Source organism: Streptomyces sp. NPDC028298, from assembly GCF_055565895.1.
This window is the reverse complement of record NZ_JBVHTL010000009.1, coordinates 120,189-176,267: the sequence shown is the minus strand read 5'-3', so window position 1 is coordinate 176,267 and position 56,079 is coordinate 120,189. Positions and strand designations below refer to the sequence as shown.

Below are 56,079 nucleotides of genomic sequence, written 5' to 3'. Positions count from 1 at the left end.
CCACCCGTGCCCGGTCCCGCGACCGGGCACCGGAACGCCACTGACGAGGAGAGAACGGCGCTATGCCGAAGAACAAGTCGCACAGCGGTGCCAGCAAGCGCTTCAAGATCACCGGCTCCGGCAAGGTGCTCCGTGAGCGCGCCGGCAAGCGCCACCTGCTCGAGCACAAGTCGTCCCGCGTGACGCGCCGTCTCACCGGCACCGCCGAGATGGCCCCGGGCGACGCCGCGAAGATCAAGAAGCTTCTCGGCAAGTGACGTACCGGCGCCCAGCGCCGTACGTCTGATCCGGGACCCAATCGATTTCGGGCCGTGTGAGTCCAACCACGGCCCCGCTACAAGGAGTTAAAAAGTGGCACGCGTCAAGCGGGCAGTCAACGCCCACAAGAAGCGCCGGGCGATCCTCGAGGCGGCCTCCGGCTACCGCGGTCAGCGTTCGCGCCTGTACCGCAAGGCCAAGGAGCAGGTCACCCACTCGCTGGTCTACAACTACAACGACCGCAAGAAGCGCAAGGGCGACTTCCGTCAGCTGTGGATCCAGCGCATCAACGCTGCGGCCCGCCAGAACGGCATGACGTACAACCGCCTCATCCAGGGTCTGAAGGCCGCCAACATCGAGGTGGACCGCAAGATCCTCGCGGAGCTGGCCGTCAACGACGCCAACGCGTTCGCCGCGCTCGTCGAGGTCGCGCAGAAGGCCCTGCCGTCGGACGTCAACGCGCCGAAGGCCGCGTGACGCTGCGCTGGCATCAGCCGACGTGACTGAAGGACCCGCAGGTCATGCCTGCGGGTCCTTTGCTGCTGACGCCCGCTGCGGCTGTCTGCCCGGGTGCCGGTGCCGGCCGGTGGGGGCTGATCGCTCCCCGAGTTCTCGGCTCCGCTCGAACAGGGGGGACCCCCGTCGCGGCGGAGCCGCAGATCGACAGAGCCCCGCGCCCCCAGGGGTTGCAGTCGTCCCCAGATATCGAAGGTGAACCAGAACATGGCCTCCGCCAGCCCCGAGCTGATCTCGCCCCGCTCTCCCCGTGTCTCCGCCGCGCGGCGGCTGGCCCGGCGGAACTTCCGGGGCAAGGAGCGGCTGTTCCTCGCCGAGGGGCCGCAGGCCGTGCGGGAGGCTGCGGCACACGGCGGTGACACGCTCGTCGAGCTGTTCGCCACCGTGGAGGCCGCCGAGCGGTACGCCGACCTGGTCGCGGAGGCCCGCACCGCTGGAGCCCGGGTCCACCTGGCCGACGAGCAGGTCATCGCGGACATCTCCACCACCGTGACCCCGCAGGGAATCGTCGGCGTGTGCCGGTTCGTCGACACCCCCTTCGAGGAGATCCTCGCCGCCCGCCCGAAACTGGTCGCCGTGCTCGCCCACGTCCGCGACCCCGGGAACGCCGGAACCGTGCTGCGCTGCGCGGACGCCGCGGGCGCCGAGGCCGTCGTCCTCACCGACGCCTCCGTCGACCTCTACAACCCCAAGGCCGTACGCGCCTCCGTCGGATCCCTGTTCCATCTGCCCGTCGCGGTCGGTGTGCCCGTCGAGCAGGCAGTGGCCGGGCTCAAGGACGCCGGCGTCCGCATCCTCGCCGCCGACGGCGCCGGGGAGGACGACCTCGACGACGAACTCGACAAGGGGACCATGGGCGGTCCCACCGCCTGGGTCTTCGGCAACGAGGCCTGGGGGCTTCCGGAGGAGACCCGCGCGCTGGCCGATGCCGTCGTGCGCGTTCCGATCCACGGAAAGGCCGAAAGCCTGAACCTGGCCACGGCCGCGGCCGTATGTCTCTACGCGTCAGCCCGTGCACAGCGCGCCTCCACAGGGTGCCGCTCCGTCACCGGCAGCTAGTAGGGTGACGGGCCCGGGGGCCCTCTGCGCCAGACGAGAGGTGGGGTACGGGGATGAGTGTCGGCACGGGCGGTGCCCAGGGCGCGCTGCGAGCGCGGGACGCGCGCGGCCCTTCCGCGCCCCGGCACGATGACACCGCCGGAGCCGGTCCCGGCCTCGGCATAGACCCGGACGACCTGCCCGACGGGATCGTCGTCGCCGACGAACACGGCCGGGTCGTCTGCTTCAACGCCGCCGCCGCCCGGATCACCGCGGTCCCCGCCGCCGAGGCGCTCGGCCGCCGGCTCGAAGCCGCCCTCCCGCTGGAGGACCTCGAAGGCCGCCGCTGGTGGCAGCTCACGGACCCCTACGGCGGACTCGCCATCCGCAACGGCCAGCCCGAACGGAACCTCCTGCTCCCCGGCGGCCGCGAGATCCTCGTCTCCGCCCGCTACGTGCGCACCCACCCCACCGGACCGGTCCGCAGGGTCGTCGTCTGCCTGCGCGACACCGAGGCCCGCCGCCGCACCGAGCGCAGCCACGCCGAGCTGATCGCCACGGTCGCGCACGAACTGCGTTCGCCGCTCACCTCCGTCAAGGGCTTCACCGCGACCCTGCTCGCGAAATGGGAACGCTTCACCGACGACCAGAAGAAGCTGATGCTGGAGACCGTCGACGCCGACGCGAACCGCGTCACCCGTCTCATCGCCGAGCTCCTCGACATCTCCCGCATCGACTCCGGCCGCCTCGAAGTGCGCCGCCAGCCCGTCGACATCGGCGCCGCCGTCGGCCGGCACATCCAGGCGTACGTGGCCTCGGGCCAGCCCGCCGACCGCTTCCTGCTGCGCATCGAGCAGCCCCTGCCCGCCCTGTGGGCCGACCCCGACAAGATCGACCAGGTGCTCAGCAACCTGATCGAAAATGCGGTGCGCCACGGCGAGGGAACCGTCACCATCGACGTGGCACCCTCCACGTCCCCGCGCGAGCGGCCGGACGAGGAGGGCACGGCGAACGCCGTCACGTCGGTCACCGTGAGCGACGAGGGCACCGGAATCCCGGAGGAGTCCATGAACCGCGTCTTCACCCGCTTCTGGCGGGGCAGCAAGCGCGGCGGCACCGGCCTCGGGCTCTACATCGTCAAGGGCATCGTCGAAGCCCACGGCGGCGGCATCACGGTCGGCCGCGCCCCCGGCGGGGGAGCGGAGTTCCGATTTACGCTGCCCGTGGGCACCCCGGCGTATCTGCTCTAGCGCCGCAGCGGCCCCCACGGGCGCCTCCGCACGGGAACACCGCGAGGACGCCCCGTCCTGGGCGGACCCTCACCCCCGTTAGACTCGACTTTTGGCACCTTTGCGTCCACTCATCTGCGGACGACTTCGTCTCCGAGTCGATGACGGGGACCCTCAGCCAGCCAACCGGAAGCACGGGAAGAGATGTCGGCACCTAATAAGTCGTACGACCCTGTAGAGGTCGAGGCCTTGAAACCGGAAGAGATCGAGCGCATGCGGGACGAGGCGCTCGCCGCCTTCGCCGCCGCCGGTGACCTCGACGCGCTCCAGGAGGCCAAGGTCGCCCACACCGGCGGCACCTCCCCGCTGGCCCTCGCCAACCGCGAGATCGGCGCACTGCCCCCGCAGGCCAAGGCCGCGGCCGGCAAGCTCGTCGGCCAGGCCCGCGGCGCCGTGAACAAGGCCCTGGCCGGCCGCCAGGCCGAACTGGAGGCCGAGCGCGACGCGCGCGTACTGGTCGAGGAGGCGGTCGACGTCACCCTGCCGTACGACCGTGTGCCGTCCGGCGCCCGGCACCCGCTGACCACCATGATGGAGCGGGTCGCGGACGTCTTCGTGTCCATGGGATACGAGGTCGCCGAGGGCCCCGAGGTCGAGGCGGAGTGGTTCAACTTCGACGCCCTGAACTTCGGCCCCGACCACCCGGCCCGCCAGATGCAGGACACCTTCTTCGTCCAGGGCCCCGAGGGCACCCACGGCGACGAGTCCGGTGTCGTGCTGCGCACCCACACCTCGCCGGTGCAGGCCCGCGCCCTGCTCGACCGGGAGCCGCCCGTCTACGTCGTGTGCCCCGGCCGCGTCTACCGCACGGACGAGCTCGACGCCACGCACACCCCGGTCTTCCACCAGATCGAGCTGCTGGCCGTCGACGAGGGCCTGACCATGGCCGACCTCAAGGGCACCCTGGACCACATGGTCCAGTCGCTCTTCGGCTCGGACATGAAGACCCGGCTGCGCCCGAACTACTTCCCCTTCACCGAGCCGTCCGCCGAGATGGACATGCTCTGCTACGTCTGCAAGGGCGAGTCCGTCGGCAACCCCGACCGCCCCTGCCGGACCTGCTCCTCCGAGGGCTGGATCGAGCTCGGCGGCTGCGGCATGGTCAACCCGCGGGTGCTCGTCGCCTGTGGCGTCGACCCGGAGAAGTACAGCGGATTCGCCTTCGGATTCGGCATCGAGCGGATGCTGATGTTCCGTCACAACGTTGAAGACATGCGAGACATGGTCGAGGGTGACGTCCGGTTCACCCGGCCGTTCGGGATGGAGATCTGATGCGGGTCCCGCTTTCTTGGCTGCGGGAGTACGTCGACCTGCCGGCGACGGAGACCGGGCGCGACGTCCAGGCCAAGCTCATTTCGGCAGGCCTCGAGGTCGAGACCGTCGAGCAGCTCGGCGCCGACCTCAAGGGCCCCCTGGTCGTCGGCCAGGTGCTCACCATCGAGGAACTGACGGAGTTCAAGAAGCCCATCCGCTTCTGCACCGTCGACGTCGGCACCGCCAACGGCACCGGTGAGCCCCAGGAGATCGTCTGCGGCGCGCGCAACTTCGCCGTCGGCGACAAGGTCGTCGTGGTCCTGCCCGGCGCCGTCCTGCCCGGCGACTTCGCGATCGCCGCGCGCAAGACGTACGGCAAGACCTCGCACGGCATGATCTGCTCCGGCGACGAGCTGGGCATGGGCGACGACGGCAGCGGCGGCATCATCGTGCTGCCGCCGGAGATGGAGCCCGGCACCGACGCGATCGAGCTGCTCCAGCTCGTCGACGAGGTCCTCGACATCGCGGTCACGCCCGACCGCGGCTACGCCCTGTCGCTGCGCGGGGTGGCCCGTGAGGCCGCCATCGCCTACGGCCTGCCGCTGCGCGACCCCGCGCTGCTCGACGTACCGGCCCCGAACGCGTTCGGCCACCCGGTGCAGATCAGCGACCCGATGGGCTGCGACCGCTTCACCGCGCGCACGGTGACCGGCCTCGACCCCGACGCCCAGTCCCCGATCTGGCTGCGCCGGCGGCTGCAGAAGGCCGGCATGCGCCCGGTCTCGCTCGCCGTCGACGTCACCAACTACGTGATGCTGGAGCTCGGCCAGCCGCTGCACGCCTACGACCGCAGCCGGGTCCAGGGCACGATCGGCGTGCGCCGCGCCGAGCAGGGCGAGAAGCTCACCACGCTCGACGGCGTCAAGCGCACGCTGGACGCCGGCGACCTGGTCATCACCGACGACCGCGGCCCCATCGGCCTCGCGGGCGTCATGGGCGGCGCCCACACCGAGATCGACGACACCGAGGGCACCACCACCGAGGTCGTCATCGAGGCCGCGCACTTCGACCCGATCTCCATCGCGCGCACGGCCCGCCGGCACAAGCTCGCCTCCGAGGCGTCCAAGCGCTTCGAGCGCGGCTCCGACCCCGAGGCCACCTCGGCCGCGGCCCAGCGGACCGTCGACCTCCTCGTGCTCCTCGCCGGCGGCACCGCCGACGCCGGGGTCACCGAGGTCATCGCGCCGTCCGCGCCGCACACCATCACCATCCCGGCGGACCACCCGGACAAGGTGGCCGGTGTCGCGTACGGCCGCGAGACCGTCGTACGCCGCCTCCAGGAGGTCGGCTGCGACGTCTACGGGCAGGACGAGCTGATCGTCACCGTGCCGTCCTGGCGGCCCGACCTGACCGACCCGAACGACCTCGCCGAAGAGGTCATCCGGCTCGAGGGCTACGAGAACCTGCCCTCCACGCTGCCCAAGCCCCCGGCGGGCCTCGGCCTCACCGACCGGCAGCGGCTGCACCGCCGGGCCGGCCGCGCGCTGGCCGGCGCCGGCTACGTCGAGGCGCCGAACTACCCGTTCATCGGCGAGCACGTCTTCGACCAGTTCGGCCTCGCCGACGACGACCCGAAGCGCAAGGTCGTCAAGCTGGTCAACCCGCTCTCCGACGAGGAGCCCGCGCTCCGTACGACGCTGCTGCCGGGCCTGCTCCAGGCCCTGCGCCGCAACGACGGACGCGGCAGCCACGACCTGGCGCTCTTCGAGACCGGTCTGGTCTTCCACCCCCGGGAGGAACTGCGTGTCGCCGGGCGGCTGCCCGTCGACCGCCGTCCCAGCGACGAGGAGATCGCGTCCCTGACCGCCGCGCTTCCCGCCCAGCCCCGGCACGCCGCCGTCGTCCTCGCGGGCGCCCGCGAGCAGGCCGGCTGGTGGGGCAAGGGACGCCCGGCCGACTGGGCCGACGCGATCGAGGCCGCGCGCGTCCTGGCCCGCGAGTCGGGGACCGAACTCCTCGTCCGCTCGGGCCAGTACGGGCCGTGGCACCCGGGCCGCTGCGCCGAGATCGCGGTCGTCCTGGACGGTGCGGAGCAGGTCATCGGGTACGCCGGTGAGCTGCACCCCGGTGTCCTGAAGACGCTGGGCCTGCCCGCGCGCACCTGCGCGATGGAGCTGGACCTGGACGCGCTGGAGCGGGCGAGTTCGGGCCACCCCAAGGGCCCGAAGATCTCGACCTTCCCGGTCGCCACGCAGGACGTCGCCCTGGTCGTCGACAAGAGCGTCCCGCACGCGGACGTCGAGGCGGCCCTGCACGAGGGCGCCGGTGAACTCCTGGAGTCCATCCGGCTGTTCGACGAGTACGAGAGCGCCCAGCTCGGCGAGGACAAGAAGTCCCTCGCCTACGCGCTGCGCTTCCGTGCCGCCGACCGCACGCTGACCGTCGACGAGGCCTCCGCGGCCCGTGACGCGGCGGTCGCGCTCGCCGCGGAGCGCACGGGAGCCGTGCTGCGCGGAGCCTGACGGCTCCACCGGGTACGCCGGGGAACCGGGCACCACGATCGCGGACCGTTCCGCGACCGGGGCGCCCGGTTCCCCGCTCCCGTCTCCGGGGTTCCCCAGGCCCCCTGCGCACGCCTTCCACCGGGCCTCATGCGAGGTTCCCCCGGCTCCTGCCTGCATAAATGCGGGTGTCCGAAGACACCTCACTCATTTGGGTGACATGTCCGGGCGATCCTGCCCGGCCGGGTCGGCGCTCGACAGAATCGGAGCGGTCTCTCCGAGGCCGTCTGCGCCGTCCGTGCCTATTGGGGGGCCAATCGGCATGATCCGTAACAAGGCTGGAGCTCCCCGCAGGGCGACGCTCCGGACGCATTCGCGGAACCCGGCCAGAGCGGTCCTCGGACCGCGTCGTCGCCGTGACCGGCTGAGGGCCGGATTCGACCGGGCGATACGCGGTCGCGGACTCCGCCCCGGGTCCACCCGCGGCGACCGACGGGGCCTCCTCGGCCACCGGGTCCCGCGCACCGCCGACCGGCCGCCACTGCGCCGGGCGGTGAACCTGGGGCTGCCCGCCGTCTGGGGCGCGCTGGCGATCTCGTACAAGATGGCCTGTCCGCTCGCCCAGGAGAACGGACTGGGTTCCCGCGTCGTCACCAGCGCGGTCTTCTTCGCGGTCGGAGCCGGTCTGATGGTCCACGTCAGAAGGGCGCTGCTGCGCGAGCTCCGGCAGATCCGCAGAATCGCGGGAGCCGCGCAGAACGTCCTGCTGCGCCCGCTGCCGCCGCGCGTCGGCGGGCTGGACATCGCCGCGGCCCAGCTCTCCGCGGACCACGGAGCGAGCATCGGCGGCGATCTGTACGAGGCGATCGCCACCGAGCACGGCGTGCGGGTCGTGATGGGGGACGTCCGCGGGCACGGACTGGGGGCCATCGGCACCGTCGCCGCCGTCCTCGGCAGCTTCCGCGAGGCCGCGCACGACGAACCCGAACTCGGCGGCGTCCTCAGAAGACTCGAACGGGCGCTGGCCCGGCACCTGTGCGAGCGGGACCGGGCCGAACACACCCTCCCCGGGCCCGAGTCGGACCGCCACACCACCGAGGAGTTCGTCACCGTCCTGCTCCTGGAGATCCGCCGGGACGGCGAGGTGCACGCCCTCAACTGCGGCCACCCCTGGCCGTATCTGCTGACCCGGGGCCGCGTCCGGCCGTTCGTGCGCGCCGAACCGCTGCCCCCGCTCGGGCCGTTCCCGCTGCCCGCACGCCTGCCGGCCCGGTCCTGCGGCCCGCTCCGCCCCGGCGAGGGGCTCTTCCTGCACACCGACGGCGCCGAGGACGCGCGGGACGCCCGGGGCCGCTTCTTCCCGCTGCTCCCCGCCCTCTCCGCCGCCGTCCGCGACGGGCCCCTCGAACCGCAGGCCGTGCTGCGCGCGGTGTTCACCGGCCTGCTGCGCCACACCGGCGGCAGGCCCGACGACGACGTCGCCCTCCTGGTCCTGCACAACGACCGCCGCCCCGTCGCCCTGAACCACGGCCGTGTCGCCCAGCACGTGCCCCGCTGAGGCGCGTCCGGCCGTCCCCGGGAACGACCGGCCACGGGACCCACTCCCGGACGACCGGAGTCCCGCGGCCGACCCGGCCGGACCGGCTCTGCCGTCCGCCCGGCCACGGAGTGTCGGGCAGGCGGCCGGGCGGACGGCGCGGAGCGGGCCGCCGTACTGTACGAGGGGGAGCCGGCGGCCCGGCCGGCCTCTTGCGAGGCATTTCAGTCAACCGGTGCGAAACTCTCCGCGACAGCGCGCGCACAGCGCGGATACGGGCATTCCCATCACACCCCGTGTGAAAGGGGACGCACTACTCTCTCTGGTGCGGTCGGGAGCGGTCGCCCGGCCGGCGCCGTCGGCAACGAGCCACTCGGGGGGCCTCCCATGCAGCCCAACACTCTGCTCGACGCGATCCTCGACGAGGCGGGCATCTCGCACGCGGGACTCGCGGCCCACGTCAACCAGGCGGGCCGCGCCCGCGGTCTGGCCCTGCGCTACGAACACACCGCCGTGGCCCGCTGGTTGAAGGGCCAGCGACCGCGCGGACAGGTGCCCGACCTGATCTGCGAGGTGCTCGCGGGGCGCCTGCACCGGCCCGTCACCCTGGACGACATCGGCCTCGGGGTCCCCGGCGAGCCCTCCCCCCCGCACGCCGGCTCGCTCTCCGGCTTCGTCGAACGCGCCACCGCCCTGTGGCGCTCCGACGAACAGCAGCGCCCGCACATCCTCGGCGCCCAGGCCGTCACCGGAACCCCCGCCGTCATGCCGGTGTGGGAGTGGGAGAACCCGCCCGAGGACGTGGACGTCTCCCGCGGCGGCCGCCATCAGGTCAGCATGGCCGACATCGACATGCTGCGCGCGGCACGGGCCCACTACGAGCAGATGTACCGCAAGGCCGGGGGCATAGCGACCCGCACCCGGATCGTCGGCTTCCTCAACTCCGAGACCGCGCCCCTGCTGCGCGGCAGCTACACCGACGCCACCGGGCGTCAACTCCACCGTGCGACGGGCGGGTTGGTGGCCATCGCGGGCATCTGCGCCTACGACTCCGACGCGCACGGACTGGCCCAGCGCTACTTCCACCAGGCGCTGCGCCTGGCGAAGGCCAGTGGGGACAGGGGACTTGGCGCCTACGTCATAGCCCTGCTGGTCAACCAGTCCCTGTTCATGCGCGAGTACCGGCAGGCGGTCGCCTTCGCCGAGGCCGCGCTGCGCGCCGCGGGGCGCCACATCACGCCGGCCCTCGCCTCCGACCTCTACGCCATGCAGGCGAAGGCGTACGCGCACCTCGGCGACGGCAGCAGCGCACTGTCCTGCATACGGCGTGCCGAGCAGGCCGCCGAGCGCATCCGGCGCGGTTACGAGCCCGACGAGACCGGCTATGTCCAGCCGGGACTGGTCAACGTACAGGTGGCGGAGGCGCTGCTCAGCCTCGGCGACCTGGTGGCCGCCGCGGAGCACGCCGCGGCCGCCGTCGACAATCCGGCGCACGACCGGGGCCGGGTGCACCGGCTGGCCATGCTCAGCCAGATCGAACTGCGCCAGGGTAACGCCGACAAAGCGGTGGCGACGGCCGTTCAAATGGCCGAACAGGCACGGGGAATGGAGTCCCAGCGGCTGCGCGACAGACTGCGCGCGGTACGCGAACACCTGGTGCGCAGCGGCTGCGCGGGGACGACCGAGGCCGCTGAACTCATCGACGGCGCACTGCGCGTACCGCTGTAGGAAGCGGCCCCGCACACCCCTTCGTTCACCGCCGCCGTGCTGCGTCCCGACCCCAGTGAGCCCTGCTGTCGGGACGCGGCTGCTGCGATATTGCCTTCACTCGGCGGAAGGTGGCAGAACCGTGCAGTGGACGAAACAGAATGAACAAACTGTGTATGAAAACCGCTGGTTCAGCGTCAATCTCGCAGATGTGGAGCTGCCGGACGGGCGGCATCTCGATCACTTCCTGATACGGCTGCGGCCCGTCGCCGTGGCGACGGTGGTGAACGAGGCCAACGAGGTGCTGCTGCTGTGGCGGCACCGCTTCATCACCGACAGCTGGGGATGGGAGCTGCCGGCGGGCGTCGTGGAGGACGGCGAGGACATCGCCGCGGCGGCGGCCCGCGAACTGGAGGAGGAGACCGGGTGGCGGCCGGGACCCCTGCGGCATCTGATGAGTGTCGAGCCCTCCAACGGGCTCACCGACGCCCGGCATCACATCTACTGGGCCGACGAGGGCGCGTACATCGGACACCCCGTGGACGACTTCGAGTCGGACCGTCGGGAGTGGGTTCCCCTCAAACTCGTACCCGACATGGTCGCCCGCGGTGAGGTCCCGGCCGCCAACATGGCGGCCGCGCTGCTGCTCCTGCACCATCTCAGGCTCGGACAGGACGTGTTGCCCTGATCGGCCCCCGGCGTCCCGGGCCCTAGTGGCCGAGAGCCTGCCAGACCGCGACGGCCAGGGCGCCCACGGCCGCGACGACGGCGACGGTGGGCAGTGGCCAGCGGGTGTGTTCGAGCGCGACGATCCGTGTGCTCAGGTCATCGAGATCCTTGGCCGTCTGGTCGTCGCGCTGGGTGAGCAGCGCCAGTCCTCCCTCGATGCGGGTGAACCCCACTTCGAGCGACCGGCGTAACTCCGCGATCTCCTTCGGTGCCGCGGGATGCTCGGGGTCGGCGGTCACGAGTCCGCTCCTTTCCGTGGTCGGCACATCCCTGTGTCTGCGTACGGAAAGTCAACTCGCCCGGTGCACGGGTGGGGAGAGTGTGCGCCGGGCATATGCGAGCCCGGTGCGCACACGGCGTGTGAACGACGCGGGCCCGGCACCCCGAAGGGTGCCGGGCCCGCGCGAACTCCGCGAAGCGGAGCGGGTGTTCAGCCGGTGGTCGGCAGGTCAGCCGTAGGTGTAGAACCCGGAACCGGACTTGCGGCCCAGGCGGCCGGCGTCGACCATGCGCTGGAGCAGCGGGGGAGCGGCGTACAGCGGCTCCTTGTACTCCTCGTACATCGAGTACGCGACCGAGGCCACCGTGTCGAGACCGATCAGGTCGGACAGCTTGAGCGGGCCCATGGGGTGGGCGCAGCCCATCTCCATGCCGTTGTCGATGTCCTCGCGGCTCGCGATCCCCGACTCGAACATCCGGATCGCGGACAGGAGGTACGGGATCAGCAGCGCGTTGACGACGAAGCCCGAGCGGTCCTGGGCGCGGATCGCGTGCTTGCCGAGCGCCTTCTCGGCGAAGAGCTGGGCGCGGCCGATGGTGCCCTCGGAGGTGGTCAGCGCCGGGATCAGCTCCACGAGCTGCTGCACCGGGGCCGGGTTGAAGAAGTGGATGCCGATGACCTGGTCGGGGCGCGAGGTCGCGACGGCCAGCTTCACCAGCGGGATCGAGGAGGTGTTGGAGGCCAGGATCGCGTCCGGCCTGGTCACCACCTGATCCAGCACCTGGAAGATCTCGGTCTTCACCTGCTCGTTCTCGACGACGGCCTCGATCACCAGGTCACGGTCGGCGAACTCGCCGAGGTCCGTGGTGAAGCTCAGCCGGTCCTGGGTGGCCTTGAGCTCGTCGTCGGAGATCTTTCCGCGCTCGGCGGCCTTGGACAGGGAGGAGAAGAGCCGGGTCCGGCCGATCTCCAGGGCTTCGCCGGTGGTCTCGGCGACCTTCACGTCCAGTCCGGCGCGGGCGCACACCTCGGCAATGCCCGCTCCCATCTGGCCGCAGCCCACCACTCCGACGCGTTCGATGTCGGTCACATCGTCCCCTTCGCTGATCCGCACTGCCTGGCAGGTTGTCCGTTGTTCGGTCCCTGCTCCGAACGTGCACGTTACTCCCAAGTATCGATGATCGATCGTCGGGGTGGTGCATGCTGTGTCCCGATACGGAACGTGACCGGACGGATCCGCGACGTAAGGGGTACGGATATGGGGCGACTGCCACGCCGGGCGTTCGCGGCGGCCGCGCTCGCGACACTGTCGGGGATCGGTACGGCGGGGGACGCGGCGGCCGCCCAGGACGCGGCCGCACCGCGGGGGGCGACGGCCCCGGCCGCCATGCGGGGCATGTGGCTCGCGACCGCCTCGAACCGCGACTGGCCCTCCCGCCCCGGCCTGAGCCCCGCGCGCCAGCGCGCCGAGCTGCTGGGCCACCTGGACACGGCGGTGCGCCTGCGTCTGAACACCGTGATCCTCCAGGTCCGGCCCGCCGCCGACGCGCTGTGGCCCTCGCCGTACGAGCCGTGGTCCCGTTACCTGACCGGTGTCCAGGGCGAGGCTCCCGGCTGGGACCCGCTGGGGACCGCGGTGCGCGAGGCCCACGCCCGCGGCCTGGAACTGCACGCCTGGTTCAACCCGTACCGCGTCTCGGGACAGCCCGACCCCCGGAAACTCGCGCCCTCGCACCCCGCGCGGCTCCACCCGGACTGGACCGTGCGCCACGGCGGGAAGCTCTACTACAACCCCGGACTGCCCGCGGTCCGCACCTTCGTCCGGACCGCGATGCTCGACGCGGTGCGCCGGTACCCCGTCGACGGAGTGCACTGGGACGACTACTTCTATCCGTACCCGGTGCGGGGCGAGCGCTTCGACGACGACGCGGCGTACGCCGGCCACGGGGCGGGCTTCCCGGACAGGGCGTCCTGGCGGCGGCACAACGTCGACCTGCTGGTGCGGGAGATGGCCGAGGGTATCAGGAAGCTCCGGCCCGGGGTCCGCTTCGGCATCAGCCCCTTCGGCGTCTGGCGGAACGCCTCGACCGACCCGCTCGGCTCACCGACCCGGGCCGGCATCGAGACGTACGACGACCTGTACGCCGACACCAGGAAATGGGTCGCGCGGCGCTGGATCGACTACATCTGCCCCCAGCTCTACTGGAACATCGGCTTCGCCGCCGCCGACTACGCGAAGCTGCTGCCCTGGTGGGCGCAGGTGACCCGCGGCACGGGCGTCCACCTCTACGCGGGCGAGGCGCTGTACAAGGCGGGCGACCCGGCGCAGCCCGCGGCCTGGCAGGACCCGGCCGAACTCTCCCGCCATCTCACCCTGGCCCGCCGTCACGCCGAGGTGCGCGGGCATGTCTTCTTCTCGGCCTCGGAGGCGGCCGCGGACCGGATCGGCGCGATGGCACGGGTCGTCGCCGACCACTACCGGCAGCCGGCGAAAGCCCCGCGCTGAGCGTGCGCCGGCCTCCCGGCGCCCGCCCGGATCGTCCTACCGCGGCGGCATCTCACGGTGGCGGATCTCGGAGTCCGGGCCCGGCGAGCACACCGCCTCGTGACCGTCCTCGAACCGCACGCGGTAGGGGGGAGAGCCTTCCGCTCCCATGACCTCGGTGATCTCCGCGACCTTGTCGTGCTGTCCGACGGTCCGGCCGTGCTGCACGAGCTTGTCGCCTTTGGTTGCGTGCATCTGAACGGTCTCCTCCCTAGGGTCAGCCCCGTGCCCGCTGGGTCAGAGCGATGCAGACGAGGACGGCCGCCGCCGTCAGGGGTGCCGCCGGGGTGAGCCGCTCGCCCAGGAGCAGTACCGACCACACCAGTGTGAGCAGCGGCTGGGCGAGCTGCAACTGGCTGGCCTTGGGGATGCCGATCGACGCCATGCCCCGGTACCAGACGACCAGGCCGAGGAACTGCGAACCGGCCGCGACCCACAGCAGCCCGGTCACGCTGTGCGCCGTGAGGTGGACGGGTTCGTACGACAGCGCCACCAGCGCGCCCGGAACGCTGAGGGGCAGACACAGGACCAGGGCCCAGCCGATGACCTGCCAGCCCGGCATCACCCGGGCCAGCCGGCCGCCCTCGGTGTAGCCGGCCGCGCAGATCAGCAGGGCCCCGAAGAGATAGGCGTCCGCGCCGGTCAGGGCGCCGCCGCTCTGCTGCACGGTGAACGCGATCACGGCCGCCGCGCCCGCGCACGCGGCCAGCCAGAACGTCCGTGACGGCCGCGCGCCGGTGCGCAGCGCCGAGAACAGCGCCGTCGTGAGCGGGAGCAGCCCGACGACGACGGCCGCGTGGGCGGTGGTCGACGTCCGCAGCGCGAGCGTGGTCAGGAGCGGGAAGCCGAGGACGACCCCGGCGGCGACGACGGCGAGGCCCGCCAGATGCCGCCGGTCCGGCCGGGGGACCCGCAGCGCGAGCAGACAGCCGCCCGCGAGGACCGCCGCCAGGACGCAGCGCACGGTCACCAGCGACCAGGGGCCGAAGCCCTCCAGGCCCCAGGCCGTCGCGGGGAAGGTGAGGGAGAAGGCGGTGACACCCAGCGCCGCCTGGACGGTGCCCGAACGGCGGTCCGCCGGAGCGGGGCTCCGGGGCGGGGCGGTGGCCGGAGGGGAGGTCGCGGTCCCGGCGTCGGTGCCGACCGCTATCCCGGTCCGGTCGATAGCGCTACTCTGTGCTCTCATGCAAGAGCGTAGCAGTGTGGGCGATTTGGCGGAACGGCTGCGACAGGAGCTGGACCGCTACTCTCCCGGTGGAAAGCTGCCCTCCAGCCGGGCACTCGTCGAGCGGTTCCGCGTGAGCCCGGTGACCGTGTCACGGGCGCTGGCGCAGCTCGCCGCCGAGGGACTCGTGGTCACCCGGCCCGGCGCGGGTGCCTTCAAGGCCCGCCCCCGGCCCTCCCTCGCCTCCACCGGGGACACCTCCTGGCAGGAGATCGCGCTCAGCGCCGACACCTCGGCCGAGGCCGTCCCCCGCACCGTGGACGCCTCCGGCGTCCTCGTCTCGCTCGCCGCGCCGGCACCCGGCGTCGTCGAGTTCAACGGCGGCTATCTGCACCCCTCGCTCCAGCCGGAGCGGGCCATGGGCGCCGCCCTGTCCCGGGCCGGGCGCCGCCCCGGAGCCTGGTCCCGGCCGCCCATGGAAGGGCTGCCCGAACTGCGCGAGTGGTTCGCGCGCGGCATCGGCGGGGCGATCGGCGCGGCCGAGGTGCTGGTCGCGGCCGGCGGCCAGACCGCCCTGACGACCGCCCTGCGCGCGCTCGCGCCGCCCGGCGCCCCGGTCCTGGTCGAGTCGCCCACGTATCCGGGCATGCTGGCCATCGCCCGCGCCGCCGGTCTTCGCCCCGTGCCGGTCCCGGTGGACCCCGACGGGGTGAAACCCGAGCTCCTGGCCGACGCCTTCAGGGCCACCGGCGCCCGCGTCTTCGTCTGTCAGCCGCTGTTCCAGAACCCGACCGGCGCCGTGCTCGCGCCCGAGCGGCGCGGCGAGGTGCTGCGCATCGCGCGGGAGGCCGGGGCCTTCGTGGTCGAGGACGACTTCGTGCGCCGCCTGGTCCACGAGGACGCGGGCCCGCTGCCGCGTCCGCTGGCAGCCGAGGACCCGGACGGCGTCGTGGTGCACGTCGGCTCCCTCACCAAGGCCACCTCGCCCAGCTTCCGGGTCAGTGCCCTGGCGGCCCGCGGTCCGGTGCTGGAGCGGCTGCGGGCCATCCAGGTCGTCGACACCTTCTTCGTGCCGCGCCCGCTCCAGGAGGCCGCGCTCGAACTCGTCGGCTCACCGGCCTGGCCGCGTCATCTGCGCACAGTTTCGGCCGAGTTGAAGACCCGTCGGGACACCATGACCGCCGCGCTGCGGCTGCGTCTGCCCGAACTCGCCCTGCCGCACGTCCCGTTCGGCGGCTACCACCTGTGGGCGCGGCTGCCCGACGGCACCGACGAGTCCGCGCTCGTCGCCGCCGCCCTGCGCGCGGGGGTGGCCGTGACCCCCGGCCGCCCCTACTACAGCGCCGAACCCCCGGCCGCCCAGATCCGGTTGAGTTTCGCGGCGGTGGCGGGCACGGAGGAGATCACGGAGGGCGTACGACGGCTGGCGGCGGCGTACGACGAGGTACGGACCTGAGCGGATCCGGCCGGACTCCGCACCCCGCGGGACCGCGGGGCCCCGACGACGGGCGAACCGGATTCGAAGGGCCCGCACAGCGGGCGCACAGACCACTGGCCGATGTTCTGTGCATATTCGACTACTCCGAGTGACACCCTTGACCTGCGGAGGCAGGCGCTCCACGATCTGCCCATGCATCTTCGGGTCACGTTCGTCGCGGCGGCGCGAAGCTCCGCGCTGCTGGCGGAGCGCTTCGAGGACGACCGGCCGCTGGACCAGGCGGGGTGGGAGGAAGCCCAGCGCGCCGCCGCCGGGCTGCTGCCGCTGGCCGCGGCCGAGCTGCGCTACTGCGCTCCGACACCCCGCAGCCGGGCCACCGGCGACGTCCTCGGCTACGCCCCGCTGGTCCAGCTCGCGCTGCGTGACTGCGACATGGGCCGCTGGCGGGGCTTCACCCTGGGCGAGGCCATGGCCCGTGAGCCGGAGGCCGTGGACTCCTGGCTCTCCGATCCCCGCTCCACACCCCACGGCGGTGAGAGCCTGCTGGCGTTCATCGCCCGGGTCGGGGCCTGGCTCGACACCCGGCCGGGGGAGGACGGCGGCAGCATCGTCGCGGTCGCCGAGCCGTCGGTGGTGCGGGCCGCGCTGGTCTACGCGCTCAAGGCACCGCCCTCGACGTACTGGAACATCGACGTCCGGCCCCTGTCGGCGATCACCGTGACGGGCCGGGCGGGCCGCTGGAATCTGCGCGTCGACGGGGCGCCGGCTCAGGTCGGGCGCGTGTAGCCGGTGCTCAGCACCAGGTCCTTCGCCGGTCCCCGTACCCGCCAGACGGACCGCCAGTGGTTCTCGTCCCGCACGCTGAACTCGCCCCGGTAGAGGTCCGCCGCGCACGGATGGTCGGCGACGTACCGCCCGCCCGTCAGGTCCAGGTCGTGGAAGGGCCGGCCGTCGGAGAACCGTACGAGAGCGGTCCCGGGGGTGCGGCCCGGCAGGAACCGCAGCGTCCGCTCGGCCGGCCGCGCGACGCCCTGCCACACGAACGTGCCCGACTCCCGGTGCAGCAGCCCGCCGTCGTCGCCCAGGGGCTCGAAGACCGTCGTGCCGGTGAAGCGGCCCTCCGCGTCGCTCGCGAGGTCCCGTACGGTCCGCTCGACCCGCCAGCTTCCGGCCAGGTACGCCAGCACGTCCTCGACCGGCCAGAACTCGCCCATGTCAGGAGCTTCGGCGGGGCTTGCCGCGCTTCGCGCCGCCCTTCGGGCCGCCGTTGCCGCTGCGGGGGTTCTTGGCCGTGGCCCTGCCGCCGCCCTTGCCGCCCGTCTTGCCGGGCGCGGGCTTGCGCCGGCTGCCGCCCGCGTCCGTCTTCCGGGGGGACGCCTTCGCGGACTTCGCCGCGCCCTTCTGCTGTGCGGCGGGCGGGGTCTGGGAACGCCCTCGGGTGCTGTTGACCGTGCGTCCGCGCACGATGCCGATGAAGTCCTCGACCAGATCGGTCGTCCGCTCCTCGGGCCAGGCCAGCGCGACCCGTGACTCGGGGGCGTCGGTGACCGTCCGGTAGGTGAGGTCCTTGCGGTGGTGGAGCCGGGCCAGGGACTGCGGCACGACCACGACCCCGATGCCCGCCGCGACGAGTTCCACGGCGTCCTCGGTGCCGGCGGGCCGCTCCAGCGCCGGCTTGCCCGGCAGCCGCTCCCAGTCCAGCGGGTCGTCCTCGGGGTGGAGCACGATGTCGTCGGCGAGGTCCTCGCCGCTGACCTGCTCGACCGCCGCCACGATGTGGTCCTTGGGGACCACGACGACCGTCGTCTCGGTGTAGAGGGGAATCGCGCTGAGGTCGGTCCCGTCGACCGGCAGCCGGACGAAGCCCGCGTCGGCGTCGCCGCGCCGCAGGACGTCGTACACCTCGGCGGCGGGCACCGGGACGAGGACCAGGGGCACGTCGGGCAGGCGCTCGTTCCAGATCCGCACCCACTTCGAGGGCGTCACCCCCGGGACGTAGGCGAGCCTGAACGAGGGGGGTGTTTCGGAGCCGGTCACCCCGTCAGATTACCCGGCGTCGCCATCGGCGCCGTACCGGCGATGGTCGGCGGGGGCCCGAGCGGTCGATACCCTTGACCCATGAGTTCGCACCAGACCGCCCAGACGATGAAGCCCGCCACCGCGGCGAAGAAGCTGGGTGTGTACCTCGAGGCCACCCCCGCCGAGTTCCAGGAGGGCGTCGTCTCGCGTGCCGAGCTGAACGCGCTGCAGAACGACCCGCCCGCGTGGCTCCAGGAGCTGCGCCGTACCGGCCCGCACCCGCGTCCCGTCGTCGCCGCCAAGCTCGGTGTCTCCATCGCGGGGCTCGCCCGCGGCGGCGTCAGCGAGGCGCTCACCACCGAGCAGATCGAGGCGCTGAAGACGGAGGACCCCGAGTGGCTGCGGCGTGAGCGCGCCACGCAGGCCGAGGTCCGCAAGGAGTCGGCGCGCATCAAGCAGAAGAACGCGGAGCAGGACGACAAGCGCTCCTGACCGAAGGCTCCCCGCCCGGGGCCGCCACCGGCGGCACCCGGGCAGCCGTGGCGCCCCGCGGGGAGCTCAGCCGCCGGTTCCCGGGGTGCCGTGCCCGTCGGAGCCGGGCGTTCCGGAGCCACCCGCGCCGGGCGGGGAGTTCTGGCCGCCCGAGTTGCCGAACGCCTTGACCAGCAGGTAGATCACCGCGCCCGGCGGGATCAGGAAGATGATGACGGGGAACTGGAACGTGCCCGTCGTCTGATGGGCGACGTACCACCCGTAGCAGGCGAGGAATATCCCGCCCAGAGCGGCCCAGGCGCGGTTCTTGACCGAGTTGCCGGGTACGAAGGCCGCTCCGATCAGGATGATGCCCGACAGGACGGCGAAGATCTCGTACGCGCTCCAGTGAGCGGACGTCGACGATGACACGGGCGGTCCTCCAGTGGTTCTCGGTGCGGTTCAGGGGTGCCTGAGCGAGGTCACGCTCATGACGGTCAGGGGAGCGGGGAGCGCGCCCGAGCGGAGGGTGACGGCGAGCTGCCGGGCCGACTCCCGGGTGAAGCTTCCGGAGATCTCGGCCTTGCCGCCGTCGAGCTGCTGACTGACTGAGGGGGCGGAGATCACGGTGCCGTCCAGGACGATGGCGAACTGGTTCTGAGGCGAGGCGTTCAGGGAGAGGCGCCGGGTCACCTCGGAGAACTGCCGGGCACCGACGGAGTCGAAGTCCAGCCGCACGCGCCAGGTCCCGGTCTGGGGCTCCTTCACTGCCTTCGCCGAGGACACATGGGCCCCGTCCACCGCCGTCGGCCCCAGCGCGAACTTGGCACGCGAGCCGGACGCCGCGCCGTCGCTCCCGCAGGCGACGACCGATTCCCGCGCGGCGGCCTCCCGCTCTGTGGCGGAAGGCCGCCGCACCGAACAGTCCAGCGCCGCGAAGCGCGCCTGGAGCGCCGCCTCCTCGGCGCTCCCCTGGGCCGGAGCCGGGGCGGCACTCGCGCTCGGCGAGTCGGCGGCACGCGGGCGCCGCAGACCGTCGGTGACGGCCCGCCCCCGTGTGGGGGCGGCACTGGCCGAGGGCGTCGGCGTCGGGGTCGGTGCCGCGCCGACCACGTCCTCGGCCAGGACGGGCCGGAAGCCCAGGTGTCCGGACATGCCCAGTTCGGTCAACTGCTCCAGGTCGGCGGCACGGCCGGTGACCGTGATCTCGTTGCCCTGTGTGGCGACTCGCGCGTCCTTGAGCCCCAGCGCCTTGGCGCGCGCCCGCATGCGGTCCACCGTCCGGCGCAGGGGGTCGGCCGCGAGCGGTGACGTCCCGGCGAAGGTCACCACCGTCCGGCGGGAGTCCACCGAGGCGGAGGCCGAGGTGCCCGGCGAACGGCCGGCGGCGCCGGATCCGGATCCGGACGCGGAACAGCCCGCGAGCGCCACCGCGACCGCACAGACGAGGAGAGCCCTGTGCGGGGCCCGGGGAAGAGACATGCGGGGGATGGTTCCAACCTGCGGCCCGCCGCCGAAGGCGATGTCACCCTTTGGCCGGAATTCATGCGGAGGGCGCCCGCGGTTACTCCAGATTCGATCGTGTGATGCGCGAGTGGGGACTGCGACGGTGACGGGTATACGTCTTCAGTGCCCGTCGCCCGCGCCGGTCGCACGGAACCGGGTGTCTCCGCCCTTCACGCCGGGCGATGCTCCCGGCCGCCGCTGCGGAGGATTGCATAAACGTGCATGGAAACGTATAGTCATGCCATCCAAGAGGAGGGTTCCATGGCGATGCGTGCGGCGGTGGCGGGAGCGAGTGGATACGCGGGCGGGGAACTGCTGCGTCTGCTGCTGGCACACCCCGAGATCGAGATCGGCACCCTGACCGGCAACTCCAACGCGGGCCGGCGGCTCGGCGGGATCCAGCCCCATCTGCTCCCGCTCGCGGACCGCGTCCTCACCGAGACCACCGCCGAGGCCCTGCGCGGCCACGACGTCGTCTTCCTCGCGCTGCCCCACGGCCAGTCCGCCGAGGTCGCCGAGCAGCTCGGCGCCGACGTCCTCGTGGTCGACATGGGCGCCGACTTCCGGCTGAAGGACCCGGCCGACTGGGAGCGGTTCTACGGCTCCCCCCACGCCGGGACCTGGCCCTACGGCCTCCCCGAACTGCCGGGTGCCCGCGCCGCGCTGGAGGGGTCCAAGCGCATCGCGGTACCCGGTTGCTACCCGACGGCCGTCTCGCTCGCCCTGTTCCCCGCCTACGCGGCGGGGCTGGCGGAGACCGAGGCCGTGATCGTCGCCGCCTCCGGCACCTCGGGCGCCGGCAAGGCGCCCAAGGCGCACCTGCTCGGCAGCGAGGTCATGGGGTCCATGACCCCCTACGGCGTCGGCGGCGTCCACCGGCACACCCCGGAGATGATCCAGAACCTCTCCGCCGCCGCCGGGGAACCCGTCACCGTCTCCTTCACGCCCACCCTCGCGCCCATGCCCCGCGGCATCCTCGCCACCTGCAACACCAAGGCCAGGCCCGGCGTCACCGCCGAGTCCGTCCGGGCCGCCTACGAGAAGGCCTTCGCCGACGAACCCTTCGTCCACCTCCTTCCCGAGGGGCAGTGGCCCGCCACGGCGTCCGTCTACGGTTCCAACGCCGTTCAGGTCCAGGTCGCGTACGACGCCGCCGCACACCGCATCATCGCGATCAGCGCCATCGACAACCTGACCAAGGGCACCGCAGGCGGTGCCGTCCAGAGCATGAACCTCGCCCTCGGCCTTCCCGAGGAACTGGGGCTTTCCACGATCGGAGTCGCACCGTGAGTGTCACGGCAGCACAGGGATTCACCGCGGCCGGCGTCGCCGCAGGAATCAAGGAGAACGGCAACCCGGACCTGGCCCTCGTGGTCAACACCGGGCCCCGCCGCGCCGCCGCGGGCGTCTTCACCTCCAACCGTGTGAAGGCCGCGCCGGTCCTGTGGTCCGAGCAGGTCCTCAAGAGCGGCCGCCTGGACGCGGTGGTCCTCAACTCGGGCGGCGCCAACGCCTGTACGGGCCCCAAGGGCTTCCAGGACACCCACGCCACCGCCGAGAAGGTCGCCGAGACGCTCGGGGACATCGGCGCGGGCGGCGTCGCCGTCTGCTCGACCGGCCTCATCGGCCTCCTGCTCCCGATGGACAAGCTCCTCCCGGGCATCGACCTGGCCGTCGCCCAGCTCGGCCCGCACGGCGGCGAGAAGGCCGCCATCGCCATCAAGACCACCGACACCGTGCACAAGACGGCCGTCGTCACCCAGGACGGCTGGACCGTGGGCGGCATGGCCAAGGGCGCCGGCATGCTCGCGCCGGGTCTGGCCACCATGCTGGTCGTGCTCACCACCGACGCGGACGTGGACAGCGCGGACCTGGACCGGGCGCTGCGCGCGGCCACCCGCACCACCTTCGACCGTGTCGACTCCGACGGCTGCATGTCCACCAACGACACCGTGCTGCTGCTCGCCTCCGGAGCCAGCGAGGTCACCCCGGACCACGCGCAGTTCGCCGAGGCCGTCCGCGCGGTCTGCGACGACCTGGGCCAGCAGCTCATCCGGGACGCCGAGGGCGCCAGCAAGGACATCAAGGTCGAGGTGATCAACGCCGCGAGCGAGGACGACGCCGTCGAGGTGGGCCGCTCCATCGCCCGCAACAACCTGCTCAAGTGCGCCATCCACGGCGAGGACCCCAACTGGGGCCGTGTCCTGTCCGCGATCGGCACCACGCAGGCCGCCTTCGAACCGGACCGGCTGAACGTCGCCATCAACGGCGTGTGGGTCTGCAAGAACGGCGGCGTCGGCGAGGACCGCGACAAGGTCGACATGCGCTATCGCGAGGTCCACATCGTCGCGGACCTCGCCGCCGGCGACGCGACCGCCACGATCTGGACCAACGACCTCACCGCCGACTACGTCCACGAGAACAGCGCGTACTCCTCATGAGCAATCCGACCCGCAAGCACACCGCTCTGCCCAAGGCGCAGATCCTCATCGAGGCGCTGCCCTGGCTGACCCGGCACCGCGGCAAGACCGTCGTCGTCAAGTTCGGCGGCAACGCCATGATCGACGCCGAGCTGAAGGCCGCCTTCGCCCAGGACATCGTCTTCCTGCACCACGCCGGCCTCAAGCCGGTCGTCGTGCACGGCGGCGGCCCGCAGATCAGCTCCGCGCTCGACCGGCACGGCATCGTCAGCGAGTTCAAGGCGGGCCTGCGCGTCACCACCGAGGACGCGATGGACGTCGTCCGCATGGTGCTGGCCGGACAGGTCCAGCGCGAGCTGGTCGGACTGCTCAACGAGCACGGACCGCTCGCCGTCGGCCTCACCGGCGAGGACGCGCACACCATCACCGCCACCAAGCACCGGCCCATGATCGACGGGGAGTTGGTCGACATCGGGCGGGTGGGCGAGATCACCGCGATCGACACGGGCGCGATCGAGGCCCTGCTCGCCGACGGCCGCATCCCGGTCGTCTCCTCGATCGCCCGGAGCCAGGACGACGGACATGTCTACAACGTCAATGCTGATACGGCGGCTGCGGCACTCGCTGCCGCGCTGGATGCCGAGACCCTCATGGTCCTCACCGACGTCGAGGGTCTCTACGAGGACTGGCCCGACAGCGACGAGGTGATCAGCCGCCTCACCGCCTCCCAGCTCGAGAAGCTCCTTCCCGAGCTGGCCAGCGGCATGGTGCCGAAGATGGAGGGGTGTCTGCACGCCGTACGCAACGGCGTCACCACCGCCCGTGTCATCGACGGCCGGGTCCAGCACTCGATCCTGCTGGAGATCTTCACCGACGAAGGCATCGGCACGATGGTCGTGCCGGACGACGAGGAAGCGGGGGACGCCGAATGACCGGCAGCGCGACGAACGCGGAGCTCACCCAGCGGTGGCAGGGCGCGCTCATGGACAACTACGGCACCCCGCGACTGCCGCTCGTCCGCGGTGCCGGCACGAAGCTGTGGGACGCCGACGGCAACGAGTACCTCGACTTCGTCGGCGGTATCGCGGTCAACGCCCTCGGACACGGCCACCCCGCGATCGTCGAGGCCGTGAGCCGGCAGATCCGCTCGCTCGGCCACGTCTCCAACCTCTTCGTCGCCGAACCGCCCGTCGCCCTCGCCGAACGGCTCCTCCAGCTCTTCGGCCGCGAGGGCCGGGTGTACTTCTGCAACTCGGGCGCCGAGGCCAACGAGGGCGCGTTCAAGATCGGCCGGCTGACCGGCCGGACCCACATGGTCGCCACCACCGGCGGCTTCCACGGCCGGACCATGGGCGCCCTCGCGCTCACCGGCCAGGCCGCGAAGCAGAAGCCCTTCCTGCCGCTGCCCGGCGACGTCACCCACGTCCCGTACGGCGACCCGCAGGCCCTCGCCGAGGCGGTCACCGAGGACACCGCACTGGTGATCATCGAGCCGATCCAGGGCGAGAACGGCGTGGTCGTACCGCCCCCCGGCTACCTGAAGGCGGCCCGCGCCATCACCGCCGCCCATGGCGCGCTGCTCGTCCTGGACGAGGTGCAGACCGGTATCGGCCGCACGGGCCACTGGTTCGAGTACCAGGCGCACGAAGGCGTCCTGCCCGACATCGTCACGCTCGCCAAGGGCCTCGGCGGCGGACTGCCGCTCGGCGCCACCGTCGCCTTCGGCCGGGCGGCCGGGCTGCTCGAGCCGGGCCACCACGGCACGACGTTCGGCGGCAACCCCGTCGTCTGCGCCGCCGGGCTCGCCGTGCTCGACACCATCGAGTCCGAGGGGCTCCTGGAGAACGTGAAGCGCGCCGGCGAGAAACTGCGGAACGGGATCGAGGGGCTCGGCGACGGTTCCGGCCATCCGTTGATCGACCATGTCCGGGGTGCGGGCCTGCTCCTGGGTATCGTGCTCACCGAGCCGCTCGCGCCCCAGGTGCAGCAGGCGGCTCAGGACGCCGGTCTCCTGGTGAACGCGCCCGCCCCCGATGTCGTACGGCTGATGCCGCCGCTGAACCTCGGCGACGACGAGGTGGACGCGTTCCTCCGGGCCCTCCCCGGCATCCTCGACGCAGCCAACGGGGACGGGTGAACCGGGAAATGGGACGACGATGAGTCAGGCGCAGGACCACGAGCACGCAGGGCCTGCCGTGCCGCAGACCCGCACCGCACGCCACCGCCGGATCGTGGACATCCTCAACCGGCAACCGGTGCGCTCGCAGAGCCAGTTGGCGAAGCTTCTCGCCGACGACGGGCTGAACGTCACCCAGGCGACGCTCTCCCGGGACCTCGACGAGCTGAACGCGGTGAAGATCCGCAACAACGACGGCGACCTCATCTACGCGGTGCCGAGCGAGGGCGGTTTCCGCACCCCGCGCGCGCCGCTGGGGGAGTCGGCGAAGGAGGAGCGGATGCGCCGGCTCTCCTCGGAGCTGCTGATCTCCGCGGAGGCCTCGGCGAACCTCGTGGTCCTGCGCACCCCGCCGGGGGCCGCGCAGTTCCTCGCCTCGGCGATCGACCAGGCGGAACTGCACGACGTCCTCGGCACGATCGCCGGGGACGACACCCTGATGCTGATCAGCCGCGATCCGACGGGCGGGCAGGCGCTGGCCGATCATCTGCTGCGGCTGGCCCAGAACGATCACTGACACGTACGACGGTGGAGACGCACCCCGCTGCCGGGTGCGTCTCCACCGTCGTACGCCCGCCTGACGTGGGGGCCGCCCCGCTCAGCCCAGGCGCTGGGCGAGGCCTCCCGTGCATCTGACCTCGTTGCCCGCCGTGATGAGCAGCGCCTCGACGTCCGGGAGCGACTCCAGCCAGTCGAGGCCCGCCCGCGAGCCCATCGCGAAGGCCGCGGTCGCCCAGGCGTCCGCCCAGGTCAGACGGGGGGCCACCACCGTCACGGCCACCAGGTCGGTGACCGCCGACTTCCCGGTGCGCGGATCGACGATGTGGGCGCCGCGTTCGGCGGTGCCGGAGGTCGCGACGGCCAGCTCGTCGACGCCGGCCGCGGAGACCACCGCGGCGAGCGCGCCCGGTCGGAGCGGGTCGGACACACCCACCCGCCAGGGGCGGTGCGGCCCGGGGACGCCGCGGAGCTGGACGTCGCCGCCGCCGTTGACGCTCACTCCGCTCGCCCCCGCCGCGGTGAGACGCCGGGCCGCGCGCTCGACGGCCCAGCCCTTGACGATTCCGGTGGGGTCGAGCCGCCCCTCGTACCGTGTGCTGAACCAGCCCTCGCTGACCCGTTCCGCCTCGGCGCTCAGCTCCAGCACCTCGGCGACCTGCGGGTCGCACTCCTCGACCGTGATCTCCCCGCGGGCCAGCCGCGAGATCTGGCTGTCCTCGCGGTAGGTGCTGAACACCTCGTCCACGCGGTGCAGTTGGGCGACCGCCTCCTCCAACGCCGTCCGCACGGCATCGGGTTCGCCGCCGCGCACGTCGAAGGAGAAGACCGTGCCCATCACCTCCTCGGCGTGGCGCAGCTCCTGGGGCGCGTCCTGCGCGGGCTCAGACACCGGCCTTGTCCAGGGCCGACTGGAGGGACTTCTTGTAGCCCTCGCTGGTGTAGGTCGCGCCGGAGACGGTGTCGATCTGGGCGCTGCCCGCGGCGACGGCCTCCTGGTTGAGCTTGGGCACGGCGAGTTCGGTCTTCTGGGAGCTGGTCCCGCCCGAGGGTGCCTGGACCGCCTCGGCCTTGGTGATCTTCTTGCCGGAGAGGGTGACCCGGACCTGGACCGGTCCGTACTGGGTGTTCGTCGCGGCGCCGGTGACGACCCGGGCCTGCGCGGCCGGTGCCGCGGGCGACGCCCCCGCCGAGCCCGAGGACCCGGAGGATCCCGAGGTGCCGGCGGCGGCCTTCGCCTTGTCCAGGGCCGACTGGAGGGACTTCTTGTAGCCCTCGCTGGTGTAGGTCGCGCCGGAGACGGTGTCGATCTGGGCGCTGCCCGCGGCGACGGCCTCCTGGTTGAGCTTGGGCACGGCGAGTTCGGTCTTCTGGGAGCTGGTCCCGCCCGAGGGCGCCTGGACCGCGTCCGCCTTGGTGATCTTGCCGCCGCTCATGCTGAGCCGTACCTGGACCGGACCGTACTCGGTCCGCACCACGTCACCGAGGACGGTGCCGGCACCCGCCTGCTCGGCGGCGCCGCCCTGCGCCCCCTGGGCGGCCGCCGTCTGCTGGGGCACGGCGCCGGCCTGGGCCGACGCCGCGGCCGGGTCGGACGCCGGCTTGAGCGCCAGCAGCAGCACGATCCCGGACACGGTGGCGGCGCTGGCCAGCACGAACCGGCGTATGGGGTGATTCTTCTTCATCGTTCCTGACTCCCGTCGCTCACATCTCGAACGACTCGTGATGGATGCGGCGGGCGGGGACCCCCGCGCCGCGCAGTGCCGCGTACACCTCCTGGGCGAAGCCGGGCGGCCCGCACATGAAGACGTCGTGGTCGTCTATGTCGGGCAGCTTGCGGCGCAGGGAGTCCGCCGAGATGTCCGGGCGTTCGCCCTCGGGGCTGTTCACCGCGTACATCAGCCGCGCCCCGCGCTCCTTGGAGATGGCGGCCAGTTCGTCCCACAGGGCCAGATCCTGGGTGGTGTTGGCCCGGTAGAGCAGCGTGAGGTCGCCGGACGCGCCGGGAAGGGTCTCGAACAGCGTCCGCATCGGCGTGATGCCGACACCGCCCGCCACCAGGAGCACCTTGCCGCGGCTGCGCTTGCCGGCGGTCAGCGCGCCGTAGGGGCCCTCGGCCCAGACCCGGGTGCCCGGCTCCAGATCGCGCAGGGCGGCACTGTGGTCGCCGATCGCCTTCACGGTGATGCGCAGCATGTTGGGCCGGGGCGACGCGGACAGCGAGTACGGGTGGGAGCTGAACCGCATCCCGGGCGTCAGGAAGCGCCAGCGGAAGAACTGCCCGGCCTCCGCGCCCATCCGGTGCAGCTTGCGTCCGCTGATGAGCACCGACACGATGCCCGGCGTCTCCTCGATGACCGCCTCGACCCGCATCCGGTGCTTCAGGTTCAGCCGGATCGGAGAAAGGATTCGGTACCACAGGACCAGCGCGGTCACCGATCCGTAGAGCCCGTACCAGACGGTCTTGGCGACGGGTTCGACGGCGAAGTCGTTGCCGGTGGAGAGCTGGTGCCAGAACGTCAGGAACACCGCGGCGTACGTCAGCAGGTGCACGTGGTACCAGGTGTCGTACGGGATCAGCCGGCGGAGCCAGCCCATGGAGATGAACCCGATGAGCACGAGCAGACCCGTGCCGATCGCGGCCTTGCCCATGTCGGGAAGCTGGTTGACCGAGTCGACGGTCTGCTGCACGATCCCGCCGAGCCCCTTGCCGGACTGAAGGGCGTAGCCCCACATCGTCAGGAAGAGATGGGCGAGGACCATGCAGATGGTGTAGCGGCCGGTCATCGCGTGCCAGCGCGCCACCCGGTCGGAGCCCACCCGGCGTTCGAGCGCGGGGACGCGGGCCATCTGGAGCACCACGAGGGCCATCAGGTATCCGGCGAGCAGCCCGGTGATACGGCCGGCGTTGAGGATCCTGCCGTTGTTGTCCGCGATGGACGGGGTGTTGTTCCACCACAGCCACAGGACCGCGGCGGCGCCGGCCCAGACGGCGATCAGCAGCGGGACGGCGGGCGAGCGGCGAGGGCGGATTCGGCGCATGGTCTGGCGCCGCGCGGCGCGACCACCGGCGATCGTGGACACGGTTCCTCCGTGTTCGTCCTGGAGAGACGGGGTGAGGGGAGTGGCCCCCTGGCCCAGAGATACGGTCCACGACGCCCGTGCGTTCAGAGGCCTGCCGAGTCGAGTGCGGACTGGAGTGACTGCTTGTATCCGTCACTGGTGTACGTGGCTCCGGACACCGAGTCGATCTGCGCGCTCTGCGCGGCCAGCGTCTCGCGCCTGAGCGTGGGGATCGCGTAACTGTTGATCTCCTGGTCCCGGGGATTGCCGGAAGGATAGACGACCGCGGTGGACTCGGTGATCATGCCGTCCTTCACCGTGACGCGCACCTGGACCGGGCCCCAACGGGTCTGCACCGCATCGCCGGTGACGGTCCTGGTCCCCGCGCTCTTCGACCCGCCGGACGTCCCCGAGGAGCTTCCCGAGGAGCTTCCGGAGGAATCGCCGGACGAGCCTCCGGGGGACGAGGTGGAGGAGTGCCCCACGGGCGAGGAGGCGTCGGCCGCCGTCGGCGCCGTGTGCGGCTTCAGCGACAGCATCAGGACGAAGCCGGTGACCGTGGCGGCGGCCGCCAGCGTCACCCGGCGCAGCGGACGGTTCTTCTTCAGGGCGTGCACGGCGGCCTCACAGTTCGAACGACTCGTGGTGGATACGGCGGTCGGGGACGCCCGCTGCGCGCAGTTCCCCGTACAGGTCCCGGGCCATGGCGGGGGGCCCGCAGAGATAGACGTCGTGCTCGGCGATGTCCGCGACGGCCTCGCGCAGGGAGTCGGCCGTGAGCCGCGGGCGGGTGCCGTCGGCGGCGTTGAGCGCGTACAGGACCCGGGCCCCGCGCCATCGCGCGATGTCCTCCAGTTCGCCGCCCAGTGCCAAGTCCTCGGCGGTGCGCGCCCGGTAGAGCAGCGTGACCCGGCCGGGCAGCGTCTCGAACAGGGCCCGCAGCGGTGTGATGCCGACGCCGCCCGCGATCAGCAGGGCCTTCGACGTCGTGCTCCGGTCGGCGGTCAGCGAGCCGTAGGGTCCCTCCGCCCACACCCGGGTCCCGGGACGCAGCATCCCCAAGGCGGCGCTGTGGTCACCGAGGGCCTTCACCGTGATCCGCATCCGGTCGGGGCGCGGCGGTGCCGACAGCGAGTACGGCGTCGAGGTCCACCGCAGTCCGTCCGCGAGGAACCGCCAGCGGAAGAACTGGCCCGCCCGCGCGTCCAGTTCGTCCAGGCGCTCCCCGCCGACCACGACGGAGAAGACCCCGGGCGACTCCCGGTGCACGGACTCCACGCGCAGCCGGTGGCGCAGGTTGAGCCGTACCGGGGTGAGCAGCCGGAACCACACGACGAGCGCGGCCGTACCGAGGTAGAGGGCGTACCAGGCGAACCGTGCCGCCGCGTCGCCGACGAAGTCGGAGCCGAGCGCGAGCTGGTGGAAGAAGGCCAGGAACACCGCCACGTACGTCAGCAGGTGCACGTAGTACCAGAACTCGTGGCTGATCCGGCGGCGGGCCGCGCGTGCCGAGGTGATCCCGACGGCGAACAGGATGAGCGTGCCGATCGTCGCCTTGAGCATGTCCGGATAGTCGAGGACCACGCTCAGCGTCTCGTCCACGATGCCGGACCCGTCCTGGGCCGCGTAGCCGAAGAGGATCAGTGTCACGTGCGCGACCAGCAGGCAGATCGTGTACCGGCCGGCCATGGCGTGCCAGCGGGCCACCCGGTCGGAGCCCACGCGTCGCTCCAGCAGCGGGACCCGGGCCATCAGCGCCACCAGGACCGCGCAGGCGTAGCCGCACAGCAGCCCGGCCATCCGCCCGGCGTCCGTCAGCCAGCCGGCCGGGCCCACCACCGACCGAGTGTCGGCCCACCACAGGGCGAGGACGCCGGCCGCTCCCGCCCACAGCAGGGCGAGCAGCGGCCCGGCGGGCGAGGGCCGGGGGCGCCGGCGTCCTCGTGTCGTGCGCGGGTCCGCCACCCGCTCGTGCACCGTGGTCATCCGTCCGTCCCTCTCTCCTGTGCTCCGGGAGGAAACTGTGCGTCGGGAACCTCTGAAGAGCCTCTGAACCGGCGCCTTCGGAGCGGACTCACAGGAAACTCAGAGCGGGGCCGGCACCGAGGCGCGGGGGCGCGGGGCCTCGCGCCGAGGCGACTCAGAGGAAACTCAGAGGCCGCACAGAGGGGAGGGACCGCCGGGAGGAGCGATGCTGGAGGACGACATGAACGCTCCCACCCCAGACCCAGGCGCTCCCCGGGACCCCGGCACCGGCTCCCACCCGGCGCGGGGCGACGGATCTCCCGAGCCCGGCACTCCCCGCAGGGCGCCCTCGCTCACCCGCCCCGACGGCACCCCCGTACGCGTCCTCGTCGTCGACGACGATCCGGACCTGGCCGAGGTCCTGTCCGGCGTGCTGCGCTACGAGGGCTGGGAGGTCCGTACCGCCTGCGACGGCGCCTCGGCCGCCGCCGCGGCGCGCGAGCTGGTGCCCGACGCCGTCGTCCTCGACGTGATGCTCCCGGACACCGACGGCTTCGCCGTGCTGCGCGACCTGCGCACCGTGCTGCCGGACGTCTGCGTCCTCTTCCTCACCGCGCGTGACGCGGTGGAGGACCGCATCGCCGGCATCACCGCGGGCGGCGACGACTACGTCACCAAGCCGTTCAGCCTGGAGGAGGTCGTCGCACGGCTGCGCGGGCTGCTCCGCCGCGCCGGGATGGCCCGCCGCGTGGACGAGGGCCCGCGGCTCGTCGTCGGGGACCTGTCGATGGACGAGGAGGCCAGGGAGGTGACCCGGGGAGGCGACCTGATCGAACTGTCGCCGACCGAGTTCGAGCTGCTGCGCTTCCTCATGCGCAACCCGCGCCGGGTGCTCAGCAAGGCACAGATCCTCGACCGCGTGTGGTCGTACGACTTCGGGGGCCAGGCCCACGTCGTCGAGCTGTACATCTCCTACCTGCGCAAGAAGGTCGACGCGGGCCGGGATCCGATGATCCACACGGTCCGGGGCGCCGGGTACGTCATCAAGCCCGTGGCGGCCCGGTGAAGCCGGAGACGCCGGAGGGAGCCGGGGCCGGGCGGCAGGGGTGGGCCCGGATCGCGGCGGCCGTCCGCGCGCTGCGGCCCCGCACGATGCGCGCCCGACTCACCGCCGGCCTCGTGGTGCTCCTGGCCCTGAGCTGCGCGGCCGTCGGCGTGGCCGCGGTCTACGAACTGGACGGCTTCCTGACCGGCCGTCTCGACCAGCAGCTCCAGGAGGCCGGGCCGCGGTTCCCGGCGAGCCTGGAACACGGCGCGGCGAACCCCTCGGGCAAACCGTCCGACCACGACGGCGACGAACACGGCGACACCCGGCGTCAGGCCACCGGTACGTTCGGAGCACGCCTGGTCGGCGACGACGTGACCAACGCCGCCGTCGTGCCGCCGGGCACCGGCACGTCGGTCCGCAACGTGGATCCGACCGCCCACGACGAGGCGGTCCTCGCCGCGGTGCCCGTGGACGGACGGGCCCACACCGTGTGTCTTTCGGGCCTGGGCGGCTACCGCGTCCTGGCGACGGCGGGCAAGGACGGTGACGTGCTGATCACCGGACTGCCCACCGAGCCCGTCGACGCGGCCGTCCACCGGCTGGAACTCGTCGCCTCCCTCGTCTTCGGCGTGGCCCTCGTGGTCGCCGGAGTCGCCGGCGCCCTGTGGGTGCGCTGGTCGCTGCGCCCGCTGAACCGGGTCGCGGCGACCGCCACCCGGGTCAGTGAACTGCCGCTCGCCAGCGGCGAGGTGGCCCTGCCTCCCCGGGCGCCCGAGTCGGACCCGCGCAGCGAGGTGGGCCGCGTCGCCGGTGCCTTCGACCGCATGCTCGGCCATGTCGAGGACGCGCTCACCAAGCGGCACGCGAGCGAGGAACGGCTGCGCACCTTCGCCGCCGACGCCAGTCACGAACTGCGCACCCCGGTCGCCTCGGTCCGCGGCCACGCCGAGCTCGCGCTGCTGCATCCCGGCCCGGTCCCCCCGAAGGTGACGCGCGCCCTCGAACGGATCGCCGCCGAGTCGGCGCGGATGGGCGAGATGGTCGACGACCTGCTGCTGCTGGCCCGCCTCGACGCCGGCCGTCCCCTGGAACGCCTGCCCGTCGACCTCACCCGTCTCGTCCTCGACGCGGTGACCGACGCCCGCGCGGCGGGCCCCGGTCACCGCTGGGTCCTGGAACTGCCGGAGGAGCCGGTGACCGTGACGGGCGACGTGCACCGGCTCCAGCAGGTCTCGGCCAACCTGCTGGCCAACGCGCGGGTCCACACGCCGGCGGGCACGCGGGTGACGGTGTCCCTGGGGCATGCCGGGAAGGCGGCCGTGCTGAAGGTCCACGACGACGGCCCCGGGGTTCCCGAGGACGTCCGGCCGGGCGTCTTCGAGCGCTTCACCCGGGCGGACCGCCGCCGCGCCGACGTCTCCGGCAGCGGGGCGGGGCTCGGTCTGTCGATCGTCGCCGCCGTGGTCGAGGCCCACGACGGCACGGTCACCCTGGAGAGCGAGCCCGGGTCGACCACGTTCACGGTCACGCTCCCGGCGTCCTGAACGACGGCCGGCCCGCTTCCGGTGGCCGGGTCGGGTGACCTGGGTCCGGTGGCACGGCTCCTCACGCGCGTCGCCGGGTGCCGGTGAATCGTGGCCGGGGTTCAGTCCCTCCCGCCGGATCTCGACCGCACGGGGGCCTCAGTACCGGGTGATCGTCGTTCCTCCTGTTGTCGTGCCGATGGCGATGTGGGGGGCTCGTGCGGGGTTCGCCCAGGTGAGGAGGCGCCGCATCGTGTCCTTGGGCACGGAGATGCAGCCGGCCGTCGGGCCCTTGCCGTTGACGTGCAGGAAGATTCCCGCGCCCCGGCCCCGTACGGGGCGCTCGTAGTTGAAGCCGATGACGAGGGCGTGCGCGTACTGGCCGGTGTAGGCGATCAGGTGCTCGGACTCCTTCGCCCGGCAGTCCGCGGGGCGCGGTTCGGTCCACCGGTTGTACGAGCGGGACGCGTTGTCCTGGCACCACCAGGAGTCCTTGGTCACCCGGCGGTACGGCATCGAGGTCCCTCGTGGTGCCGCCCGGGTTCCGAACGCGTACGGCAGCTCGTACAGACCGGTGGGTGTCGTGTTCGTGCCCTGGAGCCTGGCTCCGCCCTCGACCAGTCCGCGCGCCCCGAACCGTGCGGGCGCCGAACCGGACCGAACCCAGCGCCCGCCTCGCAGGTCCCACCAGGTCAGGGTCCCGGAGGTCGCGCCCAGGCGTGGGGCCTCGGCCGTGATGAGCTGGCTCCCGCCGCCGGTGTCCGCCAGCCGCGCGGGAAGGACGGTGGTGGGCGGCGGCCCGCTCGGGGCCAGGGCGAGCAGGGACACGGACGCGAGGGCGGCGGCTGCTCCGAGGCGCATGGCTCAGACCGTAGTGGGGGGCAACGGCAGCGGCAGCCCGGGAAGTCCGTCCAGGCTCGTCGCGATGTGCTCCTTCTTGGTGAAGTACGCGCTCAGCGAGGCGTCGTCCTCGCGCGAGAACCGTCTGCCGTGCAGGTCGCGGTCCTCCTCGTAGGACATGCGGGGCACCGCGTAGCCGCAGGAGTCGCGGACCAGCTCGGCGGTCACGACGATGATCGCGCGCAGCCCGTGCGAGGCCGGGTCGATGCCGTCGAAGTGGGTGAGGAGTCCGGAGAAGCGCGGGTCGTCGCGGAAGACCGGTTCGCCCCGGCCGTGCACCCGGACGATGTTGGGCGGGCCCTGGAAGGCGCACCACATCAGGGTGATCCGGCCGTTCTCGCGCAGATGGGCGATCGTCTCCGCGGTGCTCCCGGCGAAGTCCAGATACGCCACGGTCAGTTCGTCGAGAACGGCGAACGACCCGGTGAGCCCTTTGGGGGAGAGGTTGACCGTGCCGTCCCCGGACAGGGGCGCGGTCGCGGTGAAGAAGAGGGGCTGGGCCTCGATGAACGAGCGGAGGCGGCCGTCGATGCGCTCATAAGTCTTTCCCATGTCTAACGATTATCGGGGAAAGTCCTTCGTCTGTCTAAGGGGTTGCGGGTTCCGGCGGCGTCGTTCAGGGGCACCGCCGGAACCCGCGGACCGCCCCGGCCCTTGCCGTCGGGGTGGTCGCATCGAGGGTCAGGTCACTTGGTGAGCGTGCAGGCGGCGAGGGTGTCCAGGCCGGTCGGCTTGGCGGCGGTGCGGCCGATGGAGATGGCGATGCGGTCGATGGTGGAGACGCGCTTGTCCTTGAGGGGGCCGAGGATCGCGTTCTGGACGAAGTTGGGGCCGCCCTGTCCGACGGTGTCGGCCAGCCGCTTGTTCGCCTCGGCGATCTGGGTGTTCAGCAGGGTGAGGTTGCGGTCGACCTCGGCCTTCGCGGAGGCCGGCACGGCGGGCAACTGGGAGGCGACGTCCGGGCAGGTGATCGTGCCCGCGGCGGTGGCGGCGCCCGTTCCGGAGCCGGTCCCGCCCGCCTGTGCGGTGGCGGGCGCGCTCGGCGCGGTGGACGCGGCGCCCGTACCGCCGGCGGCCGCTCCTCCCGCCGTGTTGAGGGTGCAGGGCGCGAGCGCGTCCAGACCCTGCGGCTTGGCGGCGGTGCGGCCGATGGCCGTCGCGATCCGGTTGACGGTCGCGACCCGCTTGTCCTTCAGGGGGCCGAGGATCGCGTTCTGGACGAAGTTGGGGCCGCCCTGTCCGACGGTGTCGACCAGTCGCTTGTTCGCCTCCGCGATCTGCGTGTCGAGGAGGGCGAGGTTGCGGTCCACCTCGGCCTTCGCGGAGGCGGGGATCGCGGGCAGGCTCGGGGCGACGGCCGGGCAGTTCACCGTGTTCGCGGCGGCCTTCGTCGTGGCGTTCTGCGCGGTGCCGTGCGTCTCGCCCGCCAGGGCGCTGCCGGCGATCACCGCCGCGGACAGCACCACGGCGGAGGCTCCGCCGATCATCACGACGCGCCGCTTGTTGTACTTCGGAAGAGCCCTGGACATGCGGAATCCTCACTCGGGTCGGGGGTGGACGACCACCCGGCGTTCGGCCGGTCGGCCAATGTCCGTGTGTCTGCCGTGCGTGAACGCGGCGCCTGCGTTCAGCGGGAGATACGCGGAAACGATTACGAGTGTTCAACCCTCGGTGAGGATTCCTCGGCCGGGCGTGCCGGGGCGGGTCGCGATTGACGAACCATGCAGAGTGCTGCATACTCATGCATGTCAGCGAATGCACTGTTGAGGAGAATCCCGTGACCGAGCGCGTCGTACTCGCCTACTCAGGCGGTCTGGACACCTCCGTCGCCATCGGCTGGATCGCCGAGGAGACGGGCGCCGAGGTCATCGCCGTCGCGGTCGATGTCGGCCAGGGCGGCGAGGACCTGGACGTCATCCGTAAGCGCGCCATCGCGTGCGGTGCCGTCGAGGCCGAGGTCGCGGACGCGAAGGACGAGTTCGCCGACGAGTACTGCCTCCCGGCGATCAAGGCCAACGCCCTCTACATGGACCGCTACCCGCTGGTCTCCGCCCTCTCCCGGCCGACGATCGTCAAGCACCTCGTGGCCGCCGCGCAGAAGCACGGTGCCACCACGGTCGCCCACGGCTGCACCGGCAAGGGCAACGACCAGGTGCGGTTCGAGGCCGGCATCGTCGCCCTCGCCCCCGACCTCAAGTGCATCGCCCCGGTCCGCGACTACGCGATGACTCGCGACAAGGCGATCGCCTTCTGCGAGGAGAAGCAGCTCCCGATCGCCACCACCAAGAAGTCCCCGTACTCCATCGACCAGAACGTCTTCGGGCGCGCGGTCGAGACGGGCTTCCTGGAGGACATCTGGAACGCCCCGATCGAGGACATCTACGAGTACACCTCGAACCCGGCCGAGCACCGCGAGGCCGACGAGGTGATCATCACCTTCAAGCAGGGTGTCCCGGTCGCCATCGACGGCAAGCCCGTCAGCGTCCTGCAGGCCATCCAGCAGCTCAACGAGCGCGCCGGCGCCCAGGGCATCGGCCGGATCGACATGGTCGAGGACCGGCTCGTGGGCATCAAGTCCCGTGAGGTGTACGAGGCCCCGGGCGCGATCGCGCTGATCACCGCGCACCAGGAGCTGGAGAACGTCACGGTCGAGCGTGAACTCGCCCGCTACAAGCGGCAGGTCGAGCAGCGCTGGGGCGAACTGGTCTACGACGGCCAGTGGTTCTCCCCGCTCAAGCGCGCCCTGGACGGCTTCATCGACGAGGCCAACCAGCACGTCAACGGCGACATCCGGATGACCCTGCACGGCGGCCGCGCGGTCGTCACGGGCCGGCGCTCCGACACCTCGCTCTACGACTTCGACCTCGCCACGTACGACACCGGCGACACCTTCGACCAGGCCGCGGCCAAGGGCTTCATCGACATCTACAGCCTGTCGTCGAAGATCGCCGCCAAGCGGGATCTGGCGTAAGCGGTACGGGACTTGGCGCGGGCCGTGTCGTGTCCGCAGCCGGGTCTCCCGAGCACTAGCCTGGCCACCGCCTCCTCACGCACGCGTGGGGAGGCGGTGGCACATCCACACCTTTCGAGGAGTAACGCAAGTGAGCAGCAACAGCGGTGACGTCCGGCTCTGGGGCGGACGGTTCGCCGACGGTCCCGCCGAGGCCCTGGCCAAGCTGTCCGCGTCGGTCCACTTCGACTGGCGCCTGGCTCCGTACGACATCGCCGGTTCGCGCGCCCACGCACGCGTGCTGCACAAGGCGGGCCTGCTCACCGAGGACGAGCTCACACGCATGATCGAGGGCCTCGACCGGCTGGAGGCGGACGTCGCCGACGGCTCCTTCGTCGGCACGATCGCCGACGAGGACGTCCACACCGCCCTGGAGCGCGGCCTCCTGGAGCGCCTCGGCCCGGACCTCGGCGGCAAGCTCCGCGCCGGCCGCTCCCGCAACGACCAGGTGGCCACGCTCTTCCGGATGTACCTGCGCGACCACGCCCGGATCATCGGCGGTCTGATCGCCGACCTCCAGGAGGCGCTGATCGGCCTGGCGGAGGCCCACCCGGACGTGGCGATGCCGGGGCGCACCCATCTCCAGCACGCCCAGCCCGTGCTGTTCGCGCACCACGTCCTGGCCCACGTCCAGTCCCTGTCCCGGGACGCGGAGCGGCTGCGCCAGTGGGACGAGCGGACGGCGGTCTCGCCGTACGGTTCCGGCGCCCTGGCCGGCTCCTCCCTCGGCCTGGACCCGGAGGCGGTGGCGAAGGACCTCGGCTTCGAACACGGCAGCGCCGCCAACTCCATCGACGGCACGGCCTCCCGCGACTTCGTGGCCGAGTTCGCCTTCGTCACCGCGATGATCGGCGTGAACCTCTCCCGGATCGCCGAGGAGATCATCATCTGGAACACGAAGGAGTTCTCCTTCGTCACCCTCCACGACGCGTTCTCCACGGGCTCGTCGATCATGCCGCAGAAGAAGAACCCGGACATCGCCGAGCTGGCACGCGGCAAGTCGGGCCGTCTGATCGGCAACCTGACCGGGCTGATGGCCACGCTCAAGGCGTTGCCCCTCGCGTACAACCGCGATCTCCAGGAGGACAAGGAGCCGGTCTTCGACTCCTGCGACCAACTGGAGGTCCTGCTGCCCGCCTTCACCGGCATGATGGCCACGCTGACCGTCCACCGCGAGCGCATGGAGGAACTGGCCCCGGCCGGCTTCTCGCTCGCCACCGACATCGCCGAGTGGCTTGTCCGGCAGGGCGTGCCGTTCCGTGTCGCGCACGAGGTCGCCGGTGAGTGCGTCAAGGTCGCCGAGGCGGAGGGCAAGGAGCTGGACGAGCTGACCGACGAGCAGTTCGCGAAGATCTCCGCGCACCTGACCCCGGAGGTGCGGACTGTCCTGGACGTCCCCGGAGCCCTCGCCTCCCGCGACGGCCGCGGCGGTACGGCCCCGAGCGCCGTCGCCGTCCAGCTCGCCGCGATCAAGACGGACGTCGCCGCCCAGCAGACGTGGGCGGCGGCCAAGCGCGGGAAGTAGGACGGCCGCGCCCTGATCCGCCCGCGCCCCCGACCGCCCGCCGGGCGGACACGGTCCGCGGGCGGGGGCGGGTGCCGTACGACGGAGGGTGTCGCGGGTTACGTTGGCCGGGAGCCGTAAAGGTGCCGACCGAACGGAGCCGCGATGCCCTTCGCACGTCTCGCCTCAGCAACGACTCCCACCGCCCACCTCGGCCTGGGTCTCGCCGCGGTGGGCCGCCCGGGCTACATCAACCTCGGGCGCGAGGAGGACCTCCCGGCCGACCGCAGCGTCGAGGCCCTGCGCGAGCGCACCCTCGAACTCCTCGACGCCGCCTACGCCCAGGGCGTGCGCTATTTCGACGTGGCCCGCTCCTACGGCCGCTCGGAGGAGTTCCTGGCCGGCTGGCTCGGCGGCCGTCCGGAGATCGACGACGTCGTCGTCGGCAGCAAGTGGGGCTACCGGTACACGGCCGACTGGCGCACCGACGCCGAGGCGCACGAGATCAAGGACCACGGCCTCGCCATGTACGAGCGGCAGCGCGCCGAGACCGCGGAGCTGCTCGGCGACCGGCTCGACCTCTATCAGATCCACTCGGTGACCCCCGACAGCCCGGCCCTCACCGACAAGGAACTGCACGCGGCCCTGGCCGAGGCGGCCGCCGGGGGTCTGTCGGTCGGCTTCTCCACCAGCGGCCCCGCGCAGGCGGAGGCGATCCGTGCCGCGCTCGCCGTCACGGTCGACGGCGAACCGCTCTTCCGTACCGTCCAGTCCACGTACAACGTCCTGGAGACCTCCGCCGCCCCCGCGCTCGCCGAGGCCCACGACGCCGGGCTCACGGTGATCGTCAAGGAGGGCGTGGCCAACGGCCGGCTCGCCGGGCCGCACGCGCCGGAGGCGCTGCGGACCGTCGCCGCCGAGACCTCCCTCGGCTGTGACGCGGTCGCCCTCGCGCTGATCCTGCGGCAGCCCTGGGCCGGCGTCGTGCTCTCGGGCGCGGCCACCGTCAACCAGCTCGCCTCGAACCTGCACGCGGCCGTTGTCGACCTCGACGACGACCAGCTCTCCCGGCTCGCCGCCCTGGTGGAGGAGCCGCGGGCGTACTGGGAGCGACGCGGGCAGCTTCCCTGGCACTGAGCACCCCCGAGTGACGCCGACGTGAGACACGCGCGCTCCTTGTGAGACATCACTGTCTCATATGCGGTACAGTTGTCTCATGGCTGTCGACCGTGATCACGTGCTGCGCAGCGCAGCCGCCCTGCTCACCCGCAAGTCCACCGCGACGATGGACGAGGTGGCGAAGGCCGCCGGGATCAGCCGGGCCACGCTGCACCGCCAGTTCGCCGGCCGGGACGCGCTCGTCCGCGCGCTGGAGGCACTCGGCATCGAGGAGTGCGAGGCCGCTCTGGACGCGGCCCGCCTCGACGAGGGCACCGCGCAGGAGGCCGTGCGCCGCCTGGTGAGGGAGCTGGAGAAGGCCGCCGGCCTGCTCGCCTTCCTCTACACGGAGAACCAGCTCTTCGAGGGCGACGGACAGCACGAGGGCTGGGCCCGGCTCGACGCCCGGATGGCCGCGCTGTTCCGGCGCGGCCAGGAGGGCGGCGAGTTCCGCATCGACCTCAGCCCCGCCTGGCTCACCGAGGCGCTCTACGGACTGATGGCCTCGGCGGCCTGGGCCGTCACCGAGGGCCGGGTCGCCGCCAAGGACTTCCACCACATGATCGTCGAGCTGCTGCTCGGCGGCGCGCTCAGGAGAGAGGAACCATGACCAGCACCCTGCGGCCGGCGGTCGCGACGGAGGCGCCGAAGCGTCCGGGCCGGTGGCTCGCGCTCTGCGTCCTCGTCCTCGCCGTGCTGCTGGTGACCGTCGACGCGACCGTCCTCGGTCTCGCCACCCCGTACATCAGTGAAGACCTCGAACCCTCGGGCACCCAGCTCCTGTGGATCGGTGACGTCTATTCCTTCGTCATCGCCGGCCTGCTCGTCTCCATGGGCAGCCTCGGCGACCGCATCGGCCGCAAGAGGCTGCTGCTGGCGGGCTCCACGGCGTTCGGCCTGATATCCGTGCTCAACGCCTATGCCACGACACCCGAGATGATGATCCTGGCGCGGGCGCTGCTCGGCGTCGCGGGCGCCACCCTGATGCCCGCCACCCTCGCCCTGATCCGCAACATCTTCCACGACGCGCGCGAGCGCAGCCTCGCCATCGGCATCTGGGGCGCGACGGCCTCCGCGGGTACGGCGGTCGGCCCCGTCGTCGGCGGCTTCCTGCTCGAACACTTCTGGTGGGGCTCGGTCTTCCTCATCAACCTTCCGGTGATGGTCGTCCTCGTCCTCGTCGGGCGCCGACTGCTCCCCGAGTCGAAGAGCCCCGATCCCGGTCCCTGGGACCTGATCAGCGTGACGCTCTCGCTGGTCGGTGTGATCGCCGTGGTGTACGCGGTGAAGGAACTCGCCGCGCACGGGCCGTCCGGCGAGGCGCTCGCCGCCGGTCTGCTGGGAGCGGGCGCCCTGTTCTGGTTCGTACGCCGCCAACTGACGCTCCCCACACCGCTGCTGGACGTCCGGCTGTTCCGCAACCGCGGCTTCTCCGGCGCGGTGCTCGCCGACCTGTTCACCGTGCTCGGCATGTCCGGGCTCGTGTTCTTCCTCTCCCAGTACCTGCAACTGGTCCAGGGCCGCGGGCCGTTCGAGGCGGGACTCGCCGAAGTCCCCGCCGCCGTGGGCGCGGTGGCGGCGGGCCTGGTCGCCGGTCGGGTCGCGCGGCGCTTCTCCGTGCGCACCGTCGTGTCCGGCGGACTCGCCGCGGTGGGACTCGCGCTCGGCGCGCTCACCGTGCTGGACCGCTCCACCGGCTATCCGCTGCTCGGCACGGCCCTGCTGGTCGTCGGCGTCGGCGCGGGCTTCTCGTTCACCGTCACCGCCGACGTCATCCTCTCCGCCGTGCCCAAGGAGCAGGCGGGCGCCGCGTCCGCGGTCTCCGAGACGGCGTACGAACTCGGCGCGGCCCTGGGCATCGCCCTGCTCGGCTCCGTCGTGACCGGCGTCTACGCGGGCTTCACCGGCCCCGCGGGCACACCGGCCGCGGCGCACGAGTCCCTGGGCGGAGCGGTGGAGGCCGCCGGGGGCCTGCCCGAGCACACCGCAGAGACACTGCTCACCGCGGCCAGGGAGTCCTTCGTGGACGGTCTGGCACTCGCCTCCGGCGCGGGCGCCGCCGTCCTGCTCGCCACCGCGGCGGCCGCCTGGTTCCTGCTGCGCGGCCAGCGGCTGGAGTCGTAGCCGCACGGAACCGGCGACCGACGGGACGCGCCGGGCCCGCCGGAACGGGACCCCGGCGCCGGACGTGCGGCCGTGTCGGAACGGGGCCCCGGCCGATGGCGTGGGGCCCGCCGGAACGGGGCCCGGCGGGAGACGCTTGGCGTGCCGGAGTCGGCACCCCGGCGGGAGACGTGGTCGCAAAAGGGTGGGCTCCGACCGGAAACCTCCGGTCGGAGCCCACCCTTTGGCCTGGTGTGCCGCGCGGCTATGCGGCCTTCGCCTTGGTGGCGTACATGTCGACGTACTCCTGGCCGGACAGCCGCATGACCTCGGTCATCACGGAGTCGGTCACGGCGCGCAGCACGTACCGGTCGCGGTCCATGCCCTCGTAGCGGGAGAACTCCATGGCCGGACCGAAGCGGACCGTGACCTTGCCCGGACGCGGCATGCCCGCGCCGCCCGGCTGGAGCTTGTCCGTGCCGATCATCGCGAACGGGACGACCGGCGCGCCGGTCATCAGGGTGAGCCGGGCGATACCGGTGCGGCCGCGGTACAGACGGCCGTCGGGGGAGCGGGTGCCCTCGGGGTAGATCCCGAAGATCTTGCCCTCCTCCAGGACGCGGCGGCCGGTCATCAGCGCGGCCACGCCGCCGTTGGCGCCGTCCCGGTCCACCGGGATCATGCCGACGCCGGTGAAGAACCACGCCATGAGCCGGCCCTTGAGGCCCTTGCCCGTGACGTACTCGTCCTTGCCGATGAAGAAGACCTGCCGGTCGCAGACCAGCGGAAGGATCATCGAGTCGATGAACGTGAGGTGGTTGCCGGCGAGGATCACCGGGCCGTTGCCGGGGATGTGCTCCACGCCCTCCACCCGTAGGCGGAACATCAGGCGCATGATCGTTCCGAGCACTGCCTTGATGAGCGCGAAGCGGGACAACGGGCCCTCCGGTGTCAAGGGATCGGTATGGAGTCTGTGCAGGTGAGGACGATACTCGCGGTTCCCGGTCGATTGCACATCGGGTTCACCGACCGGATACGCACTGTTGACGTACGTTTACCTGCGGTTGCGCGCCCGTGAGCGCCGGACACCGGGCCGATCCGGTGTGACGGACATCGCGCGCGGGTACCGGCGAACGGGTGAGCGCCCGGCGAGGGCCGCGCGCCCCGGGTCCTCCTCACGCCTACCCCCGACCGTCCGGCCGATGCCGACGGACCGTCAAGTTCCGCATCCCGCGGTGGATCCGAGGTCACCCACTGTTCCGCCGCGGGCCCCCCTCCCGTCACGCGGCGGCACCTACGATCGTCCCGCTTCGACAGGCAGGCACCTACGGCGGGAGGAGCGCTCATGGGAGCGCAGGAGTCGAACGGTCAGGAGCGGGGCACGGCGCGGCGGACGCTGCTTTCGGCCGCTGTGCTCGGGGCGGGCGGAGCGGCCCTCGGCCTGCCCGGCACCGCGAGCGCGGACGAACGCCACGCAGGCGGCGGCTACCGGAGCCTGCCCAGACCGACCGTCATCGGTCACCGCGGAGCCAGCGGCTACCGGCCGGAGCACACCTTCGGCTCGTACCAGCTCGCCCTCGACCTGGGCGCCGACGTCGTCGAGGCCGGCGACCTGGTCCCCACCAAGGACGGTCACCTCGTATGCCGTCACGAACCGGAGATCGGCGGGACCACGGACGTCGCCGCACATCCCGAGTTCGCCGCCCGCAGGACCACCAAGACGCTCGACGGCGTCCCCACCACCGGCTGGTTCACCGAGGACTTCACGCTCGCCGAGCTGAAGACCCTGCGCGCCGTCGAGCGCGTCCCCGCCAACCGTCCGCACAACACCCTCTACGACGGCCGCTGGGAGATCCCCACCTTCGAGGAGGTGCTCCGCTGGCAGGACGAGCAGACCCGCAAGCGGGGCAGGCAGGTCTGGATCTACCCCGAGACCAAGCACCCCACCTACTTCCGGGCGCTCGGCCTCGGCCTGGAGGAGCGGGTCGCGAAGCTGCTGCGCACGCACGGAAAGGACAGGAAGGACTCGCCGGTCATCCTCCAGTCCTTCGAGCCGAGCAGCATCCAGCGGCTGGACAAGCTCGTCGGCAACCCGCTCGTCGTCCTGCTGTCGGCCGCGAACACCCGCCCCTGGGACTTCGTCGCGGCGGGTGACCCCCGCACGGTCGCCGACCTCGTCACGCCCGCGGGCCTGGAGTGGATCGCCTCGTACGCGCAGGGCATCGGCCCCACCCTCGACCTGGTCATCCCGAAGGACGCGGCCGGCAACCTCACCAGCCCGACCACCCTCGTTGCCGACGCGCACCGGGCGGGCCTGATCCTGCACCCGTACACCATGCGCAACGAGAACCCCTTCCTGCCCGCGAACTTCCGCAAGGGCACGGCAGCGGACGCCTACGGGGACCCCTTCGGCGCCTTCAAGGTCTACTTCGAGACGGGCATCGACGGCGTCTTCACCGACAACGCGGACACCGCGGTGCTGGCCCGCGCGGACTTCCTGAAGCGCTGAGTCCGCCGCCCCGGGCCGTCCGCGGAACGCGGCACGAGGCGGGCGCCCGCCCGGAGCGCGGCACGAGGCGGGCGCCCGCTCTTCGTCAACGCACACCCCGGTCACCCCGGATGGGGTGAGAAGCGGCCGCCCCGGCAACCTGGCGCCGGGGCGGCCGCGTCGTGCCGCACATGACGCACGAACTGCTCACCACCCTGCGCCCGCTGCTCGTCGCCGAGGCGTCGGCGGAGGCCCATGGCTCCGGCGCCGAGCGGGGCGACCTGGAACAGGCCGTCTGGCTGCGGCTGCTGGAACGACTGGAGACGACGGGACCGCCCGCCGACCCGGGGCGCTGGGTGCGCCGGGCCGTCCGCTCGGAGGCCCGCCGCTGCCGGCGCAGGGCGCGTGCCGAGCGGCCCTACGCCACCGAGCCCGCCGACGACGCTTCCGGCCCGGAGCAGCGGGCGATGGCCGGCGACCGGCGGCGTGAGCTGCACGAGGCGGTGCGCCGGCTGCCCGGCCGCTGCCCCGGTCTGATGGCCGCCCTGCTCTCCCCGGAGGACCTCACGTACCGGGAGATCGCAGGCGAGTTGGGTATCTCACAGGGCAATCTTGGTCCGGAACGCTCCAGATGTCTTGGATGTCTTCGCCGATTGCTGACGCCGGAGGTTGCGGCCCGCTGACGACGGGGATAGGAGTGGGGGACGACCGGTGGAACAGGTGAGCGGGAGGCATGCACACATGGGCATGAGCGTGACCATCTCGGCGGCGACCGAGCAGGATGCGGAATCGATCCTGAAGCTGCAGTACCTCTGCTATCAGAGCGAGGCCGAGCTGTACGGCGACTACGGCATCGAGCCGCTCACCCAGCCGCTCGACTCCCTCAGGGCGGAACTGGCGGACGGCACCGTCCTGGTGGCCCGGCTCGGCGACGAGGTGGTGGCCTCGGTACGCGGCGCCGTCGACGCCGACGGCACGGCCCGCATCAACAAGCTCATCGTGCACCCGCGTATGCAGCGGCACGGTCTGGGCGGACGTCTGCTCGACGCCATCGAGGCGCGCCTGGGCACCGAGGGCGCGGCCAAATCCTTCCAGCTCTTCACCGGCCACCGCAGCGAGCGCAACCTGCGCCTGTACCGCAAGCACGGCTACGCCCCCGTCTCGCAGGAGCGGGTGGGCGAGCGCATGACGCTGGTGACCCTGGCCAAGGGCGCCGACGCCGGCGCGTACGCCGCCAGCGCCTGAGCGGGCGCCCGGCCTCGGCCGGGGCCGTCAGCCGGCGTTCGTACGCGCCTTGCGCAGCCAGTACATCGCCGACAGCGGCAGCAGGACCGGGATGAAGAGATAACCCATGCCGTAGTCCGACCACACCGTGGCGTCGGGGAACGCGGACGGCTCGGCCAGCGTCCAGGTCCCGACGATCAGTACGCCCGCGAGCTCGGCGGCGCAGCACACCAGCGCCGCCCTGCGCGCCGTCTCGCCGCCGCGCACGAGCGAGTAGGTGATGAACCCGTAGACGAGACCGGCGACCGCGGACAGCGAGTAGGCGAGCGGCGCCTTGTCGAACTGCGTGGAGATCTGCACGGCCGACCGTGAGACCGCGCCGACCACCATCACGCCGTACAGCCACACCAGCAGGATGCCCGGGCCGCTGATGAGCCGCGCCCGCTTCGTGCCCGCGGCCGCTTCCGCCGGGGTCCCGCCCTGGTCGTCCCGCATGTCCTGCGTCACGGTCGTGTTCTCCTCCGTAGCCGTCATCTCAGCCTCCCCAGATGTCGTAGAGCCGGACCTCGAGCACGGCGAGGACGATGCCGCCGGCCGACACGGTGACCGAACCCCAGCGGGTGCGCTCCGCGAGCGACATGAATCCCGCGGCCGGGATGCAGGCGAACGCGCCGATCAGATACGCGACGAAGATGGTCGTGCCCTGCTCCGGCTTCTCGCCGCGCGCGAGCTGGACGACGCCGATCACGAGCTGGACCAGCGCGAGCACGCTCACCACGGCCATGCCGATGAAGTGCCAGTCCTTGGTGGGCTGATCGCGGTGTGCGGCCCAGCCGCACCAGGCGGCGAGCGCGAGCGCGGCGACGGCGGTCGCGACCGTCAGGGCATCAAACATGCCGTGACCCTATTACGGGCCAAAAGACCTGATGCGCGCGCCCCCGGGCTGCCCCACGGGCCACTGCCCGCCGGGCTCCGCGCGGACCGGGCGACGGGCGGGCCCACCGTGGCGTTGGCCACAACGCACCGGGCCGGTGACCCCGACGCCGGCCTCGCGGCCGAGGGCCGCTCGCCCTTGTCCGTACTGGTGACGGACGAGGGGATCGGGATCTTCCGCGGCGGCCGAGGTGTCCACGAAGCCGTCCATCGCTGTCCGCTATTCGGACAGCGGTGGCGGTCCTGGGGCCTTGGTCTGCTTTACTTCCTTCCATGACCACGACGAGCGACCGCATCCTTGCGACCGAGGCGACCATGACGCCCGGTGCTCGTTGTATGTGTCGAATGTGTGCCTGCTAGAGGGCCCCCGCACCACCGCTTGATCCCGCGCCCCGAAGCGGGACCGCCGCGCCCAGTGTCCGTACCGCGTACGTGACCGGGCTGCCCCGCGCACACGTTCTCCTTCCGGTTCCATCGCCAACGCGAGAACCGTGCCGCGTTCCGACCGCATGCACCCGTGCCCGGCGCACACCCACGCCCCGCACTCGACAGTGACGGAATTCCCAGTGATCACGACAACGGGCCTCACCAAGGTCTACCGCTCGCGCGGCCGTGAAGTGACCGCCCTCGACGGCGTCGATCTCCACGTCCGCGAAGGCGAGGTGTTCGGCGTCATCGGCCAGTCCGGTGCCGGCAAGTCCTCGCTCATCCGCTGCGTCAACCTCCTGGAGCGCCCCAGTTCCGGCACGGTCACCGTCGCCGGCCAGGACCTCACCGCCCTCGCCGGGCGCGGCCCGCGCGCCGGCCGGGAGCTCCGCCAGGCGCGCAGCCGGATCGGCATGGTCTTCCAGCACTTCAACCTGCTGTCCTCGCGGACCGTCCAGGAGAACATCGAGCTGCCGCTCGAAATCCTTGGCGTGTCAGGGAAGGAACGTTCCTCCAAGGCGCTCGGGCTGCTCGACCTCGTCGGGCTCTCCGACAAGGCCAAGGCCTACCCCGCGCAGCTCTCCGGCGGCCAGAAGCAGCGCGTCGGCATCGCCCGCGCGCTGGCCGGCGACCCGAAGGTGCTGCTCTCCGACGAGGCCACCAGCGCCCTCGACCCGGAGACCACCCGCTCCATCCTGGAACTGCTGCGCGACCTGAACCGCCGGCTGGGCCTGACCGTCCTGCTCATCACCCACGAGATGGACGTCGTCAAGACGGTCTGCGACTCGGCCGCCCTGATGGACAGGGGCCGCATCGTCGAGTCCGGCACCGTCAGCGAACTCCTCGCGACGCCCGGCTCCGAGCTGGCCGCCGCGCTCTTCCCGGTCAGCGGCACCGCCTCCGGCGAGGACCGCACCGTCATCGACGTCACCTTCCACGGCGAGTCGGCCACCCAGCCGGTCATCTCCCAGCTCTCGCGCACCTACAACATCGACATCTCGATCCTCGGCGCCGCGATGGACACCGTCGCGGGCCGGCAGGTCGGCCGGATGCGCATCGAACTGCCCGGCCGCTACGAGGAGAACGTCGTGCCGATCGGATTCCTCCGCGAGCAGGGCCTGCAGATCGACATCCAGGGGCAGCAGCCCGTCCTGGTGAAGGAAGGTGCCAAGTGACCTGGTCCGAGATGCAGCCACTGCTGTCCCAGGCGTGTTGGGACACGCTCTACATGGTCGGCTGGTCCACGGTGATCGCCGTGCTCGGCGGCCTTCCACTGGGCGTCCTGCTGGTCCTCACCGACCGCGGCGGCCTGCTGCAGAACACGCTGGTGAACAAGGTCATCGGCCAGGTCGTGAACGTCGTCCGCTCGATGCCCTTCATCATCCTGATGGTCGCTCTGATGACCTTCACCCGCTGGATCGTCGGCACGACCATCGGCCGGGAGGCGGCCATCGTGCCCCTCGCCGTCGGCGCCATCCCGTTCTTCGCGCGGCTCGTCGAGACGTCCGTGCGCGAGGTCGACGGCGGTCTCGTCGAGGCCGTGCAGTCGATGGGCGGCAACACCTGGACCGTCGTCCGCAAGGTGCTCGTACCCGAGTCCCTGCCGTCGCTGATCTCGGCCACCACGACCACGATCGTCGCCATCATCGGCTACTCCGCGATGGCTGGCACCGTCGGCGCGGGCGGGCTCGGCGACCTCGCCATCCGCTACGGCTACCAGCGATTCGAGTCCCAGATGATGTGGCTCATCGTCGCGGTCCTCGCCGTCGTCATCGCCGTCGTCCAGTTCGCGGGCGACTCGGGCGCCCGGGTCCTGCACCGCCGCGCCGGCAAGGGCGGCGAACCGCTCCGCTTCCGCGTCCTCGGCGGATTCCTGCCCGGCGGCCCGGCCGGCGCCACCCGCGCCAAGACCGCCGATTCCTGACTCCCCGCCTCACCCGGCGGGTTGCACCACCCATGGAGAAAGGCACTTTTCGTGCGTAACACCACCAAGATCACCGCAGCAGTCCTCGCCACCGGCGCCCTCACCCTGGGCCTGACCGCCTGCGGCTCCGGCTCGTCCGACGACAAGGCCAAGGCGACCGACACCCTCGTCGTCGCGGCCACGCCCGTCCCGCACGCCGAGATCCTCGACTACATCAAGGACCACCTGGCGAAGAAGGCCGGCCTCAAGCTGGAGGTCAAGGAGTTCACCGACTACGTCCAGCCGAACACGGCCACCGAGGACGGGTCCGTCGACGCCAACTACTTCCAGACCCAGCCGTACCTGGAGGACTTCAACAAGAAGAACTCCACGCACCTCGCCTCGGTCGCCACCGTCCACCTGGAGCCCCTCGGTCTCTACTCCGAGAAGGCCAAGAAGGTCGACGAGCTGAAGAAGGGCGGCACCGTCGCCGTCCCGAACGACGCCGACAACGAGGCGCGGGCGCTGCGCTTCCTCGCCTCCACCGGGCTCATCACGCTCAAGAGCGGCTCCGAGGGCACCGCGACCCCGCAGGACATCGAGAAGAACCCGAAGGACCTTCAGTTCAAGGAGATCGAGGCGGCCCAGACCCCCCGCTCCCTGAAGGACGTCGACGCCGCCGTCATCAACGGCAACTACGCGATCGGCGCCGGACTCTCGCCCGCCAAGGACGCCCTGGCCCTGGAGTCCACCAAGAACAACGCGTACAACAACGTCCTCGCCGTGAAGCAGGGCAACGAGAACGACCCGCGCGTGAAGAAGCTCGCGAAGCTCCTCACCTCGCCCGAGGTCAAGAAGTTCATCGAGGACAAGTACAAGGGCTCCGTCCTCCCGTCCTTCTGAGCCCCGCCCTTCCGGCCGGCTTCGTCTCGAACGGGCCCGGGCCCGGGCCGATTTGCGGCCCGCGGCCCGACTCGTCACCGCACGGGGTCCACTCCATTACCCGGAGTGGACCCCGTTGTGCCGTTCAGTGGTTTCATGCTGCATGCTGGGCAGTTCAGAGGACCCGACGGTATATCAGGTCCGAAGTCCCCGACGGTTACGGAGCGTCGCATGACGAGCACCTTCCCCGACATCTCCATCAGCACGGAGCGGTTGGTCCTGCGTGCGCTCGACGAGGACGACGTGCCCGCGCTGACGGAGATGATGAACGACGAGATGGTGGCGGCCTGGACGTCGATCCCCCAGCCGTTCACCGAGGACGGCGCCCGCGACTGGATCGCCGACTACGCCCCCACGGAACGCGCCCGGGGGCGCGGACTCGACCTCGCCGTCACCGAGTTCCTCACCCAGCGACTCGTCGGCGTCATCCAGCTCGGGAAGACCAACTGGCGCGTCAGGTCCACCGAGCTGTCGTACATCATCGCCCCCTGGGCGCGCGGCGAGGGGTACGCGTCCGAGGCCGCGCTCGCCACCGCCCGCTGGCTCTTCCGCGAGCAGAAGTTCGAGCGCGTGGAACTGCGCACGGCAGCGGGCAACACCGCCTCGCAGCAGGTGGCCCAGAAGATCGGGTGCATCAGCGAGGGCGTGCTGCGCAACGCCTGCATAGCCCGCACCCGGACCGAGGACGGGAACTGGGTGGACCTGCGCACCGACTTCATCGTGTGGAGCCTGCTGCCCGAGGACCTCGACGGCATGGACGGCCACCTCACGGACTCGGGCGGCTTCGCCTCCTTCAACGACTGGAACTGACCCGCACCGGCGAACGGGAGCCGTCACGGCGGGGCGTGCACGGTGAGGACGGGTAGTGCGCGGCTCCGGCAGGGCGTGTGCGGCCATGGCCGGTCGTAAGCGGTCACGGGGGGTCATATACGGTCGGGTCGAGTCACATGGGTGTACGGCGGTCAGCTCACCGGATACCGGTCACGCGACCGCGGATACGGCCGCGGATACGGCCGCGGATACGGACGCGGAGCCGGACCGGGACGCGTGGACCCGGGCGCCGTCGTACCGGCTCCTCGCCTCGGCGCGGCGGGCCTGCTCCCCGCGCCACGCCGACCGTCACACGCCCGGCGCGCCGCACCGGGGTACCCTCACCAAGCCCGCCCGGGCTGCACCTGAGACCTGCGAAGACCTGTCTGGAGACTGACGACGATGGCCGACCGGGTCACGGTGATCGGCTGGGACGGCTCGCCGCTGCCCGTTGCGGCGCGCTCCGCTCTCGGTGCCGCCACACTGGTGGCCGGAGCGGCCCATCATCTCGACCTCCCCGAAGTGCCCGAGGGCGCCGAGCGCGTGAGGCTCGGCAGCGTCGGCCTCGCCGCCCGCCGCATCGCGAGCCACCGGGGCACCGCCGTCGTCCTCGCCGACGGGGACCCCGGATTCTTCGGCATCGTACGGACCCTGCGCGCGCCCGAGTTCGGCCTGGAGGTCGAGGTCGTGCCCGCCGTCTCCGCCGTGGCCGCCGCCTTCGCCCGCGCCGGAATGCCCTGGGACGACGCCCAAGTGGTCGTCGCACACAGCCGCACGCTGCGACGCGCGGTGAATGTATGCCGAGCCCACACCAAGGTTGCCGTCCTCACCTCACCCGGCGCCGGGCCCGCCGAACTCGGGCTGCTGCTCGAAGGAGTGCACCGCACCTTCGTCATCTGCGAGGAACTCGGCACCTCCCGGGAACAGGTCACGATCCTCACCTCCGACAAGGCGGCCGACCACACCTGGCGCGACCCGAACGTCGTGATCGTCATCGGCGGCTTCGTCGCCGCGGCCGAGGGCGGCTGGATCGCCGGCCGGGAACCCGCCGGCGGGCCGCGCGGCTGGGCGCTGCCCGCGCGGGCGTACGGCGGCGCCCTCGGCGAGGGCGAGGCGGACCTGCTGCGCGCCGCCCAACTCGCCCGGCTGGGACCGCGCGTCGGCGACCTCGTCTGGGACATCGGCTGCGGCAGCGGTGCCTTCGCCACCGAGGCCGCCCGCACCGGTGCCGCCGTCATCGCGGTCGACCGCAGTCCCGGCTCCTGCGCCCGCACCGAGCACTCGGCCCGCCGCTACGGCGTGCAGATGCAGATCGTGCACGGCAGTGCCCCGCACGTCCTCGAGGACCTGCCCGAACCCGATGTCGTGCGGGTCGGCGGCGGGGGAGCGGCCGTCGTCTCCGCGGTCGCCGACCGCCGTCCCCAGCGGATCGTCGCGCACGCCGCGACCCGTGACGCGGCCGAACTCATCGGCCGCGATCTGAGCGAGCACGGCTACGACGTCGAGTGCGCGCTCATTCAGTCCGTCGAACTCGATACACGGGCCTGGACGGAGAAGGAGCGGAGCGTCGCGTTCCTGCTCAGCGGCCGTCTGCCGGATCGCGCCCCGTGATCCTGTTGTCGTACCGCGCGCGGTAGGCTGGCCGATCGTTGTACCGCTCCTGGGGGTCGGCCTTTCGTAGGTCAATGTCCGGAAAACCCGCCCGTTTTGAGGCGTGTGTGGTACGGCGCAACCCGGAGGACGCGCAACGTGGCGTAGTCCACAGCGGGCTCTCGCGGATCACGCTGTCGCGAGGGCGGGATGACCGGGACAATGCCTGTTAATGGCTTTGTCGTCTTTGTTGGCCGGTCGTACGTGCCGCTGGGCACGCACGCTCGTTCTTCACTGTGGGGCGGTCGGTGCGCCGTTCCGGGCGAGCTGGACTTTGGAGCACTAACCGATGGGCGAGGGGTACGCATGACCGACACCGGCCAGGTCCCGGGCGAGGGAATGCCGGAGAGCGCAGGCATGGTGGAGCAGCCGGGCGTCACCACACCGGGCGCGTACACCTACCTCGACTCTCCCGAGAGCCCCGTCGAGGAGGACGACCTCCTTCTCCTGCCGGGCGCGCCCGGAGCCCAGGGTGCCTGGGGCAACGAGGTGCCGCCGCCGGCCCCGATGCCCTTCTCCGACGAACCCGGCCCGCACGAGACGGACGGACGCGACACCGGCGCGATCGACCTCGGCGCCGTGCGCGCGCCGAGCCCGGCGCCCGTGCCCCAGCCGGCCCCGCAGCCCGTGACGCCGCGCCGTCCGCTGCACCTCGGCCCGCCCACGCCGGACGGATCCTCCAGCCCGGTGCGCTCGCTGGCCGACCGCGGACCCGCGGGCGCCCGCCCGACCACCATGGCCACCCCGGTGACCCCGCTGCGTCAGGCCGGCCCGCCGACCGTCGGTCCCGAGTACCTGGACGTGGCCGCGCCCGTCGACGCCGCGCCGCAGGCCGCGGCGCCGTGGGGGACGGTGCCCGTCGGCGGCGAGGCCGTGACCGCCGTGGCCCACGAGGTGCCGCTGCCCGAGTCCGCCGTGAGCGGGGAACCCGTACCGGTTACCGAGACGCCGCAGGCCGCCGAGGCCGAGCAGGTACCCGGCCTCGTGGCGGCGCCCTTCGTCCACGACCCGGCCCAGCCGCAGGTGCCGGCGGCCGACGGCACGGCGCTCGACCTCCAGGACCAGACCGACCTCCCGGCTCCCGAGGCCGAATCCGCGACGGACGACTCGGCCGCCCGGCAGATCCCCGCCGCCCCGCAGTTCCAGGACGCCCCGGTCGCACCGGCCGCGGCCGACCTCGGGGACCCGGCCGTGAACGAGACGCCCGGGCACGAGGCCGTACCGGCGCAGCCCACCGAGGACACCGGGCACATCGCCGTGCCCGCGCAGCCGCTCGCGCCCGCCGAGGACCCCACGCCGGCCGAGGACCCCGCCGCGCAGGTCCCGGCGCAGCTCGCCGACCAGGACACCCATGCGGCGGACCCGGCCGCCCCCGACGTCCAGGAGGCCGGCTTCACCGAGCCCGCCGTCGAGACGCCGGAGCCCGCCGTCCCCCTCGCGGACGACGCGTCCCTGCCCGGCACGGAGCCGTCCCTCGGCGTCCCGGCCGTCGCCCACGCCTACGAGACCCCGGACTCCGCCCTGTCGGCGCTCTCCGCGCGCTCGGCGGAGGCCTCGCTCGGCGGTCAGGGGCTCGCCCTCGACGCGATCCAGGCCCAGCAGTTCACCGACCGGCTCACCGCCGTGGAGAACGGCGCGGTGCCGTCCGAGGACGGCCCCCTCGCCGACGAGGCCGACGCCCTGCCCGCGTCCGGCACCGTCGACCCGCAGGCCGTGGCCGTCGGCGTGGCCGCGCAGGGCGAGGCCGCCCACCTGGCCGCCGATCCGCACCAGCCCACCGCCGATCCGCACCAGCCCACCGCCGATCCGCACCAGCCGATCGCCGGTCCGTACCACCCGGCGCACGGCGACCAGCACCCCGAGAGCGCCCTGGACGAGGCGGCCGTCCCCGGATTCCCCGGCGCGCCCCTCGTCCCCCAGGCCGACCGGAGTCTCGGCGGATTCGTGTCCGTGGACGGCCCGGTGCCCATGACCGTCCACGCCGACCCGACCCCGCCGCACGGCATGACTCTGGCGCCCGCGCCCGACGAGGAACAGCCTCCCGCGCAGGACCTCCAGGCCGTCGCACCGCTCCCGGCCGAGGAGATTCCCGCGGCGGAGGCCGAGCCGATCGCCCAGGCGTCGGTGCCCGCCCCCCGGGAGGCGGAGGCCGACCCCGAGGCCATGCCCGTGGCGGAGCCGCTCACCGCGGAGCCGGAGCCCATGGCCGCACAGCAAGCGGAGGACCTGCACACGCAGGTCGCCGACCAGGAAGAGAGCACGGCCGTGGTGGAAGACGTACGCGAGTCGACCGGCCCGGCGGCCGCAGGCTTCAACGACGCCGAACGCGAGGCCGTCCTGCGCGTGATCCGCGAGCGCCGCGACATCCGCAACGGCTTCCGCGACGACCCCATCCCGCACGACGTGCTGCTGCGCGTCCTGGAGGCCGCGCACACCGCGCCGTCCGTCGGCCACTCCCAGCCCTGGGACTTCGTCGTCATCCGCTCCGCCGAGACCCGGCGCAGCATGCACGAACTCGCCCAGCGCCAGCGCGAGGCCTACGCCAAGTCGCTTCCCAAGGGCCGCGCCAAGCAGTTCAAGGAAATGAAGATCGAGGCCATCCTCGACACCCCGGTGAACGTCGTCGTCACCGCCGACCCGACCCGTGGCGGACGCCACACCCTCGGCCGGCACACCCAGCCGCAGATGGCCCCGTACTCCGCCGCGCTCGCCGTGGAGAACTTCTGGCTCGCCGCCCGCGCCGAGGGCCTCGGCGTCGGCTGGGTCAGCTTCTTCGACGAGCGCGAGATGGTCCGCGCGCTCGGCCTGCCCGAGCACCTGGAGGTCGTCGCCTACCTGTGCGTCGGGTACGTCGACGAGTTCCCGGAGGAGCCCGAGCTGATGCAGGCCGGCTGGTCCAAGCGCCGCCCCCTGTCGTGGGTCGTCCACGAGGAGACGTACGGCCGTCGCGCGCTGCCCGGCGAGGAGCCGCACGACCTGCTCGCCGAGACGGTCTCCAACATCCGCCCGCTCGACGCCAAGGCGCTCGGCGAGGCGTGGGAGCGCCAGAAGCGGATGACCAAGCCCGCGGGCGCCCTCGGCATGCTGGAGATCATCTCCGCGCAGTTGTCGGGCCTGTCCCGGATGTGCCCGCCGCCGATCCCGGAGCCGGCCGCCGTCGCGATCTTCGCCGGTGACCACGGTGTCCACGCGCAGGGTGTCACCCCCTGGCCGCAGGAGGTCACCGGCCAGATGGTGGCCAACTTCCTCGGCGGCGGCGCGGTCTGCAACGCGTTCGCCAACCAGGTGGGCGCCGAGGTCTGCGTCGTCGACGTGGGCGTCGCCTCCGACCTCCCCGCCACACCGGGTCTGCTGCCGCGCAAGGTCCGGGCGGGCACCGCCGACATGACCACCGGTCCGGCCATGACCCGCGAAGAGGCCGTCGCCGCGCTGGAGGTGGGCATCGAGACGGCCCGCGACCTGGTGGCCGCGGGCAACAAGGCCCTGCTCACCGGCGAGATGGGCATCGCCAACACGACCGCGTCGGCCGCCCTGATCTCGGTGTTCACCGGCGCCGACCCGGCCGAGGTCACGGGCCGCGGCACGGGCATCAACGACGAGACCCTGGCCCGCAAGACCGAGGTCGTCCGGCGCGCCATCGAGTTCCACCAGCCGGACCCGGCGGACCCGATCGGCGTCCTCGCCGCGATCGGCGGCCTGGAGCACGCCGCCATGGTCGGTCTGCTCCTCGGCGGGGCGTCCCTGCGGACGCCGGTGATCCTGGACGGCGTCAGCGCGGGAGCCGCCGCGCTGGTGGCCCGCGCCATCGCCCCCGAGGTCCTGGCCGCCTGCATCGCGGGCCACCGCAGCGCCGAACCGGGACACGTGGCCGCCCTGAACAAGCTGGGCCTGCGCCCGCTGATCGACCTCGACCTGCGCCTCGGTGAGGGCACCGGCGCCCTGCTCGCCCTGCCCATCGTGCAGAGCGCGGCGCGGGCGATGCACGAGGTCGCCACGTTCGACTCGGCCGGGGTGACCGAGAAGTAGGCCCCGGCACCGGTGGGGTGGGGGGGGGGGGGGGGGGGGGGTACCCCCCCCCCCCCCCCCCCCCCCCCCCCCCCCCCCCCACCCCCCCCCCCCCCCCCCCCCCCCCCCCCCCCCCT

Annotated in this window: 53 protein-coding genes; 34 read left to right on the top strand and 19 right to left on the bottom strand. The window is 72.3% G+C overall.

Annotation, left to right across the window (positions count from 1 at the left end):
* Positions 1–62 precede the first annotated feature (62 nt).
* From rpmI to ACZ4TO_RS33585, 9 genes are all read left to right on the top strand, one after another.
* Positions 63–257 (top strand): 50S ribosomal protein L35, encoded by a 195-nt coding sequence (rpmI, locus tag ACZ4TO_RS33625; protein WP_006374321.1) that lies wholly within the window; start codon positions 63–65, stop codon positions 255–257.
* Positions 258–351: 94 nt separating this feature from the next.
* Positions 352–735: a 50S ribosomal protein L20 gene (gene rplT, locus ACZ4TO_RS33620; protein ID WP_003970214.1), complete on the top strand. Its 384-nt coding sequence runs from the start codon at positions 352–354 to the stop codon at positions 733–735.
* 246 nt (positions 736–981) lie between these two features.
* Entirely contained in the window at positions 982–1,833 is an 852-nt protein-coding gene (locus ACZ4TO_RS33615; protein WP_382789062.1) for a TrmH family RNA methyltransferase, read from the top strand.
* Between the two features lie 53 nt (positions 1,834–1,886).
* Positions 1,887–3,062, top strand: coding sequence for a sensor histidine kinase (locus ACZ4TO_RS33610; RefSeq protein ID WP_382789059.1), 1,176 nt, complete (start codon positions 1,887–1,889; stop codon positions 3,060–3,062).
* A 183-nt stretch (positions 3,063–3,245) separates the two neighbouring features.
* On the top strand, positions 3,246–4,373 hold the full coding sequence (gene pheS, locus ACZ4TO_RS33605) for a phenylalanine--tRNA ligase subunit alpha (RefSeq protein WP_382789057.1): 1,128 nt from the start codon (positions 3,246–3,248) through the stop codon (positions 4,371–4,373).
* Positions 4,373–6,877 carry a phenylalanine--tRNA ligase subunit beta gene (pheT, locus tag ACZ4TO_RS33600; protein ID WP_468026199.1) on the top strand — a complete coding sequence of 835 codons (2,505 nt, stop codon included), beginning with the start codon at positions 4,373–4,375 and terminating at the stop codon, positions 6,875–6,877. Before pheS ends, pheT begins: the two co-directional genes overlap by 1 nt.
* 538 nt (positions 6,878–7,415) lie before the next feature.
* Positions 7,416–8,414, top strand: coding sequence for a PP2C family protein-serine/threonine phosphatase (locus ACZ4TO_RS33595; RefSeq protein WP_468026284.1), 999 nt, complete (start codon positions 7,416–7,418; stop codon positions 8,412–8,414).
* Between the two features lie 366 nt (positions 8,415–8,780).
* Positions 8,781–10,121: a transcriptional regulator gene (locus ACZ4TO_RS33590; RefSeq protein WP_468026198.1), complete on the top strand. Its 1,341-nt coding sequence runs from the start codon at positions 8,781–8,783 to the stop codon at positions 10,119–10,121.
* A gap of 121 nt (positions 10,122–10,242) precedes the next feature.
* Positions 10,243–10,788 carry an NUDIX domain-containing protein gene (locus ACZ4TO_RS33585; RefSeq protein WP_382789048.1) on the top strand — a complete coding sequence of 182 codons (546 nt, stop codon included), beginning with the start codon at positions 10,243–10,245 and terminating at the stop codon, positions 10,786–10,788.
* A 22-nt stretch (positions 10,789–10,810) separates the two neighbouring features.
* On the opposite strand, the gene ACZ4TO_RS33580 is transcribed toward ACZ4TO_RS33585, so the two are convergent.
* Both ACZ4TO_RS33580 and ACZ4TO_RS33575 read right to left on the bottom strand, forming a co-directional pair.
* On the bottom strand, positions 10,811–11,068 hold the full coding sequence (locus ACZ4TO_RS33580; RefSeq protein WP_103547884.1) for a hypothetical protein: 258 nt from the start codon (positions 11,066–11,068) through the stop codon (positions 10,811–10,813).
* A 210-nt stretch (positions 11,069–11,278) separates the two neighbouring features.
* Positions 11,279–12,139: a 3-hydroxybutyryl-CoA dehydrogenase gene (locus ACZ4TO_RS33575; RefSeq protein WP_382789045.1), complete on the bottom strand. Its 861-nt coding sequence runs from the start codon at positions 12,137–12,139 to the stop codon at positions 11,279–11,281.
* 168 nt (positions 12,140–12,307) lie between these two features.
* On the opposite strand from ACZ4TO_RS33575, the gene ACZ4TO_RS33570 reads away from it, so the two are divergent.
* Complete coding sequence (locus tag ACZ4TO_RS33570) at positions 12,308–13,555, top strand: glycoside hydrolase family 10-like protein (RefSeq protein ID WP_468026197.1); 1,248 nt, start codon at positions 12,308–12,310, stop codon at positions 13,553–13,555.
* Positions 13,556–13,591: 36 nt separating this feature from the next.
* On the opposite strand, the gene ACZ4TO_RS33565 is transcribed toward ACZ4TO_RS33570, so the two are convergent.
* Together ACZ4TO_RS33565 and ACZ4TO_RS33560 are read right to left on the bottom strand one after the other, a co-directional pair.
* Entirely contained in the window at positions 13,592–13,789 is a 198-nt protein-coding gene (locus ACZ4TO_RS33565; protein ID WP_339128264.1) for a DUF1918 domain-containing protein, read from the bottom strand.
* 22 nt (positions 13,790–13,811) lie between these two features.
* Positions 13,812–14,780, bottom strand: a complete 969-nt coding sequence (locus ACZ4TO_RS33560; RefSeq protein WP_468026196.1) for a DMT family transporter — start codon at positions 14,778–14,780, stop codon at positions 13,812–13,814.
* On the opposite strand from ACZ4TO_RS33560, the gene ACZ4TO_RS33555 reads away from it, so the two are divergent.
* Together ACZ4TO_RS33555 and ACZ4TO_RS33550 are read left to right on the top strand one after the other, a co-directional pair.
* Positions 14,779–16,215 (top strand): aminotransferase-like domain-containing protein, encoded by a 1,437-nt coding sequence (locus tag ACZ4TO_RS33555; RefSeq protein WP_468026195.1) that lies wholly within the window; start codon positions 14,779–14,781, stop codon positions 16,213–16,215. The genes ACZ4TO_RS33560 and ACZ4TO_RS33555 overlap by 2 nt on opposite strands.
* Before the next feature lie 174 nt (positions 16,216–16,389).
* Positions 16,390–16,983 (top strand): histidine phosphatase family protein, encoded by a 594-nt coding sequence (locus tag ACZ4TO_RS33550; protein WP_037628345.1) that lies wholly within the window; start codon positions 16,390–16,392, stop codon positions 16,981–16,983.
* On the opposite strand, the gene ACZ4TO_RS33545 is transcribed toward ACZ4TO_RS33550, so the two are convergent.
* Both ACZ4TO_RS33545 and ACZ4TO_RS33540 read right to left on the bottom strand, forming a co-directional pair.
* Positions 16,965–17,411: a DUF6314 family protein gene (locus ACZ4TO_RS33545; RefSeq protein WP_382789034.1), complete on the bottom strand. Its 447-nt coding sequence runs from the start codon at positions 17,409–17,411 to the stop codon at positions 16,965–16,967. The two genes, ACZ4TO_RS33550 and ACZ4TO_RS33545, sit on opposite strands and share 19 nt — an antisense overlap.
* A 1-nt stretch (position 17,412) precedes the next feature.
* Positions 17,413–18,234 (bottom strand): LysR substrate-binding domain-containing protein, encoded by an 822-nt coding sequence (locus ACZ4TO_RS33540; protein WP_468026194.1) that lies wholly within the window; start codon positions 18,232–18,234, stop codon positions 17,413–17,415.
* 81 nt (positions 18,235–18,315) lie between these two features.
* Here ACZ4TO_RS33540 and ACZ4TO_RS33535 point away from each other — a divergent pair, with 81 nt between their 5' ends.
* A complete protein-coding gene (locus tag ACZ4TO_RS33535; protein ID WP_382789029.1) occupies positions 18,316–18,708 on the top strand; it encodes a DUF5997 family protein in 393 nt (130 codons plus the stop codon).
* 66 nt (positions 18,709–18,774) lie between these two features.
* On the opposite strand, the gene ACZ4TO_RS33530 is transcribed toward ACZ4TO_RS33535, so the two are convergent.
* Together ACZ4TO_RS33530 and ACZ4TO_RS33525 are read right to left on the bottom strand one after the other, a co-directional pair.
* Entirely contained in the window at positions 18,775–19,119 is a 345-nt protein-coding gene (locus ACZ4TO_RS33530; RefSeq protein ID WP_382789027.1) for a hypothetical protein, read from the bottom strand.
* Between the two features lie 30 nt (positions 19,120–19,149).
* Positions 19,150–20,169 (bottom strand): SecDF P1 head subdomain-containing protein, encoded by a 1,020-nt coding sequence (locus tag ACZ4TO_RS33525; protein ID WP_468026193.1) that lies wholly within the window; start codon positions 20,167–20,169, stop codon positions 19,150–19,152.
* Positions 20,170–20,454: 285 nt separating this feature from the next.
* On the opposite strand from ACZ4TO_RS33525, the gene argC reads away from it, so the two are divergent.
* Genes argC through ACZ4TO_RS33500 form a run of 5 tightly spaced genes read left to right on the top strand, consistent with a single transcriptional unit; the run spans position 20,455 to position 25,306 of the window.
* Positions 20,455–21,483 (top strand): N-acetyl-gamma-glutamyl-phosphate reductase, encoded by a 1,029-nt coding sequence (gene argC / locus ACZ4TO_RS33520; protein WP_382789021.1) that lies wholly within the window; start codon positions 20,455–20,457, stop codon positions 21,481–21,483.
* On the top strand, positions 21,480–22,634 hold the full coding sequence (gene argJ, locus ACZ4TO_RS33515; RefSeq protein ID WP_468026192.1) for a bifunctional glutamate N-acetyltransferase/amino-acid acetyltransferase ArgJ: 1,155 nt from the start codon (positions 21,480–21,482) through the stop codon (positions 22,632–22,634). The genes argC and argJ overlap by 4 nt, the downstream gene beginning before the upstream one ends.
* A complete protein-coding gene (gene argB, locus ACZ4TO_RS33510) occupies positions 22,631–23,545 on the top strand; it encodes an acetylglutamate kinase (protein WP_382789015.1) in 915 nt (304 codons plus the stop codon). The genes argJ and argB overlap by 4 nt, the downstream gene beginning before the upstream one ends.
* Positions 23,542–24,750 (top strand): acetylornithine transaminase, encoded by a 1,209-nt coding sequence (locus tag ACZ4TO_RS33505; RefSeq protein WP_382789012.1) that lies wholly within the window; start codon positions 23,542–23,544, stop codon positions 24,748–24,750. Before argB ends, ACZ4TO_RS33505 begins: the two co-directional genes overlap by 4 nt.
* Positions 24,751–24,769: 19 nt before the next feature.
* Positions 24,770–25,306 (top strand): arginine repressor, encoded by a 537-nt coding sequence (locus ACZ4TO_RS33500; RefSeq protein WP_328454389.1) that lies wholly within the window; start codon positions 24,770–24,772, stop codon positions 25,304–25,306.
* A gap of 81 nt (positions 25,307–25,387) precedes the next feature.
* Here ACZ4TO_RS33500 and ACZ4TO_RS33495 read toward each other — a convergent pair whose 3' ends face one another.
* The 5 genes from ACZ4TO_RS33495 to ACZ4TO_RS33475 form a co-directional block, all read right to left on the bottom strand.
* Positions 25,388–26,179 (bottom strand): FAD:protein FMN transferase, encoded by a 792-nt coding sequence (locus ACZ4TO_RS33495; protein WP_468026191.1) that lies wholly within the window; start codon positions 26,177–26,179, stop codon positions 25,388–25,390.
* Entirely contained in the window at positions 26,172–26,972 is an 801-nt protein-coding gene (locus tag ACZ4TO_RS33490) for an FMN-binding protein (RefSeq protein ID WP_468026190.1), read from the bottom strand. Before ACZ4TO_RS33490 ends, ACZ4TO_RS33495 begins: the two co-directional genes overlap by 8 nt.
* Before the next feature lie 19 nt (positions 26,973–26,991).
* A complete protein-coding gene (locus ACZ4TO_RS33485; protein WP_382789594.1) occupies positions 26,992–28,329 on the bottom strand; it encodes a ferredoxin reductase family protein in 1,338 nt (445 codons plus the stop codon).
* Positions 28,330–28,454: 125 nt separating this feature from the next.
* The gene (locus tag ACZ4TO_RS33480; protein WP_468026189.1) at positions 28,455–28,967 is read right to left on the bottom strand and encodes an FMN-binding protein; all 513 of its coding nucleotides are present in this window, start codon (positions 28,965–28,967) and stop codon (positions 28,455–28,457) included.
* A 7-nt stretch (positions 28,968–28,974) separates the two neighbouring features.
* Positions 28,975–30,336: a ferredoxin reductase family protein gene (locus ACZ4TO_RS33475; RefSeq protein ID WP_382789004.1), complete on the bottom strand. Its 1,362-nt coding sequence runs from the start codon at positions 30,334–30,336 to the stop codon at positions 28,975–28,977.
* Positions 30,337–30,541: 205 nt separating this feature from the next.
* Between ACZ4TO_RS33475 and ACZ4TO_RS33470 the strand changes: the two genes are divergently transcribed.
* Together ACZ4TO_RS33470 and ACZ4TO_RS33465 are read left to right on the top strand one after the other, a co-directional pair.
* Complete coding sequence (locus ACZ4TO_RS33470) at positions 30,542–31,381, top strand: response regulator transcription factor (RefSeq protein ID WP_468026188.1); 840 nt, start codon at positions 30,542–30,544, stop codon at positions 31,379–31,381.
* Positions 31,382–31,467: 86 nt separating this feature from the next.
* Positions 31,468–32,907 (top strand): sensor histidine kinase, encoded by a 1,440-nt coding sequence (locus ACZ4TO_RS33465; protein WP_468026283.1) that lies wholly within the window; start codon positions 31,468–31,470, stop codon positions 32,905–32,907.
* 138 nt (positions 32,908–33,045) lie between these two features.
* Here ACZ4TO_RS33465 and ACZ4TO_RS33460 read toward each other — a convergent pair whose 3' ends face one another.
* The 3 genes from ACZ4TO_RS33460 to ACZ4TO_RS33450 all read right to left on the bottom strand — a co-directional run bounded on the left by ACZ4TO_RS33460 (position 33,046) and on the right by ACZ4TO_RS33450 (position 35,315).
* Positions 33,046–33,747: a L,D-transpeptidase family protein gene (locus ACZ4TO_RS33460; protein WP_468026187.1), complete on the bottom strand. Its 702-nt coding sequence runs from the start codon at positions 33,745–33,747 to the stop codon at positions 33,046–33,048.
* A 3-nt stretch (positions 33,748–33,750) separates the two neighbouring features.
* Positions 33,751–34,338, bottom strand: a complete 588-nt coding sequence (locus ACZ4TO_RS33455; protein WP_468026186.1) for a pyridoxamine 5'-phosphate oxidase family protein — start codon at positions 34,336–34,338, stop codon at positions 33,751–33,753.
* A gap of 134 nt (positions 34,339–34,472) precedes the next feature.
* Positions 34,473–35,315 (bottom strand): hypothetical protein, encoded by an 843-nt coding sequence (locus tag ACZ4TO_RS33450; protein ID WP_385042526.1) that lies wholly within the window; start codon positions 35,313–35,315, stop codon positions 34,473–34,475.
* Between the two features lie 248 nt (positions 35,316–35,563).
* Between ACZ4TO_RS33450 and ACZ4TO_RS33445 the strand changes: the two genes are divergently transcribed.
* The 5 genes from ACZ4TO_RS33445 to ACZ4TO_RS33425 all read left to right on the top strand — a co-directional run bounded on the left by ACZ4TO_RS33445 (position 35,564) and on the right by ACZ4TO_RS33425 (position 41,582).
* On the top strand, positions 35,564–36,757 hold the full coding sequence (locus ACZ4TO_RS33445; RefSeq protein ID WP_382788990.1) for an argininosuccinate synthase: 1,194 nt from the start codon (positions 35,564–35,566) through the stop codon (positions 36,755–36,757).
* A gap of 130 nt (positions 36,758–36,887) precedes the next feature.
* Complete coding sequence (gene argH / locus ACZ4TO_RS33440) at positions 36,888–38,321, top strand: argininosuccinate lyase (RefSeq protein ID WP_468026185.1); 1,434 nt, start codon at positions 36,888–36,890, stop codon at positions 38,319–38,321.
* Positions 38,322–38,465: 144 nt separating this feature from the next.
* Positions 38,466–39,437: an aldo/keto reductase gene (locus ACZ4TO_RS33435; protein ID WP_467845837.1), complete on the top strand. Its 972-nt coding sequence runs from the start codon at positions 38,466–38,468 to the stop codon at positions 39,435–39,437.
* 79 nt (positions 39,438–39,516) lie between these two features.
* Positions 39,517–40,068 (top strand): TetR/AcrR family transcriptional regulator, encoded by a 552-nt coding sequence (locus ACZ4TO_RS33430; protein WP_382788984.1) that lies wholly within the window; start codon positions 39,517–39,519, stop codon positions 40,066–40,068.
* Entirely contained in the window at positions 40,065–41,582 is a 1,518-nt protein-coding gene (locus tag ACZ4TO_RS33425) for an MFS transporter (RefSeq protein WP_382788981.1), read from the top strand. The genes ACZ4TO_RS33430 and ACZ4TO_RS33425 overlap by 4 nt, the downstream gene beginning before the upstream one ends.
* A 244-nt stretch (positions 41,583–41,826) precedes the next feature.
* On the opposite strand, the gene ACZ4TO_RS33420 is transcribed toward ACZ4TO_RS33425, so the two are convergent.
* Positions 41,827–42,516 (bottom strand): lysophospholipid acyltransferase family protein, encoded by a 690-nt coding sequence (locus ACZ4TO_RS33420; protein WP_382788979.1) that lies wholly within the window; start codon positions 42,514–42,516, stop codon positions 41,827–41,829.
* Positions 42,517–42,906: 390 nt separating this feature from the next.
* On the opposite strand from ACZ4TO_RS33420, the gene ACZ4TO_RS33415 reads away from it, so the two are divergent.
* From ACZ4TO_RS33415 to ACZ4TO_RS33405, 3 genes are all read left to right on the top strand, one after another.
* Positions 42,907–44,070: a glycerophosphodiester phosphodiesterase gene (locus tag ACZ4TO_RS33415; protein ID WP_382788977.1), complete on the top strand. Its 1,164-nt coding sequence runs from the start codon at positions 42,907–42,909 to the stop codon at positions 44,068–44,070.
* Between the two features lie 170 nt (positions 44,071–44,240).
* Positions 44,241–44,732: a sigma-70 family RNA polymerase sigma factor gene (locus tag ACZ4TO_RS33410; protein ID WP_385042522.1), complete on the top strand. Its 492-nt coding sequence runs from the start codon at positions 44,241–44,243 to the stop codon at positions 44,730–44,732.
* A gap of 58 nt (positions 44,733–44,790) precedes the next feature.
* Positions 44,791–45,294, top strand: coding sequence for a GNAT family N-acetyltransferase (locus ACZ4TO_RS33405; RefSeq protein WP_382788972.1), 504 nt, complete (start codon positions 44,791–44,793; stop codon positions 45,292–45,294).
* Between the two features lie 27 nt (positions 45,295–45,321).
* Here the strand turns inward: ACZ4TO_RS33405 and ACZ4TO_RS33400 are convergent, their stop codons facing one another.
* Together ACZ4TO_RS33400 and ACZ4TO_RS33395 are read right to left on the bottom strand one after the other, a co-directional pair.
* Positions 45,322–45,768 carry a hypothetical protein gene (locus ACZ4TO_RS33400; protein ID WP_385042674.1) on the bottom strand — a complete coding sequence of 149 codons (447 nt, stop codon included), beginning with the start codon at positions 45,766–45,768 and terminating at the stop codon, positions 45,322–45,324.
* A 40-nt stretch (positions 45,769–45,808) separates the two neighbouring features.
* Complete coding sequence (locus ACZ4TO_RS33395; protein ID WP_468026184.1) at positions 45,809–46,168, bottom strand: hypothetical protein; 360 nt, start codon at positions 46,166–46,168, stop codon at positions 45,809–45,811.
* Positions 46,169–46,715: 547 nt separating this feature from the next.
* Between ACZ4TO_RS33395 and ACZ4TO_RS33390 the strand changes: the two genes are divergently transcribed.
* The 6 genes from ACZ4TO_RS33390 (at position 46,716) to cobT (ending at position 55,963) form a co-directional block, all read left to right on the top strand.
* Positions 46,716–47,807, top strand: a complete 1,092-nt coding sequence (locus ACZ4TO_RS33390) for a methionine ABC transporter ATP-binding protein (protein ID WP_382789585.1) — start codon at positions 46,716–46,718, stop codon at positions 47,805–47,807.
* On the top strand, positions 47,804–48,556 hold the full coding sequence (locus ACZ4TO_RS33385; protein WP_382788967.1) for a methionine ABC transporter permease: 753 nt from the start codon (positions 47,804–47,806) through the stop codon (positions 48,554–48,556). The genes ACZ4TO_RS33390 and ACZ4TO_RS33385 overlap by 4 nt, the downstream gene beginning before the upstream one ends.
* A 51-nt stretch (positions 48,557–48,607) precedes the next feature.
* Positions 48,608–49,438, top strand: coding sequence for a MetQ/NlpA family ABC transporter substrate-binding protein (locus ACZ4TO_RS33380; RefSeq protein WP_382788964.1), 831 nt, complete (start codon positions 48,608–48,610; stop codon positions 49,436–49,438).
* Between the two features lie 210 nt (positions 49,439–49,648).
* Entirely contained in the window at positions 49,649–50,287 is a 639-nt protein-coding gene (locus tag ACZ4TO_RS33375) for a GNAT family N-acetyltransferase (protein ID WP_382788961.1), read from the top strand.
* A 402-nt stretch (positions 50,288–50,689) separates the two neighbouring features.
* Positions 50,690–51,898, top strand: coding sequence for a precorrin-6y C5,15-methyltransferase (decarboxylating) subunit CbiE (gene cbiE, locus ACZ4TO_RS33370; RefSeq protein ID WP_382788959.1), 1,209 nt, complete (start codon positions 50,690–50,692; stop codon positions 51,896–51,898).
* Positions 51,899–52,243: 345 nt separating this feature from the next.
* Positions 52,244–55,963 carry a nicotinate-nucleotide--dimethylbenzimidazole phosphoribosyltransferase gene (gene cobT, locus ACZ4TO_RS33365; RefSeq protein ID WP_468026183.1) on the top strand — a complete coding sequence of 1,240 codons (3,720 nt, stop codon included), beginning with the start codon at positions 52,244–52,246 and terminating at the stop codon, positions 55,961–55,963.
* The last annotated feature ends 116 nt before the right edge of the window (positions 55,964–56,079 follow it).

Coding starts and splice junctions, on each gene's coding strand:
- rpmI (WP_006374321.1), top strand. CDS start 63: ATGCCGAAGAACAAGTCGCACAGCGGTGCCAGCAAGCGCTTCAAGATC.
- ACZ4TO_RS33615 (WP_382789062.1), top strand. CDS start 982: ATGGCCTCCGCCAGCCCCGAGCTGATCTCGCCCCGCTCTCCCCGTGTC.
- ACZ4TO_RS33610 (WP_382789059.1), top strand. CDS start 1,887: ATGAGTGTCGGCACGGGCGGTGCCCAGGGCGCGCTGCGAGCGCGGGAC.
- pheS (WP_382789057.1), top strand. CDS start 3,246: ATGTCGGCACCTAATAAGTCGTACGACCCTGTAGAGGTCGAGGCCTTG.
- pheT (WP_468026199.1), top strand. CDS start 4,373: ATGCGGGTCCCGCTTTCTTGGCTGCGGGAGTACGTCGACCTGCCGGCG.
- ACZ4TO_RS33590 (WP_468026198.1), top strand. CDS start 8,781: ATGCAGCCCAACACTCTGCTCGACGCGATCCTCGACGAGGCGGGCATC.
- ACZ4TO_RS33570 (WP_468026197.1), top strand. CDS start 12,308: ATGGGGCGACTGCCACGCCGGGCGTTCGCGGCGGCCGCGCTCGCGACA.
- ACZ4TO_RS33565 (WP_339128264.1), bottom strand. CDS start 13,789: ATGCACGCAACCAAAGGCGACAAGCTCGTGCAGCACGGCCGGACCGTC.
- ACZ4TO_RS33555 (WP_468026195.1), top strand. CDS start 14,779: ATGCAAGAGCGTAGCAGTGTGGGCGATTTGGCGGAACGGCTGCGACAG.
- ACZ4TO_RS33560 (WP_468026196.1), bottom strand. CDS start 14,780: ATGAGAGCACAGAGTAGCGCTATCGACCGGACCGGGATAGCGGTCGGC.
- ACZ4TO_RS33550 (WP_037628345.1), top strand. CDS start 16,390: ATGCATCTTCGGGTCACGTTCGTCGCGGCGGCGCGAAGCTCCGCGCTG.
- ACZ4TO_RS33545 (WP_382789034.1), bottom strand. CDS start 17,411: ATGGGCGAGTTCTGGCCGGTCGAGGACGTGCTGGCGTACCTGGCCGGA.
- ACZ4TO_RS33535 (WP_382789029.1), top strand. CDS start 18,316: ATGAGTTCGCACCAGACCGCCCAGACGATGAAGCCCGCCACCGCGGCG.
- ACZ4TO_RS33525 (WP_468026193.1), bottom strand. CDS start 20,169: ATGTCTCTTCCCCGGGCCCCGCACAGGGCTCTCCTCGTCTGTGCGGTC.
- argC (WP_382789021.1), top strand. CDS start 20,455: ATGGCGATGCGTGCGGCGGTGGCGGGAGCGAGTGGATACGCGGGCGGG.
- argB (WP_382789015.1), top strand. CDS start 22,631: ATGAGCAATCCGACCCGCAAGCACACCGCTCTGCCCAAGGCGCAGATC.
- ACZ4TO_RS33505 (WP_382789012.1), top strand. CDS start 23,542: ATGACCGGCAGCGCGACGAACGCGGAGCTCACCCAGCGGTGGCAGGGC.
- ACZ4TO_RS33500 (WP_328454389.1), top strand. CDS start 24,770: ATGAGTCAGGCGCAGGACCACGAGCACGCAGGGCCTGCCGTGCCGCAG.
- ACZ4TO_RS33490 (WP_468026190.1), bottom strand. CDS start 26,972: ATGAAGAAGAATCACCCCATACGCCGGTTCGTGCTGGCCAGCGCCGCC.
- ACZ4TO_RS33485 (WP_382789594.1), bottom strand. CDS start 28,329: ATGCGCCGAATCCGCCCTCGCCGCTCGCCCGCCGTCCCGCTGCTGATC.
- ACZ4TO_RS33475 (WP_382789004.1), bottom strand. CDS start 30,336: ATGACCACGGTGCACGAGCGGGTGGCGGACCCGCGCACGACACGAGGA.
- ACZ4TO_RS33470 (WP_468026188.1), top strand. CDS start 30,542: ATGCTGGAGGACGACATGAACGCTCCCACCCCAGACCCAGGCGCTCCC.
- ACZ4TO_RS33465 (WP_468026283.1), top strand. CDS start 31,468: ATGCGCGCCCGACTCACCGCCGGCCTCGTGGTGCTCCTGGCCCTGAGC.
- ACZ4TO_RS33460 (WP_468026187.1), bottom strand. CDS start 33,747: ATGCGCCTCGGAGCAGCCGCCGCCCTCGCGTCCGTGTCCCTGCTCGCC.
- ACZ4TO_RS33455 (WP_468026186.1), bottom strand. CDS start 34,338: ATGGGAAAGACTTATGAGCGCATCGACGGCCGCCTCCGCTCGTTCATC.
- ACZ4TO_RS33450 (WP_385042526.1), bottom strand. CDS start 35,315: ATGTCCAGGGCTCTTCCGAAGTACAACAAGCGGCGCGTCGTGATGATC.
- ACZ4TO_RS33435 (WP_467845837.1), top strand. CDS start 38,466: ATGCCCTTCGCACGTCTCGCCTCAGCAACGACTCCCACCGCCCACCTC.
- ACZ4TO_RS33430 (WP_382788984.1), top strand. CDS start 39,517: ATGGCTGTCGACCGTGATCACGTGCTGCGCAGCGCAGCCGCCCTGCTC.
- ACZ4TO_RS33425 (WP_382788981.1), top strand. CDS start 40,065: ATGACCAGCACCCTGCGGCCGGCGGTCGCGACGGAGGCGCCGAAGCGT.
- ACZ4TO_RS33415 (WP_382788977.1), top strand. CDS start 42,907: ATGGGAGCGCAGGAGTCGAACGGTCAGGAGCGGGGCACGGCGCGGCGG.
- ACZ4TO_RS33410 (WP_385042522.1), top strand. CDS start 44,241: ATGACGCACGAACTGCTCACCACCCTGCGCCCGCTGCTCGTCGCCGAG.
- ACZ4TO_RS33405 (WP_382788972.1), top strand. CDS start 44,791: ATGGGCATGAGCGTGACCATCTCGGCGGCGACCGAGCAGGATGCGGAA.
- ACZ4TO_RS33400 (WP_385042674.1), bottom strand. CDS start 45,768: ATGCGGGACGACCAGGGCGGGACCCCGGCGGAAGCGGCCGCGGGCACG.
- ACZ4TO_RS33395 (WP_468026184.1), bottom strand. CDS start 46,168: ATGTTTGATGCCCTGACGGTCGCGACCGCCGTCGCCGCGCTCGCGCTC.
- ACZ4TO_RS33390 (WP_382789585.1), top strand. CDS start 46,716: ATGCACCCGTGCCCGGCGCACACCCACGCCCCGCACTCGACAGTGACG.
- ACZ4TO_RS33375 (WP_382788961.1), top strand. CDS start 49,649: ATGACGAGCACCTTCCCCGACATCTCCATCAGCACGGAGCGGTTGGTC.
- cbiE (WP_382788959.1), top strand. CDS start 50,690: ATGGCCGACCGGGTCACGGTGATCGGCTGGGACGGCTCGCCGCTGCCC.
- cobT (WP_468026183.1), top strand. CDS start 52,244: ATGACCGACACCGGCCAGGTCCCGGGCGAGGGAATGCCGGAGAGCGCA.